A 57671-nucleotide genomic window follows, 5' to 3' on the forward strand; every position below is an offset into this window, starting at 1 on the left:
CTAATTTTAGCATAGCAGAATCCTTTCTTTCAACCAAGAAAAATGATTATAAACAAAATTCTCTTACTATTATGAATCATTTCGGGGTCATGAGTAAAAGGGGATGAAAACCATTGAGTGACTAAGAAGTAATGATTGTCCAGACTGTATCTTGCTCGTGAGTGAAATGAACATTTGCCGAAAAAAAAAGCCTGGTGAAATGTCCAGGCTTTCATCATCTTATGCAGAACAACCACAGCTTCCACCTGTTCCGCAACTTCCTGACGAGCAGCCGCCTGAAGATACGAAAAATGGATTTCCTGCAGGTGTTTTCACTTGTTCCGAAACAGCATGGCCGATTAAGCCACTAATTTCATCTAGGATACTCTGCAATTCCGTTTCTGCCATCTTGAACTCAGCAATGGTAGGGTGCATATCCATATCCCGTTTTGCCTCTCGGGTCTCCATATTGATGCGCTTATAGTCCGGATGATACTTACCGAACCTTTGTACATCTTCAAAAAGATCCTTTAGAGAAGTAAACTTGGAGATTTTTGTTTGCGCCTCTTTATCGCTTTGTAATTTATATAAACTAAGAAGATAATTTTCCCCTATATCAGAATGAAGGATCGTTTCTGCTAATCCGTCTGCATGTTGTAAAATATCAACAATTTCCATAGTAGCAAGCATAAATAAGCTCACCTCCACCATCATTTTACCATTTATTCTTTTCATATGCCATTGCTATGATTACATAGTGGACGTGATATGTACTTCGATCTCTTTATTCAGACCCGTTTTTTGACCCGAGTCATTCAATATCTCCAGCCTGATCTTATGCGCGCCATGTGGAATATCTTTTAGGATAAAGGCTGCCGTATGCTTATTGATTCTCTTTTTATCATCTAAAAGGACAGAAACAGTGGCCAACTGTTTTGAAGTATCTCCTGAAAAACTATAGTCGTTCAGGTAACATTCCACATATACAGAGTTTCCTTTGACAAAAGTCTTCACTTTAAAATCCTCATCCATCGTTTGGGCGCTTTGTACAGTGGTGGCAGCCTTAAGGTCAGAAACACTAGCAGCCGAGACATTTTTGGGTTCAGGGATTTTCTTTCCACAACCTGTTGCTGCCATCAGCACTGTTAGAACTATAATCATTCTCTTCATGACATCGTCCCCCTTTTGTCAATATTATTTGCCAAAAGGAGTAATTTACTCTTTTTTTCTTCATTCGCTTGGTACATTCATCGCTTGGAACATATGGAGCATCATCGAAGCAACCTGAACACTATCGGAGAATTTAGAGATTCGATGGGGAATTGATTTTTCAAAAAAGTACTTTGCTTCTGTTTCAAATTTATCCAACTCATGGGGATTACGCATTAACCTTTTATACCAAGCAGGCTGAATCCTTAAATACTTTTTCATATCCTCATTAGTCTGGATGAAGTCATACACATTTTGACGCATGGAATCCTTCCTCCCTCCCGCTACTTAATCCTTGTTAAATAAAAATGGATTACTTCTCTGCTCAGGTGCTTTTGGCGGAGGAGTGGAGTCCCCGCCCGATTTATTTCCCTGGAAAGCCGATAGCACACCTTGAATGGCTCCAATTGCTTGGTTGGCACTTGAAATATATTGTTGTATTTGTCCGATATCCATGTTTTTAACGGCACTCATGACCGTACCCAGTAACTCAGAGCTCTGCTCTCCCTTTTCTGTGGCGGTTACCACCGGTTCAGTCTTTCCTACAGAAGCTTGCACACTGTCCTCAGCCTGCCAGCGTGGATGATCTTCACCGAGTAGGTACCATTCTTCAAAAAGCTCCTGCCATGTTGCTTGCTTATTTCTCACTTCATTCACTAAATATGGATGCACCTTGACAAACTCCCTAAATCCATCAATGGAGGGGCGTTTTTTTTTTGCCATTACTCTTCACCTCACACTAAGACATCGCCTATTTTACGATATGCCTCTATGTATGAAAAAGTGCATGGATCTTATTCATTCATCCGGCTACATATAGTATAATATTGGAAAAAAGGATGTTTTTTATGAGTATAGAAGCACTTGTCGAGGATTTCAAGAACTTGGCAATCACGGCCGATGAAGCAGATCTACGCGTATTATCAGGAATCATCTCCAGCCTGAAGGAGAAAAGAAAAAATGATAAATACTCCTATATCTCCAATCTCCTTAAGCTTAACAAACAGGTTAGCCACGACGGCACATCTCTTTCGATGGTGATGCCTATCACCCCTTTATCCCATAATGAATTGAACATCACTCACGGAGGAATCATCGCCACACTAATTGACTCAGCAATGGGCACTCTTGCCGGCTCGACAGTCCCAGAGGGTTATGCTACTTTGACAACGGACATTCAGGTACGATATGTAAAACCTGCTATCGGTGAACAGTTGACTTGTACGTGTAACATTATGCATACAGGCAATAAAACCATCATTCTTGAAGGAAAGGTTTATCGAGATGACGGATTACTTTGTGCCGTTTCCACTGGTAGTTTTTTCATCGTGAATATGAAAGGACAATAAAACGGATCCCAGAAGGATCCGTTTATTTCTTCGCAATAAAGTTCTGTGTGTAATACTTTTTATAAACCCCTACACCTAAATCGGTAAACTCTTCACTCAACATCGTTTCCCGATGACCCTCGCTATTCAGCCAGCCTTCCATAACAGCCGCTGCATCCACATAATTTGCTGCAATATTTTCGCCTGCCGCACTATACTGGATATTCCCCGCTTTTAATCGGTCAGCTAAATCCCCTTTGGTTTCAGAGACTTGTGTTTCTTCCTGAGTGCCTTTCATCTCTTGGCTATTAAGGTAAGCAATCTTTGCAATTGAATCATTCCAATTTAATGGCTTCAAATCAAACCTACTACGCATGATATTCGCAATATCAAATATTTGCCGTTCATTCCCTACTCTCACATTAGTCCATTCCTCTTCGGAAAGATCCTTAACAGGCACTAGCGAACCATGATAGGTCAGCTCATATGGCTGCTGTTTTAAAAGAGTGGAATCATCCAAAAACCGGACACTCGAAACGGTTCCAGAAAACTTATCTAAATACAACTGAACATGAATATCCCCAAGTTCTATCAATGGTCTCATATTCATATCCTCTTCAGACAATTCGAAACGGTAGACGCTATCGCCAGCCTCTATATCAACCGTTGGTTCTATATATAAGCTAGAATAGATAGCATCAATGGATTGGCCGATTTTAAAAGGGGAAATATTCACATTGTCCCCAATTCCGTATGCAGAAACGACTTTCCCATTTTCCATGGCCAATTGAAAATAGTCATTATAATCTTTATTATATATCCACCAATCATATCCATATGCGGACATATCAATTCGATCCGGTTCACCGAATTCCTTTTTGACCTCTTTTATATTCTTCCCAATTGTAATCGCTAATCCTTCTTTAGCCATTACTTCATCTTTCTCCATATGCGGATTCTTTTCATTTATCGTATCGTTAGGATTAACATCTTTGTTTCCATCTATGAGAGGATTCAGCTTTTCCTCCAGACCGATATTCGTATAAATGCCGATTATGAAAAAAACAATACTTAACAGCATCACCTTTCCGAACCTGCGCAGAGGACACACCCTCTCTCTATGCTTATGTATCTAATACTAGCTTTCTTTCCTGATTATAACATTGTTCCATCATAATTTTCTATTTAACGATAGATTACATCATTTTTTAATTTTGCAAAAATGGAACTTTTGTGAATCATAAAAATACAATGTCGAGTTCATTGCAACTTCCATCATTTCATACTATTATAAAATATAGGATAAAATGGTATATTATAAATATGCTTGGGGAATTTTCGTTACTTTCACTACATAATATTTTCCTTGTATGTCATTTTAATTCCCAAATGCAAAAATAGGAGGTACTACTCGTGAAATTTGAAAGCTTTGGAATTGAGAACATCACAGCCGACTTAAACCGATTAGATGACCTAATGCCGGAATACGGTTTAATACGTGCCGAACAATGGGACTATGAGAGAGTAAGTTATGACCGTAAATTCGAATTGAGAGAAGGCACTTTTTATCTGCGTATACTAGGCTATGCCGTCGAAGGTGATGTGGGGGCTCATAGGGCCACAATGAAACTAATGGTTCCACTTTTAGGAAAACACTATTATCCACATGGCATTGAATATGGAGAAGGAGAGTTCTTCCCCCCTTCATTAGTGAAACAGTGTGAAAAAATCCTGGCTCAGGTTAAAGAGGAACTTACACAATTTAATGGACTGTAAAAGTGACTGGAAACTGAACAAACAGAAGAGAGGAATCTCTGAACATCCCTCTTTTCTTGTATCAAAAAGGCCTGATGTTTTTACACATCAGGCCTTTTTTAGTTTTATGATCCAAGAATCGCTTTAATCAGTGATGTTGTCTCTCCACCGTGATAAATGACATATAGTAAAAGATAAACGGCCAAACCAGTGATTCCAGTGAAAAACCAAATAATGCTAGTCGTAGGACCGATTTTTCTATGAATCGCATACTTACCTTTTAAACCTGTTGTCAGCATAATGATTCCAAGTACTGCCCCGGTAGTCGCAAGTGTGATATGGAAAATCAAAAAGATCGTGTAATAAATTTTAATATCATCCGGTCCTCCGAAAGATGTATTACCAACGAAAATCGTACGAGAAAGGTAGATAGTGAAGAAAATTATCGCAAAAATCGCGGCCACTATCATGGTCTTTTTATGTGTCTCTGTTCTGCGCTGTTTAATTTGGTACCAGCCTATTGCAACCGTGATTGAACTTAATACAATGAAAGCTGTGCTAATTGTTGGAAGAATCGGTAAAGACATAAGATGTAGTCCTCTCTATATTTATTAATCATCTATTATTCTATAAGAGGTATTCATAAAATTCAATAAAAGCAAGCAAACTTAACACAATGCTCACTTTTATCAAAAAACCAAGTCAAATAACTAGCCTTTCCTTGGGTTTCATGTTTAGCCTATATTTTGAAGTAAGACTACCGGAAACCCCTAACAAGGCAAATGAAAGACTTGTCCACTCAGTAGACAAGTCTTTCACGAAATGATCATTCTACAGTCTGGAAATCTGTAGGAATAGGGTCAATTTCGCTTTCACCGCCATTCTCCTTCTTGAACCAAGCAAAGAAAATGACACCTAGAACATATCCTAAAACGATTTCTTGAATGACCTTCATCAATACTCCACCTAGCTGTTGGTCTTCAAGCAAAGGCAGCCCATTAAACATTTCTGGACCACTGAGCGTCAGGCCTGACAATGCCGATGCAGGCACGCACAGTTCCATGGCACTAGCCCAAGATTCAGCATTAGTGAACGTATCATACATTGGATAATCGGCAAAAATGATCAATGCACACGCAGGGGTCATTAAAATGCCACTACCAAAAATATATGCTACTTTTTTAACCCCCGAAAGGCTTTCATATTCAGGAAGCTGATTAACCAAAGGAAACCACATCAAAACAGCTGCCACAAATAAAATCACCGTATAGCCTGCATGGACCAACATGCCAGTTTTGATGAAATCGAATACCAATGGGATATGATACAGCGAAAAAAGAACATTAAATAGCATAAGTGCAAAGAGAGGCTTCGTGAAGAAGCGAAACAGCGACTTCATTCCCCTTATATCTATTAAAGATCTCCACACCCATGTGGGTATCGCAATGATAAATAAGGGAGGTATCACCAAGTAAAGCAGTGCCATTTGAAACATATGTGCACTGAACATGATATGACTGAGCAAATCGATAGGCGACCCCTTGACCACATAAAGAAGAATCATGGCCATTAAGAAATAGACTACCTGTTTCAAGGGAACCGGTGAACTATCCTCAAATCTATTCCTGTACTTTGTCACCATCAAAAAATAGCCAATGGTAATAAGTACGAGGGCGGCAAAGTAAAATGGACTCCATAAAGCACGAAAGCCAAAAATATCAATAGACATAAAATCACCTCGTTCGTAAACTTTTTTCCATTACTATCCTTCTATTATACCTAAAATAAACCACAGTAACAAATATAGATAAACCTGGATTTTACTGGGCGATAATTATAAGAAAACCGGCTATTTTAAAAATAGCCGGTCCCTATCTATCATATCCAGACAATCGTGATAAAAGCTAGCACTGTAATCAATCCGACTGCAAGGCCGGAAAAGAGAAACAATGTAATAGTGCCATGACCTTTATGCTTCATATGCATAAAATAATAAAGCTGGAAAATGACTTGTATAACTGCCAGCAATAAAATGACTGGCTTAATGAACCAATGTGAAAAACCTTCTATTCCTACAGCGGCAAATGCCACTAAAGTTAAGAAAATCATAAGACTAAAAGTAATTACTTGATGCTTCATCTCTTCAGCATTTTTCTTACGACGATATTTTAAATCGACATTCGGGTTTGCTGAATTTGACTGTTCATTCGCCATCAGTTATCCCACCATTCCCATTAAATATACGACTGTAAAGATAAATACCCAAACAACGTCAATGAAATGCCAGTAAAGACTTGCCACATAAAATTTAGGGGCATTATATAAATTCAATCCCCTTTTCGCATTTCGGAGCATCAGGGATATGAACCACATTAAACCGAAGGCAACGTGTCCTCCATGAAATCCGACTAACGTATAGAACGCCGAACCGAATGCACTACTAGTAAAAGTATGCTTAAATTCATGAACATAGTGGTTAAATTCATAAATCTCAAGACCGAGGAAACCAAAACCTAATGCCACAGTGATAACGATCCAAGCTTGCATTTGTTTAAAATGATTATTTTTCATGTGATACATTGCGTACACGCTTGTTAATGAACTAGTCAGCAAAAGCATGGTCGCAACAAACGTAAGAGGTAATTCGAATAGATCTTTTGCCAGTGCTGCATTTTCATTAGGAACTTTATCCTTTAATGCAAGATACGTAGCAAAAAGTGAAGCGAATAATACCGTCTCTCCACCAAGAAACAACCAGAATCCTAAATATTTATTTTTACCTTCTAAAGTCGCTTTCTCAGGAGAAGCAGGCCAAGTAGCATCCGTGAATTTTTCATCTGCTTGCATTATGCCTTAACCTCCTTATCATCATCGTCCATAAGGTCTTCTTTATGAATATGATATCCATGGTCGTCTTTGACAGAACGTATGAACATGGAACCAAATGTAATCAAAAGCCCGATTATGATTACAGGCAAGGTCCAATTTTTATCATCCATATTATATAAAGCACCAAATGCGGCTACAAATAAACCGAATGAAATTACTACAGGAAGGATAGAATTATTAGGCATATGAATATCACCAAGTGGCTCTGCTGGCGTCATTTCCTTTTTACCTTCCATTTTCTCGACCCAATATGGATCTAACCCGCGGACAAGCGGAAGTTGCTTGAAATTGTAGAATGGCGGCGGTGATGGGATGGCCCATTCAAGAGTACGGCCATCTCCCCAAGGATCATTGCCGACCTTGACGTTTTTAACAGACGTAATGATAACATTTATGACTAAAACGATGACAGCAAATGCCATTAGGAAAGCCCCTACTGTACTAATCATATTTCCTGTATTAAGTCCTTGGTTATCCAAGAATGTGAATACACGACGTGGCATCCCCATTAGACCAAGGAAATGTTGAATAAAGAATGTTAAATGGAAACCAATCAAGAAAGTCCAAAAAGTGATTTTCCCTAAGCCTTCATTTAACATCGTTCCAAACATTTTCGGCCAATAGAACGTAATCCCCGCCAATAAACCCAATACAACCCCACCGACGATTACATAGTGGAAATGGGCAACGACGAAATAACTATCATGAAACTGGTAATCAGCTGGTGCAGCTGCATTCATGATACCTGTCACGCCACCCATTGTGAAGGAAGGGATAAAGGCGACGGCATAAAGCATTGGAACCGTGAATTTCACACTTCCGCCCCACATCGTGAAGATCCAGTTGAAAATCTTAATACCGGTAGGTACCGCAATTGCCATAGTGGCAACGGCAAAGATTGCATTTGCAATAGGTCCTAAACCAGTGGTGAACATATGATGTGCCCATACCATGAAACCTAAGAAACCAATTAAGACGGTTGCAAACACCATGGATGAATAACCGAATAATCTTTTTCTCGAAAAAGTTGCAAAGATTTCAGAGAATATACCGAAAGCAGGCAAGATCAAGATATACACTTCCGGGTGACCGAATATCCAGAATAAATGCTCCCAAATAATCGTATTACCCCCGGCTGCGACATCGAAGAAGTTGGCTCCGAACATCCTGTCAAACATCATTAATACTAGCCCGACAGTAAGTGGTGGGAAGGCAAATAATATTAATGCAGAAACAACAAATGTTGACCATGTAAATAGTGGCATACGCATATAGGTCATTCCTGGCGTACGCATATTGATTATGGTCACAAGGAAGTTAATCCCTGCAATTAAGGTTCCCAAACCGGAAATCTGTAGTCCCAGTACATAAAAATCAATACCATGCCCTTCAGAGTGAAGGGATAAAGATGCATAAGATGTCCAGCCTGCATCAGGGGCTCCACCTAAAAACCATGAAAGATTTAAAAAGATACCCCCGAAGAAAAACAACCAGAAACCTAATGAGTTTAAAAATGGGAACGCAACATCACGTGCCCCAATTTGTAGCGGCACAACTGCATTCATTACCGCAAATACCAACGGCATGGCCGCCAGGAAAATCATCGTCGTGCCGTGCATGGTCAATATTTCGTTATAAAACCCGGCACTTACAAAATCATTATTCGGGATTGCCAGCTGGATACGGATGAACATTGCTTCCAAACCGCCGATCACAAAGAATAATCCGCCTGCAATTAGATATAAAATGGCGATTTTCTTATGGTCTACCGTTGTTAGGTAATCCCAAATCGTAGCGCCAAAACCTTTTTTATTAGCGTGCGTACTCACGATTTAACCTCCTTAATCAATGTTCTATTTTTCTTCCACCTTGAGCTCTAAAAGGTAAGCTGTCAGTGCATTAATTTCTGAATCAGAAAGCTCGCCGTAAGTACCGGTCATTGTGTTACCCGGTTTATACTTTTCAGGATTTTTGATCCATTTTTTCACGTTTTCTTCCGTGTGATCCAATACTCCCGCCACTCGTTCACGTTCGCCGAATGTAGCCAGGTTTGGAGCTTGACGGGCTGCTTCAGGTCTACTGTCATTTGGGGTAACCGCATGACATCCGATACAGCTTTTATTGAAGACCTCTTCCCCTTGCTTAGCAACATCCCCTTTTGCCACAGTTGCTTTTGCAGTCTTCATATCTTTAGTCCAAGCTTCGAAGTCAGCTTTTGATTTCGTAACGACCTTAAAATCCATCAATGCATGGGATGGCCCGCAAAGCTCAGCACATTTCCCATAGAATAAATCGTTAGAATTTTCTGCCTTTTCGCTATCGAATTCTAAGAAAAATGAATTGACTCCATCAGTGTTCGTATCCATTTTCCCTCCGGCAGCCGGAATCCAAAATGAATGTTTAACATCTGAAGCTGTCAAATTGAAATAAACTTTCTGATCAGTCGGAACGACCAAATCCTGACTGGTAATTACACCTAGGTCTGGATATTCAAATTCCCACCAATAAAGGTTTGCCCTAACGTTGACCACCAAAGCATCCTTCGTTTTTCCATCTTTATCTTTCTTATCCATTGCACTAGTGTCAGCTAAGTCAAAAGTGGTAACGACAGTCGGAACAGCCAGAACAATCAAAAGAAGGATAGGAATAACAGTCCAAATAATTTCGAGTTTGTGACTTCCTTCAATTTGTTTCGGTATTGTCTCGTCGCCTTTCTTTCGGCGGAAGCGGAATAAAACTACAACGAATAAAATGATTACTACAATAATCACCAGTACCATGATTAATGTGCTCAATACCAGTAAATCAAACTGTGTTTGCGCAACATCGCCAGCTGGCTTCAGCGTGGATAGGAATGGTTCACCGCAGCCCGAAAGGACAAGTCCTACTATACCCAGCAAAGCAATTAGGCGCCATTTGTGCAGCCTTTTTTTCATAGCTTCAGAAACCCCTCTTTCATCAAAATTTTCTCACAAAATTCAAAATGGGCGCTATTGCGAATATTCTCTCTATGTCAATTTCTTTAAAAGAAAGAATCCCTAAACTAAGGATTACTCTAGTGAATCAAACCGCTCTAAGGATGGAATCTCATGATGTTTTTCTGAATAATATGTATAGCGGTCAGTGTCCAATTTATTATCAAGTAAGGTGCAGCCCATTAACAAACGGGCTACAACCCTATGATATATACTAAGTTTAAATAAGTGTAACGATAACCATCGCTACAAATAATATAGTCATATAATTAAGCGAATATACAAACATGGAAGTTGCCCACTTAATATCATCTTTCTTTTTATACCCCTTCAATCCCAAAATAAGCCAGCCGGTACTTAATAGTGCGGCCAAGACAACTAATGGAGTGCCTAAGGGAGTTAAAAAGAATGGAATGAACATTAAAGCAATGATCCATACTATAATTGATTTTTTTGCCCTTTTAAAGCCTTTTACAACAGGAAGCATTGGAACCCCAGCTGCCCGATATTCCTCAACCCGCCTCATTGCAAGGGCGTAAAAATGTGGGGGCTGCCAAAGGAACATGATAGCGAATAAAACCCACGCAATCGCATCAAGGTTTGGATCGATCGCTGCCCATCCAATCAGGGGTGGGACCGCTCCCGAGATACTGCCTATTATGGTATTCGAAACAAATCTTCTTTTGAAAATCATCGTATAAAGAACCACATAGGCGAATACGCCAAACGCCCCAATCAATAGCGTCGTCATATTAGTCAAGGCAAGTAAAATAAGTCCTGTAATAATCAAGCCAAAACTTAGGAACAACACCCTGGAAGGTTGTGCTTTTCCAGTTACAGTAGGACGGTTTTTTGTTCGTTCCATCAAATGATCGATATCCCGATCATAGTAATTATTAAAACTGCAAGATCCAGCCATGATAAGAGCCGAGCCTGCAAGAGTATAGAACACCACATCAAGATTACTAAAAAAGCTAAGTCCTGCAAAGTGAATCGCTAACCACACCCCAGTAAAAGCCGTGATTATATTTGAATTGACAATCCCCACTTTAATAAGTGCCAGAAAGTCTTTCCAGGCTGTAGTTTTTGGTATATCCGATTGAAGGGTGGCTTTACTGTCCTTCAAGACAGCTTCTGACATACCCCTTGTTTCTGACATTTGTTTTCCTCCTTTGAATCACTCAAAAACATGCAAAAGTAAAAGGTAGCACACTTAGTACATAACTATAAATCATTATTTCATACTTTTCTATATTTGTAACCAAGGAAGCGCAAACAAAAAGTAAATAATTTACTTTTTGCCTATATCATTGACAATTTAAGAAACCATTCAAAGCAACTATACTATATAGTGTTCATCCATAACAGTAAAAATTAGTAAAATCATTTCTTCAATATATTAAAACACATTTTTGGAAGCTTTTGTGAAATTTTTTCGAATAATTTTTGACCAAATTGTGTCGAGTTATTTTTCGATGAAAATACTGTAAACATCATGAATTTCACTTAAATCGCCATGTGGCGATCATTTTGGAAATATCCTACATATTCCCCCATTTCACTCTTTTTTACCATCCCCACTTCTTCAATTTTTATCAAATTCCCTTCTGAGTTTCAATCCATATTGATGGTAGCATTTAGGGATGCACTTTTTTTCGAACTTGTAAAATCATACTATTTTGTGTAATATCGAGGAGGTTCTACAAATATTTATCAATTACATTATGATATGATAATATGGTATGGATTTAATAAAACTAACTAATATGACTCCAAGAAAAAGGTGGGACTACTGGTGAAATCGTCACTTAAATGGTTTGCTGTTTTAACTACGATTGTAATGCTCTTTATCTTAATAGGGGGAGCCTTAGTCACAAAGACCGATTCCGGCATGGGCTGTGGTAGATCATGGCCATTATGTAATGGTCAATTAATCCCCGAAAAAATTACGTTCGCATTGGTTATTGAACTCTCCCATCGGGTTGTCTCAGGTGTAGGCGGATTCATGGTGCTGCTTTTATCAGTTATGTCTTGGCGAAAAATAGGTCATATTCGCGAAGCCCGCTTTCTATCGATTCTTTCATTCGGCTTCCTAGTTCTTCAAGGATTAATAGGAGCTGCTGCAGTTCTTTGGTCTCAATCTGATTTTGTTTTGGCTCTCCACTTTGGTATTTCCCTTATATCCTTTGCTTCCGTATTTTTATTAACCCTATTGATTTTCGAAGTGGACAAGAAGTTTGAGGCTGATAAACTGATTGTTGACAAAAGAATGGGATTTCACATTACCGGCATTTTGATTTTTTGTTTACTGGTCGTATATACCGGTGCTCTCGTAAGACATACTGAATCTAGTCTTATATGTAAAGATTGGCCTCTATGTGGGAATGGAACCTTCCTACCTACTAACACCTATGAATGGATACAAATGGGTCATAGGGCGATAGCAGGGATGATTTTCTTATGGGTTTCCTACGCTACCTTTTTGGCACATAAACACTATAAACATCAACGGGTCATATATGGTGGTTGGAATGCAGCATTCATTTTAGTCTTTTTACAAGTAACCGCCGGAGCTTTCATTATCTTTTCTAAACAAAATCTATATATTGCATTGGCACATGCTTTATTTATAGCCTGTTTTTTCGGGGTGATGAGCTATTTGCTTCTTCTCACTACAAGAAGCAAGAAAAACGCATTACTTATTGAAAAGGAGAATCAAGTTTCTTCTATTAATGAACGAGATGAGGGAATTGTATCACCGACCATTCCTGCCAGATGACGTCTGACTTTTCAAACAATAGCAGGTATACAAAAAGCCATCATTCAAAATGATGGCTTTTTGTATACCTGTTAAAAGGATAGCCTGAAAGAGGGCACTCCAGATGTTATCCCATCCGTGCGCCCTCTTTCAAAGCTAGTCTCTGACTCTCTTAGAGTTACTTAGTTATTTCAATCAATAGATCACCTGTACTGATGGCTTCTCCGTCTTTAACATAAATGTCTTTAATTGTACCAGAGAAAGGTGCTTGTACAGTTGTTTCCATTTTCATGGCTTCTGTAATGATCAGGTGATCACCCTGCTTGACTTGATCGCCTTTTTCGACGACAACGCGGATGACCGTACCAGGCATCGTAGCCCCAATATGTTCTTTATTTTTGGTGTCAGCCTTGATTTTGGTTTGCACGGACGATTTAATATTCTCATCCTTGATGATGACTTCACGAGATTGACCATTCAATTCAAAATACACAACCCGTGTGCCATCAGGCAATGGCTGTCCAATTGACACTAATTTAACGATAAGGGTTTTCCCCTTTTCTATTTCGACTTCGATTTCTTCTCCTAATCTCATGCCATATAAGAAAGTGGCTGTGTCTAGGTTGGATACATCGCCGAATAACTCTTTCGTTTTATTATAATCCAAGAATACTTTAGGATATAGGGCATATGCAAGCACATCGAAGTCTGTGACAGGACGTCCCACTTCTCGGAACAACTCTTCTCTTAATGCATCAAAATCTACAGCTTCCAGTAGTTCACCTGGTCTAACTGTAATCGGTTTTTTCCCTTTCAGGATAACTTCCTGAAGTTCCTTTGGAAAACCTCCTGTTGGTTGTCCCAAGTACCCCTCGAATAATTCAATAACGGAATCAGGAAAATCAATGGCTTGACCCTTTGTAAGAACATCCTCTTCCGAAAGGCTATTTTGTACCATGAATAAGGCCATGTCGCCTACAACTTTTGAAGATGGTGTCACTTTAACGATATCTCCGAACATGACATTGACGCGTCGATACATTTCCTTCACTTCATGCCAACGATCTCCAAGACCTACTGCTTTAGCCTGCTGTTGTAGATTACTATACTGTCCACCTGGCATTTCATGCTTATAAACTTCCGTGTGGGGTGCATTCATGCCACTTTCGAAGTCTTTATAGAACTTCCGTACCTCTCCCCAATACTCTCCTAGACGTTCAAGTGAATCCACTTCAAGTTTAGGCTGTCTACCCGATCCCTCCAGTGCATAATGAAGGGTTTGAATACTTGGCTGCGAAGTTAAGCCTGCAAGCGAGCCAATCGCCGTATCCACAATATCCACTCCTGCTTCAATGGCTTTTGAGTACGTAAAGATACCATTTCCGCTCGTATCATGCGAATGCAAATGAATAGGTAGAGAAGTCGTTTCCTTCAATTCCGATACAAGACGGTAAGCCGCATCCGGTTTCAAAAGACCTGCCATATCTTTGATAGCTAGAATATGAGCACCTGCATGCTCCAATTCCTTCGCCATGTTTTTATAGTATTCTATATTATATTTGCTGCGCGATGAATCATTCAAATCACCTGTGTAACAAATGGCCGCTTCGGCAATTTTACCAGATTGGCGGACAGCATCAATAGCCACTTCCATCCCTTTTACCCAGTTTAAGCTGTCGAAGATCCGGAAGACATCAATACCCGCCGCCGCTGATTTCTCAACGAATTCCTGTATGACATTGTCGGGATAGTTTTTATAACCCACTGCATTGGAAGCTCTTAAAAGCATTTGTAACAGGACATTAGGCGCTTTTTTCCTGAAACTTAACAAACGCTCCCATGGATCTTCTTTCAAGAAGCGATAGGCTACATCAAACGTTGCCCCGCCCCACATTTCCATGGAAAATAGGTTTGGAAGTAATTTTGCTGTAGGCTCTGCAATGTCCAGTATATCCTTTGATCTAATTCTTGTAGCCAATAATGATTGATGTGCATCACGGAAAGTCGTATCCGTAATTAATACTTCTTTCTGTTCCTTAATCCAGTTAACCAGGCCTTCTGCTCCTCGTTCGTCTAGAATATTCTTCGTACCTGGAGTAAGCGGCAGATTCTTGACATCCGGAATCGGTGCTGGGTCAAAGACCGGTTTTTTCTTCGTTTCCACACCTGGAAAACCATTCACCGTTACATTGCCGATATATGAAAGCATTTTTGTTCCACGGTCTTTTCTGACTGGGAAGTTAAACAATTCAGGCGTTGAATCGATAAATGAAGTATCGTACTCGCCCGTAATGAAATTCTTATGTTTGACAACATTCTCAAGGAATGGGATGTTTGTTTTAATTCCTCGAATCCTAAATTCCTTCAGGTTACGCACCATTTTGGAAGCAGCCTGCTCAAATGATAGTGCATGTGTTGAAAGCTTGACTAGCAAGGAATCATAATATGGGGTAATCACTGCACCTTGGAATCCATTACCTGCATCCAGACGTACGCCAAATCCTCCACCCGAACGGTAAACCATCATTTTTCCAGTGTCAGGCATAAAATTATTCAACGGATCTTCGGTTGTTACCCTTGATTGGATTGCATACCCATTTGTTTTAATGCCCGCTTGTTCTGGAATGGCGATCTTTTTACCATGTAGTTCATGGCCTTCGGCAATCATGATTTGCGATTGGACAATATCGATTCCTGTAATCATTTCGGTAATGGTATGCTCTACCTGAACCCTTGGATTGACTTCAATGAAATAAAATTCACCATTTGCCACAAGGAACTCCACTGTCCCAGCATTGACATAGTCGATATTTTTGGCCAATTTGACGGCAGCCTCGCAAATCTCTTCTCTAAGGCTCTCCGGAAGCGAAACTGAAGGAGCAACTTCAACGACTTTTTGATGACGTCTTTGCACCGAGCAGTCACGTTCATATAAATGAACGGTATTACCATGAGAATCTGCCAAGATTTGAACTTCGATATGCTTTGGATTTTTAATGTATCTCTCTACGTATACTTCATCATTCCCAAAGGCTGCTTTCGCTTCAGATTTACAGCGATTGTATGCTTCTTCGGTTTCTTCAAGTTTTTCGACAATACGCATGCCGCGTCCGCCTCCACCAAGTGAGGCTTTTATAATAATGGGGAAGCCATACTTCTTACCGAATTCTTTTACTTCTTCCACGCTTGTTACTGGTCCATCACTGCCTGGAATGACCGGAATACCAGCCAGTTCAGCTTGTGTTCTAGCTTTTACCTTGTCCCCAAACATATCTAAATGCCTTGATTCAGGTCCGATGAAGATAATTCCCTCTTCTTCGCAACGTTTAGCAAAATCTATATTTTCTGAAAGGAAGCCATAACCAGGATGAATAGCGTCAACTCCACTCATTTTGGCAATTGAAATAATCCCTTCAATATCCAAATATGCATCGATTGGCTTTTTACCTTCACCAACCAGATATGCTTCATCAGCCTTATAGCGGTGATAGGATCCGTAATCTTCCTTGGAATAGATTGCAACTGTACAAATGTCTAATTCCGTACATGCCCGAAAAATTCGAATCGCAATTTCCCCGCGATTTGCCGCAAGTACCTTTTCTATACGTTTAACCATTGCTACCACCCTAATCAATATGTATTTTTATAAATATATAGAAAAAAAGTGTGAGAGATATCACAACTTTTCATTCTCCATTAATAGAGATAACTTAAACGTCCATTTCATTAAGTGAATAATGAAAAAGAATAAAGCAAAATTTTTAAATAATTACTATTATTATGATATACCAACTTTTCGTACTTTTCACTTTAATAAGTAATTAATATAACCATAATACTAAAATAAACTGAATACAATAAAAAAATAAAAAATTCTTTCGTTTATATTTAAAAGTATTTTTCAATCCACTTTTTGTCTTAGTGCCATTGGATCAGCAACCGTATTCAAGTTTTGTATAATATTAAATGTTGTGAATGAATTTGATACATCATTACTAATATAAAAACATAAAAAGGACTAAACAAAGAATGTTCCGTCCTATTAGTATAACACTTTTAAAATAAGTATAACCTATTCATTTGATTATGTATACAAATAAAAAACTCAAACAATCATCGAGATTTGTTTGAGTTAGTATGTGCTATATATTATTTTTTTAATGATGCTTCATGTAATACTGACAATTCCCTTTCGAGTGTCTCTAAAAGAGATTTGCCTTCCAATTCCTCTATTAGGTCTAATCGTACAGCAAAATCAATTTCCCGTGATAGACCAAACATTTGAGTATCCAGTACCTCTTCATATAAAGGACATTGAGGCATAGTGAGATTCTCCATTTGAACTTTTATCAATTTTAGAATCTTGTCAGCATCTGCCTTTAATAAAGCAAAAGCTTTTTCTCGATGATTGACAAGCATTTCAGATGCCATGTTAAATCCCCCCGCTCAGAGCGATTAAATCTTATCTTTAAATTCTACCTTTAGTTGTCTTAAAAAGCAAGGATATTGACAAACTAAATGAATAACGAAACCTGGAAGAATTGTGCCGATGCATGCTCGATAATGTGACAATTCTCCTGTAATTGATTATAATTGTACATGTATGTGAGCAAAGGAAGGAATGAGATATTTGGAATCCATCGTGTTTATTAACGGAAATGTGAAATATCCTCTTACAATAGACCCTGGAGTATGGATCTTCGATGACCGTAAAATTGAGATTGATACATATTTCAGTGAAGAAAGAGTACAGATCAATGAACTAGAAGATTATACTAAGAAAGCTTCTAGACATTGGCAAAAAGAAATTCAAGAGGGAGCGGTTCTACCCCCTACAATAAAAACAGAACGGAAATTTGAGAAACAACGATTGCTTGAAGGTTCTTTTGGCATTCTGTTTGAACCTTTTTTAAAAAATGCCGAACCCGCTGATGATGCAACCGAAGTTATCGTTACTTCAGAAGGCAAAGAATTGGCGTTTCCGCTAGAAGATGCCATGAAATTTTTCATCGGGTTTTCAAAGGATGGACAACCACTTAAAGTGTCTGAAGGTGGTCCCATGGAAATTTATTTTGGTGATGGAAGTAATATCAATAATCCAATCAAGTATGTCACGTCTTTTACAGTCAAATAAGCTCGCCAATAGCAATACTCTAGAAAATGGCAGGGGATTTTCCCCGTGCCATTTTTTTATTTATAAAAGCGTTGCAGCAAGCTGTGCCAATGTAGATCTTTCCCCTTTTATCAGCTTGACATGCCCAGCAATCCGTTCCGTCTTGAATTTTTCGACTACATACGTCAAGCCATTATTATATTCATCTAAATATGGATGATCAATTTGTTCTGGATCTCCCATCAACACGATTTTGCTTCGTTCCCCTACCCTTGTTAAGATAGTCTTTACCTCATGTTTCGTCAGATTCTGTGCTTCATCAATGATGATGAATTGATCCGGTATGCTCCTTCCCCTGATATACGTCAGGGCTTCTACTTCAATCGAACTCATCCCTGCTAGAATGGCATCCAATTCTCCTGGTTTCTTGGTATTGAACAAGTATTGCAGATTATCGAATATAGGCTGCATCCACGGCTTCAATTTTTCTTCCTTTTCTCCAGGCAGATAACCAATATCTTTACCGACCGGTACAATTGGCCTTGCGACAAGAAGCTTCTTATAATGGGCTAAATCCTCTGTTTGCAACAAGCCTGTTGCCAAAGCAAGTAACGTTTTCCCAGTGCCCGCCTTACCAATTAGTGTCACAAGCTGTACATCTGAACGAAGCAACAAATCCAAAGCCATCGTTTGTTGAACATTCCTAGGCTTAATTCCCCATATATGTTCCCCTTCATACATCAACTTCTTAACAGTCTTACAGTTTTCATTGATGATCCCAATCGCCGAGGCTGAGCTTCCTAATGTATCCTTCATGAGGAGAAATTGATTGGGATAGTATTGATCTTCTGACAACTCTTCAAGTTCTAAATAACTTTTTTCATAAAATTTATTTAGGTTGTCAATTGAAACAAATATCTCTTTATATCCACCATAGACATGGTCCAATTCAACGACACGGTCATTTAAAAAGTCTTCTGCCTCAAGTCCGATAGCATCTGCCTTTACACGCACTAGTGTATCTTTGCTAACGAGGATGACCGTCTTCCCCTCTTCCTTCGTCTCTTCTTCCAATGACAAATTTTTAGCAACCGCCAATATTCGATTATCATTTGTTTTCTCGACAAAAATTTCCTGTAGTTCATGAAAAGAACGATGATTAAGTTCTATTCGTAAACTTCCTCCATTATGAAGCGGGATACTCTGGTGTAGTTTCCCTTTTTCCCGAAAATGATCAATTAATTTCGAAACCTGCCTTGCATTCCTTCCGATTTCATCCATATACCTTTTCTTAGAATCCAATTCTTCTAATACAACTGCTGGAATGACGATTTCATTAACCCCGAATGAATAAATAGAATACGGATCCTGCAACAGGACATTCGTATCTAAAACATAGATTTTGTCCAATATGACGCCTCCTGCCTGCTCTTTATCGGATATACCTAACAATGACTGCTCTTAGCAGTTATGTAGCGGACGAGACTGTTGATAAAATATATGTTCCTTTGTATAAAGATAGAAGAACAATTACAGACTATAAAGAAATCTTCCTTGATATAAAGATGCCAAATACACAATATGATCAATGAATTCTACGAGTAAAAAGGAGACGGAACTCTTGCGCAAACAAATTTTTTCATTGGCTGCACTCTTACTGATGTCAGGTTGTTCGACGGATCATGCAAGTGACGATTCAAAAGACCAGGCTAAAAACGGCTTAACCCAAGTTCATAACTCGACCATTCAGGAAAGCGATCGCAGGACCGGACAAGAAACATCCAAAAGGCTAACGAATCTGGCTCAATCAGTACCTGAAGTGAATGATGCCACCGCAGTTGTAATTGGGAAATACGCCCTGGTGGGGATTGATATCGACGCGGACATCGAACGCTCACAAGTCGGAACCGTTAAATACTCGGTTGGAGAGACATTAAAGAATGATCCTCATGGTGCCTATGCGATTGTCGTAGCCGATCCAGATTTAAATGCACGAATCAAAGAAGTTGCAGCAGACATTAAAAATGGCGAACCAGTAAGGGGGATATTAAATGAGTTGGCAGATATCACAAGCAGAGTCATACCTGAGGTACCTGGTGACACCTTGACACCTACCCCTGCAAAGGTTACGGATGATCAAGGGAACTCGCCCCATAATCAAGATGACAGAAAACAATTAGAAAAAGAACAAAACGAACAGTCCAATCATCATAAAGATTAACCTTTTCACCCCGTGGAATCTTCTTCGGGTTTTTTCTTATGTACAATTGCAAATCCCACACGGGAGACTTGTACTTTATCCTCGTTTTGGCATGAAATTATTGGTATACTTAAACACATACTGAAATCGAAGTGAGGTTCAATAATTATGAAGGTAAAATGCGTAATATGCGATCAAATCGAAGACATACCAGATGATAGTCCAGAAGCTAAGAAGCTACGTAACCGTCCTATACATACCTACATGTGCGATATATGTAAACAACGCATTGAAGAACGTACGAATGAACGGATTGCCACAGGCAATTTTCATCTCTACCGCACGATAAAAAAAGAAGATGAATGGTAAATCGTTCAATCGGATACTCCTGATTGGTCTGTTCAATGGATTATTACTTGGCTTTATAACGAAATGGATTGAAGTGTCCTCAGGAATAAAAGTGTATCAGCTTTTATTGAACGTGGATTTCATTCCTATTTTTGGGGAAATCCCTTGGAATGAAGCATGGCTATTTTCTTTTCATTTATTTATATCAATCTTCCTTACTTATGGCTATGCCTATATTATTCAAAAAAGAAAGATTGTGAAGCGATTTGCCTTTGCTAATTTATTCATCATTCCTGCCATCCTGCTTTATTTTCCATTGGCTTTCCTTTCTAAAACCATGGTTATTCCTTCTTTTGACTTGTTCACATTCTTATTGTGGGCACTTGCACATTTTATTTATTCTCTGTTCCTTCCATTGTCCATACAAAAATGACCGTGCGGAAAACCGCACGGTCATTTTTGTATTACTCGATATTTTTATACTTATCTGGCTCAAGTTGTATCTGATCCAACATGATATCAATTAATTCAATCGGGAAACGTTGCTTTTTCATTTCGTCTCCTACTTTATATTCAACAAAATAAAAAGGTTCTGTTTTTGTAACGGAATCAATCCTCACCTGGTGGTCGTTCTGAAGCATCTGCATAAAAAACATTTCTGTTTCTCGTGCGGCTGTATCATCGGGCATTTCATCACAAACAACTCTTATCGTCAGCCAATTGTATAAAGCATCTTGTAATGATTTCATAGCTCACTCAAGCCTGTTCTTCTTTTTTCGAATTATGAAGACGAATCTTATAAATTCCAAGGACAAGAGATGCTATGACTAACGCTTCCCCCATTGGGAGAAACACAGCGAAGAAAGAAAGAAGGGTACATCCAAGTGCCATTACCGCATAGATAATCACATTTTTGAGCAAAGGTAGCTTTTTGGCGAAACCTAGCTGATAGACAAGGATGCATAATCCAAAGATTGTTAAATACAAATACCACATTCCCGCTTCAGGGTTCTCATCCACTCTGTACAACGCTGCAAAAAATGATAATCGCTCTTGGATATCCAATCTTTACTCCTCCTCTAGCTAATTATTTTTCTTCAACAGCCACTTTTTTTCTTTTAGCTGCTCTTTCACGTTCGTTTTTATCAAGAATTTTCTTACGAAGACGGATTGATTCAGGAGTTACTTCACAATACTCATCATCGTTCAAATACTCAAGTGCTTCTTCAAGAGACATGATTCTTGGTTTCTTCATTGAAGAAGTTTGATCCTTATTTGCTGAACGCATGTTTGTCATTTGTTTTGCTTTAACGATATTAACTGTTAAATCTGCATCACGATTATGTTCGCCGACAATCATACCTTCATAAATGTCAGTACCTGGTTCAACAAAAATGACACCACGGTCTTCTACTTGCATAGTACCGTATTGTGTTGTTTTTCCTGATTCCATAGATACTAATACACCTTGACGTCTTCCGCCAACTTGGCCTTGTGCCATTGGTTGGTAGCTGTCAAATGAATGGTTCATGATACCGTAACCACGAGTGATTGTTAAGAACTCAGTAGAATAACCGATAAGTCCACGGGCTGGAATCGTGAATAGTAAACGAACTTGACCGCTTCCGCTATTGACCATGTCTAACAATTCGCCTTTACGTGCACCCATGGATTCCATGATAGCACCAGTATGCTCTTCTGGAACATCGATTTGAACACGTTCAACTGGCTCGCAACGTACGCCATCAATAAGACGAACGATAACTTCCGGTTTCGAAACTTGAAGCTCATAGCCTTCACGTCTCATGTTTTCAATCAGGATAGAAAGGTGAAGCTCTCCACGACCAGAAACAATCCATACGTCCGGAGAATCAGTATTTTCTACTCTTAAGCTTACATCTGTTTGCAATTGGCTTTTCAAACGCTCTTCGATTTTACGAGCCGTTACGAATTTACCTTCACGTCCTGCGAATGGGCTGTTGTTTACAAGGAAAGTCATTTGTAATGTTGGCTCATCGATACGTAGGATTGGAAGCGCATCAGGATGCTCTACTGGGCAAACCGTTTCACCGACGTTGATATCTTCCATACCGGAAACGGCGATTAGGTCACCAGCAACAGCTTCCTGGATTTCAACTTTTTTCAAGCCGATATAACCAAAGATTTTCGTTACACGGAATTGCTTAACTGATCCATCAAGCTTCATCAATGAAACTTGTTGTCCCACGTGCATTTTTCCGCGGAATACACGACCAACACCGATACGTCCTACATAGTCGTTGTAATCAAGTAAAGCCACTTGGAATTGCAGTGGTTCTTCTGAGTTATCGACTGGAGCAGGAATCGTTTCGATAATTGTTTCGAATAATGGAGTCATGTCTTTTTCTTGTTTAGTAGGATCTGAATCCAAGCTTGCTGTTCCAGCAATACCTGAAGTGAAGACTACTGGGAAGTCTAATTGTTCTTCTTCAGCGCCAAGTTCGATGAACAAGTCGATAACTTCGTCGACAACTTCATCTGGACGAGCAGAGTCTTTATCAATTTTATTCACGACAACGATAGGCGTGATTTTTTGTTCCAAAGCTTTTTTCAACACGAAACGTGTTTGAGGCATACAACCTTCATAAGCATCGACAACAAGTAAAACGCCATCGACCATTTTCATGATCCGTTCTACTTCACCACCAAAGTCAGCATGACCAGGTGTATCCAAGATATTAATTCTTGTGTCTTGATATTGAACTGCTGTATTTTTCGCAAGAATCGTAATTCCGCGTTCTTTTTCAATAGCATTAGAATCCATCGCACGTTCTTCAACGTGTTCGTTTTCACGGAAAGTACCAGATTGCTTAAGCAACTGATCCACTAAAGTTGTTTTACCATGATCGACGTGGGCAATGATGGCTATATTACGAATATTTTCTCTTAATTTCAAAAAATTCACTCCTAAAAAAATTTGGTGTTTAACGTATCACTAGTATTAACTTACATATTATATCACAAACATGGTAGAAACAAATAACGAAATTATGTACAATAGAATTATTAGGGGTGATTTTAATGAATATTAAATGGAATTTCTTAATTTTAGCGATACTGGCTACAGCAAGTATTGGCTCCATTGGCATCTTTATCGCGATAAAGAGCATACTCGGAATAGTAGCTGCAATCGTTGTGCTATGCGGAATAATGGGGTATGGCTTCTCTCAAAAGAAAAAACTGCGTGAAGCAGGAAAGTTATAAATAAAAAAACTCGCTGCTGATAGCGAGTTTTTTTATTTATAACTTTATACTCCGAAAATTTATTTTCCATTAAAGGTTTTTCCTGCATATCGTTCACTACTTTCTTGAATTATCCGACAAGTATCGTTCGAATACTTCCTTATGTAGACCAGGTTTAGAAACAAAAAGAGAATCTCCTGATAGGAAGTTCAATTCCTCCCCTTTAATGTTGGTCACTTCCCCACCAACCTCTTCAATAAGTAACGCCCCTCCAGCAAAGTCCCATGGCATAAGGCGCATCGTTATATAAGCATCCAGGCGTCCAGCAGCTACGAAAGCAAGTTCCAGTGCAGCTGATCCGTATGATCGTGTTCCCCTGACATCACGGACAAGCGGGGCAAGGAGGTTTGGATCGATTCGGCGGTTTTCCGTTACCCAACTCGCATTCATCGATAGAATGGATGTACTGACAGAACCTTCCTCTAACGGGGCAAGCCTTTGTTCATTCATAAAAGCTCCCTGCCCTTTAACAGCATGGTATAATTCATCATGCACAACATCATAGACCATGCCGATTTTCCCGATGCCATCCTGGTATACACCGAGAGAAATGGCAAAATTCCGCTGTTGGTGGATAAAGTTCAATGTACCATCGATGGGATCAATAATCCACACCGTCCCCTTTAAATCCTTTATCTGATTCCCCATACCCTCTTCTCCAAAAATACGATGGTCAGGAAATGTTTCATTTATATGTTCAACAAAGAATTTTTCTATTGCCTTATCCATATTCGTTACCAAATCATTAGGATTCGTTTTTTCCTCGATATTCAGCTTGGTTTCAAAGGACGCCCGAAGCTTGACCCCCGCTTCCCTCATCCATACCTTCGCATATGTATCCATTTCTTTAACCGATGCCATCATAATATCCCGTCCTTTGTCATCAAAACTACATTAAATAGATATTCTAAAGAGTAATGCAAATATACCATGACTTCAAGTTTTTAACATCTTCATATTTTAAGCTTTTTAAAAATTTAAAATTCAATCCACTTAAATGAACAGTCCACCACATCAAGACTTCTTTCCTTTATTCCTCAATAGAAATATTCAAATCCGCTATTGGGAACACTTCAGGTATATAATGAAAAACGGACACATTATTTTCTAAAAAAATAAGTGTCCGTTCAACTATTATAGATTTCATTATCCATTTAATTCATATGCTCCTTATTGATCTTTACAACTATTCATTTACAAAGCCTTAAGCTTTAGCAACTCCAAACGGATACGCTCTAATCTTTGCTTGCATAGTGACCTCATCTGATCGTTTTCTTCACTGATCGCTTCAAAAAGGGTTGCTAATTCATAGTCCATTTCCATTCTTAACACTGCAGCTCTATGTCTTTCTACTTCTTTAGCTTTTAATGCTTGGTTCATGACTTGTTTCATAATTAACATTCTCCCTTCATCAATAAACTTAATTTTCAGAATTTAATTTTATTTTATCATATGTCTTCCACCAACAAATAGCAACTAATTTGTGTTCTTACCCATCAATTTATTTGAAATCAAGTTACAAAACGCTATTTTCGAAATTACCTTATACTTATGCTACAATATGTGCAGATATTTACGGTAGGAGAGATAAATGATGAAATTATTAAGTTTCACTTCTGATGATTTTAACGTATTTAAAATTGATGGATTAGAACCGCGAATGGAAGCTTTAAAAGAAAAGATACAACCTAAGCTTCATGCATTGGGCGAACATTTTTCACATCAGCTATCTATCATGACTGGTGAAGAAATGTTTCCTCATGTAGCAAGGCATGCCAGACGGAAAGTGAACCCTCCTAACGATACATGGGTTGCTTTTGCCGCAAATAGCCGGGGCTATAAAATGATGCCCCATTTTCAGATAGGTTTATGGGAGACACATTTGTTCATATGGTACGCCGTCATTTATGAGGCCCCCAATAAGGTAGAAATAGGACAGCATCTTGAGAAAAACATTAACCGGTTAAAAGAAAATATCCCTTCTGACTACGTTTGGTCAATGGACCACACAAAGCCTGAAGTCATTCCACATGAAGGGCTTTCTAGTGAAGATTTACACTCCATGTTTTCCCGTTTGCAAACGGTCAAGAAGGCCGAGATCCTTTGCGGAATACAAATCCCCCGCGAAGAGGCCATTCAATTAAAAGAAGATGAATTCATCCAAATCATTCAAGATGCGTTTGAACATCTTTTACCCCTATATCAATTAAAATAAACGCTTATGTCGTAATATGACGTATATCTACAAAATATAGACCAAACGATGGAAGCACGGAGGTGCCTTTATAGGTACCTCCGTGCTTTTATTTTTGAACCAATATTTTACTTGCGCTGATGAGCTCGGTGATGTGCTCCTCTTTTCCCGTTTCAAAGCATTCTATGACCTTGCTTCCGACGATGACCCCATCACAGGATTGAATCGCATTCCTTACATGCTCGGGCGTTGAGATGCCAAACCCGGCAAGAACCGGGACAGGGCTCAGTTCTTTTACCTGTTTAAGATATTCACCGACATCGCCCCCGAAGGTATCACGGGTACCCGTGATACCCTTTACCGTAACTGCGTAGATAAAGCCTTCAGCTCCTGCTGTAATCTCCGTGATTCGATCCCTTGAAGACGTGAGGGTCACAAGTCGAATCAGTGTGATCCCCGCTGTTTTGATGGATGAAAACACCGTTTCTTCTTCAATCGGCAAATCAGGAATGATACATCCTGCAATTCCAGCATGAAGGCAATCCTCTATAAACTCCTTTAGACCATATGCCATGATGGAATTGGTGTACCCCATTAGTATAATCGGGATATTCACATCGTTTTTGATTTCCGTTACCTTTTTCAAAATATCCTTCAAAGTCGTGCCCTTCTCCAAAGAACGAATCCCGGCCTGTTGAATAACCGGCCCATCAGCAACTGGATCAGAAAATGGTATGCCCAATTCAACAGCGGTTGCCCCGTTTTTTTCTAGGAACATCAGCTGGCCTTTTAATCGATCCAAACCTCCATCGCCTGCCATGATATAGGGGATGAACGCCTTTTCTCCCTTGTTCACACAATCTTGCATCACTTTCGTTAACTTATTCATGATCGCTGCCCCCTAAAATGGATTGGACTTGTTCAACATCCTTATCACCACGACCAGAGAGGCAAATGACCAACCCTGTCCCTTTTTCCATTTCTTTTGCCAGTTTTAACCCATAAGAAAGGGCATGAGAGCTTTCTAAAGCTGGAATAATCCCTTCTTCCCTTGAAAGCAATACAAGGGCATCCAAGGCTTCCTGATCAGTAACGGAAGTATATGTGACCCGATTCGTATCCTTTAGGTAACTGTGTTCCGGTCCTACTCCGGGATAATCCAACCCCGCTGAGACCGAATGGGCCTCCTGGATTTGGCCGTCTTCGTTTTGCAAGACATACATGAATGCCCCGTGAAGCACGCCGGGCCTTCCCTTAGTCAAACTTGAAGCATGTAATGGTGTATGGAGACCATGACCTGCAGCTTCCACTCCATATAACTTCACCGTTTCATCCTCTATGAAAGGGTAAAACATGCCCATTGCATTACTGCCACCCCCAATACAAGCGACCACTGCATCAGGAAGCCCATTTACCAAGTCTGAATACTGGCGCTTTGTTTCATTGCCAATGACGCTTTGATAATCGCGAACAATGACGGGAAACGGATGTGGACCGAGGACAGAACCCATAATGTAGTGAGTGTCCTCTACATTTGCAACCCAGTATCGTAATGCTTCATTTACTGCATCCTTCAAAGTGGAGCTCCCTTGTGTAACGGAAACAACCTTTGCCCCTAACAATTCCATTCTGAATACGTTCAATTTCTGCCTTCTGATATCTTCTGCACCCATGAAGATGATGCATTCGAGCTTCAATAAAGCACAGACTGTCGCCGTCGCTACGCCATGCTGTCCTGCACCTGTTTCGGCTATGACCTTTTTCTTGCCCATTTTTTGAGTCAATAAAGCCTGGCCTATCGTATTATTTATTTTGTGGGCACCTGTATGGTTCAAATCCTCACGTTTCAGGTAGATATCGGCACCACCTGCAAGTTTCGTCAGGTTCTCAGCAAAATAAAGAGGTGTTTCCCGACCAACGTATTGAGTCAGGTAATAGGATAGCTGCTTTTGGAAATCCGGATCATTTTTTGATTGTTCATAGACCTCTTCAAGTTCAGTGATTGCAGCCATCAAGGTTTCAGGGACAAAACGGCCACCATATGCCCCGAAGTGTCCAGTTTGGTCAGGTTGTGTATACGTACTCATCTATTCATTCCTCTTCTCCTGTATATTTTTTGCCTTCCTTATAAATGCCTTTATTTTTGTTGCGTCCTTCACCCCATCAATCTCCACACCACTAGCGACATCAACCCCGAATGGGGATACGGCCAAAATCGCTTTATCCACATTATCCGGATTTAAGCCACCTGCAAGAATAACCTTGTCCAGTGGAAGCTTGGCTTTTTGGAGCATATCCCAATCTAATGTCATTCCTTTTCCCGAGGAACCTTTCGGCAAATCGACCAGAAGATACTCAGCGGGATAATCGTTAAGGTTTTCAAGGTCCTCTTCTGAATGTATGGCGAATGCCTTAATGACAGGTAGCGGCATCCTTTCGGCAAAACTAGTAGACTCGTTTCCGTGCAGCTGAATATAATCCAATCCAGCGATGCCAGCCGTCCTAATCACATCCCGTTCGGCCTGATTAGAAAACACCCCTACTTTTTTCACATGTCCAGGAAGGTTTCGTCCAATTTCACGCACCACCTCAGGTTGGACTTTCCGGCTGCTTTCTGCAAAAATGAACCCGATGAAATCAGCACCTGCCCCTACAGCCGATTGGACATCCTCCAATGTTTTCAATCCACAAATTTTGACGAACATATTTTTCTCCTTACCTCTTAAAAGTTCACTTGAAGTTCATTCATCGTATCCGAAAGGTTGGTGGAAGTCATCAAGGTTTCACCCACTAAAATCCCCCTGGCACCCGCTTTTTTCACACGCAGGACATCTGCTTTCGTTTTGATTCCACTTTCACTGATAATCATATGAATGTTCGGATCAAGCAGTTTCGCAAGCCGTTCCGTTACAGCCAGGTCCACTTCGAATGTTTTTAAATTTCTATTGTTGATCCCAATCAATTCTGCTCCGAGGTCCACCGCCTGTTTTAGCTCTGATTCATCATGGACTTCAGTTAATACTTCGAGCCCTTTACTTTTTGCATATTGATACAACTCATGTAGGCGCTCTTTCGAAAGAGCTGCCACAATTAAAAGAATAATGGTCGCACCTGCATGGTAGGCCCGGTCAATCTGGATTTCATCAATGATGAAGTCCTTACAGAGTCTAGGGATTTTGACAAGTTGGCTCACGTTTCGTAAATCATCGATCGTTCCTTTAAAGAAAGACTCGTCAGTCAAAACGGATATGGCAGCAGCTCCCCCTTTTTCATAAGATAGGGCTTGATTGTTGGGGTCAACATCCATGTTTATCTTACCCTTTGACGGAGAAGCACGTTTTATTTCTGCTATAACCGAAATGGAGGCGGCTGTTTTCAAAGATTCCACTAGCGATGGCCTTGTTGAACGGACCGCCTCCGACTGTGGAAAGCCGCTTCCTTCTTTATAATGGGCAACCTCCACTTTTTTCCTTTCGATGATTTTCGTTAAAATATTTTCCATTTACATTACCACCTTATTACGGTTGCCATAGGCAATTAAATTTTCTAATTTCGCAAGAGCTGAACCGCTGTCTAGGCTATCTTTGGCCAGAGAAATGCCCTTTTTAATTGTGGGCGCCGTTCCATGGGCGAATAATCCCAGCCCTGCGTTCAACAAAACGGTATCCCGGTAAGCCCCTTTCTCTCCTTTTAAGACACGTAGCATAATATCAGCATTTTCCTTAGCGTCTCCTCCACGAATTTCCTCATTTCCGTAGATGGGCAAATCCACTTCTTCCGGATTCAGGGTAAAGGGGATGATGTCCCCTTCTTCCAAAAGGACGAGAGAATTTTCTCCCTGTAGACTTGCTTCATCCATAGAACCTGCTCCATGGATGACAACCGCACGTTTTCTGCCTAATTTGTGGAGCACCTCGGCAAATAGCTCAAGCATATCCCGACGGTTAATTCCCAATAGTTGCGTTTCGAGTTGCACTGGATTTGTTAATGGACCTAAATAATTAAAGACAGTTGGGATCTTCAATTCTTTTCTCACTTTCATAATCCGGGCGCTGTTTGGATGGAGTGACGGCGCAAACAAGAAAGTGATGCCGTTTTCCTCCAGCAGTTCTTTCACCATTCCAGGTTCAAGGTATAAATTGACCCCTAGCTCTTCCAAAACATCCGCACTTCCCGTCTTACTCGAAATGCTACGATTTCCATGTTTGGCAACCTTTACTCCGGCACCGGCCAGAACAAATGCAGAAGTGGTACTGATGTTGAAGCTTTGTGAGCCATCTCCACCTGTCCCGCAATTATCCATCACGTTTAAACTAGTCGAATGTACACTTCTTGCTTTTTTTCGCATGACCCTGACCAGACTGGCGATTTCTCCCGCCGTTTCTCCTTTTGCTTTTAATGCTATAAGAAAAGCCGCCATCTCGCTTTCTGTAATATCTGTAGAAAATAACGCTTGGGCTGCTCTACTCATCTCATCTTCCGTCAATGTTTGACGCTCTGCTAACTTCACTAAATACTCCTTCACAACTGACTCCCCCACTCGTTTTAAAATTATAAAATGGATTGTTCCTTCTCTAATTGATATGCATCCGCAATCTTATAAAATTCATGTAACAGTTCTTTGCCAATCTTTGTTCCAATTGATTCAGGGTGAAATTGGAGACCATACAGCGGATAATCCCGGTGTTTCAATGCCATGATCTCTCCATCGTCCAACGCATTCGCCGTAACTAGTAACTCAGGAGGCACGCTTTCCCTCTCAACTACCAAGGAATGGTAACGCATCACTGGGAATTGATGTTCCTGATTAACAAAAACCCCCGTCCCATCATGCTCAATAACCGATGTCTTTCCATGCATGATTACTTGTGCTCCAACCACTTTCGCACCAAAAGTTGCGCCAATCGCCTGATGACCAAGACAGATTCCCAAGATAGGAAGCTTCTTATAAAAGGAACGAATGATTTCCATACTCATTCCCGCATCTTCAGGTCGTCCTGGACCTGGGGAGATGATGATTGCCGTTGGGTTCATGTCCTCAATTTCAGCAATGGTGATTTCATCGTTCCTTTTCACAATCAAATCTTTCTCGACTTCTCCTAAATATTGATACAAGTTGTAAGTAAATGAATCATAGTTATCAAGCAACAAAATCATTTTTTATTTACCTCCATCAACGCCCGAGCTTTATTCTGTGTTTCCTCATATTCGGTTTTCGGATCCGAGTCATATACAATTCCCGCTCCGGCCTGTACGTAGGCATGCCCCTCCTTGATAATCATCGTCCGTATGGCAAGGGCCATATCCAGGTCACCTCCGAAACCAATAAATCCAATTGATCCTGAATAGACGCCTCGCTTACAGTTTTCAAGTCCGTTGATCAATTCCATGGCCCTGATTTTTGGGGCACCAGATACAGTCCCAGCAGGCTGACAGACCGTTAAAGCATCTAAACTCGTAAATTCCTCCCTAAGCTTGCCGCTAATCTTGGAGGCAATATGCATCACATGCTGAAATCTCTGAATTTCCATTTCTTCCGTAAGATGAATCGAACCAATTTCACAAACCCGCCCGAGATCGTTTCTTCCCAAGTCTACAAGCATCCTATGTTCAGCCAATTCCTTCTCGTCCATCAGTAAGCTTTTTTCTAACCCCTTATCTTCCTCAACCGTTTTTCCCCTAGGTCGTGTACCCGCGATGGGATTCACATGCACCATACCGGCTGAAACACTGATTAAGCTTTCCGGCGAAGAACCCAGAACGGTGTATTCTCCAAACTCAATATAGAACATGTATGGTGATGGATTGGCTAAGCGAAGTCGTCGATATGCATCGAACGGCTCTCCATCAAAGTCAGACTGGAATCTTTGTGATAACACGATTTGGAACACTTCACCCGCTACAATCGCTTCCTTCGCTTCAAGCACCATTTTCTCGAACTCCACCTGACTGAAGTTCGAATCGAATTCCAAAAATTCCGACGATAATTCTTGTGACGGTTTACTCGGTTGATTGATTTTCTCCTTCATATCCGCTAAACTTTTTTTTCCATCGTCTTCGGCAGTCAAAAGATGAATCTTTTGCAGGACATGGTCGAATATGTACAATTCCTTAAAGAATAGAAAATGGGCATCTGGCATCTGAAGTGGATCAGGGGGTACATCACCAATCTTTTCAAATAAACGAATAACATCATACCCCAGGTACCCGACTGCACCCCCATTAAATGGGGGAATATTCACCGGGATACCCTCAAGTTCAACCAACAGTTGATCCTTCAGGAACTCGATGATGTTCGCTTCCTTCACTTCCTCTTCCCCGGATACAGAATCCTTGACGTGAACTTGATTGGCTAATGAAGTGACCTCCAAATAAGGATTGGACCCTAGATAGGAATAGCGACCATTATCATGATGTGAATTTGAGCTTTCGAGCAGGAATTTTTTCTTATCATTTAATTTGCGAAATATGGAGATTGGTGTGTGAATATCCCCTTCTATTGTTTCCATTTTAAAATGAAGTTTCTTTTTCTCATTCAAAGAATTCATGAACAATCCCTCCCTTTATGTCAATTACGTTATACGTTTATTTTTTCTCCCGCCGTCAGAATAGGAGGTGGAGCTTATCTTTTTAATCCTTCGTCATAACATCGTCAGAAATGGAACATATAAAAAAATCCCCTACAAACACAAATATTGTGCTTGCAGAGGACGGAATACCGCGGTGCCACCTCAAGTTGGAAAAATCACTCTTTTTCCCTCTTACAGCAGGATATAATCCTGCACACCCTTTAACGGAGGCAACCGAGTTTCCCTACTTCATTTCAAGAAACCACTCATAAGTCCATTCATCTTCCTACTTCGTACCGGTTTTCAGCTGATCCGGCTCTCTGTGACGATGCTAAAGAAAGATTACTACTCTTAATCAAAGATTTAATTATCCTTTTTAAAAAAACGCAAAAAAGCCCCTCATCCAAAGGACGAGGAACCCGTGGTACCACCTTAATTAGCTATAATAGCTCACTTTACGGCACAAAAAACATTACATGCCTGTCTCCATTAACGATGAGATAATCGCCAAAGCCTACTCCGTCATCCGTTTCGGTTTGGGGCTCGGAAGTCCATTCGCTTAAACTTGTTCACCAGTTTTCAGCAACCACTGGCTCTCTACAGAACAATATTAAGGTACTATTCTTCGTCACTGCCTTTATCTTTTCTTGTTTATTATGTTAAAACATAATTTTCAGGAAGTCAATAAAGTTTTCTAATAATTGAAAATTTTATTTCATTTTAATCCAATCACCATCTGCAAGAGCTTTCGCTTTCTTAATAACATGATAGGCAGAATACGTGCTGGCCGATTCGAATTCGTCCGTATACCTCTTTTCATCCGCCTTACCGGGGACAATCACCTTAAAACGGCGATAGGCATTCATGAATGCTTCTTTTTCAATTTTACTTTCATAAGCTTTCTCTACTGCTTCAAAAAATTTAATGACGTCGACGATTTCTTCCGTTGACCAATCAAGATCCATAGGATATTGATAATCCATACTTATTCACTCCTTCTAGTTAAATCCTGTTGAATGGGTAACTTTCTCACTCAGCCCACTTTGAGCGAATGGCCTCCGCCTCACTGATGATACGTTTGAATAGCTGGGCCGTCGTTGGTACATCATGGATCATCCCCATGACCTGTCCTGCCCAAGCGTAGCCTTCGTCCTCGATTCCATCATGAATATACTTTTGGTTTGCTTCTCCGCTTATGTAATCCTTCAATTGCTCGTATCCACCGTTTTCTTTTTCAATTTCAAGAATCTTATCCGTCCAGCTATTAGAAATGACGCGGGCAGGAGCACCAATTGAACGCTTAATGACAACGGTATCATTTTCTGTTCCGGAAACCAAGGCATTTTTATATAATTCATGGGCATGGACGCATTCCTCGACAGCAATGAATCTTGTACCCATCTCGATACCTTCGGCTCCAAGGGCCAATGCAGCCATTAACCCACGTCCATCCCCGAATCCACCTGAAGCGATTACGGGAATGCGCACGGAGTCAACCACTTGCGGTATCAATACGGATGTACCGATATCATCCCTTCCTAAATGACCTCCGCCTTCCTGCCCGACCACCATCACAGCATCCGCACCCAATTGTTCGGCTTTAACGGCCTGCCTCTTTGCGGCAACTAGCACAAGCTTCTTTACAGGCGTATCTTTAAGAAATTCTAGAAATGGAGCAGGGTTGCCACCAGTTACCGAGACAATGGCAATTCCTTCTTTCATCGCTGCCTCAAGCATATGTTCATAGGGCCTGCCATGCTGACCAATGGCGAAATTGACGCCAAAAGGCTTATCCGTCATAGCTTTTGTCTTTCGGATTTCCTGAACCAATTGATCCGGGTCATTCAACGACATGGCCGTTACCTGTCCCAAACCCCCAGCATTCGAAACCGCTGCAGCCAATTCCGCATAGGCAAGGTGTGCCAATCCCCCTTGCACAATTGGATACTGTATCCCCAATAAATCAGTCACGCGAGTTTTCCATTTCAAGAACATCTTCCCCCTTGTCCATTCTTTAATACTCTACACGAATCATTATGGCAAATACTGTTTATTTATTCAAATCATAAACTCACCTATATCAGGAAGTTCATTCAACAATCGCTAATACATTTCATTTGCCTAGTTTCATAGATTCTTTCGCCTTAGCTTGCTATTTTAGGGTTTAAAAGTATAACTAGGCATTTATTGTTAGACATGCTATAATTCTTTTGTTTTATGTCTACCCATAATTCGCAGCCCGATTTAATAGAGGCTGACACGCAGAATAATATACTGCAGTAAATGGAGTATTTTTATATATTATATTGAAAAGGGGCTACAAGAATTTGTCACAGAATGAAACACCCTTATATACTGCTTTGTTACAGCACTCAAAAAAGAATCCTGTTCAATTCCATATTCCAGGTCATAAAAAGGGGAAAGGGATGGATCCCGATTTTCGTGATTTCATCGGGGAAAATGCCTTATCGATAGATTTGATCAATATTGCCCCACTTGATGACCTCCATCAGCCAAAAGGAATAATCAAAAAAGCTCAAGACCTAGCAGCTGAGGCTTTCGGGGCTGACCATACATTCTTTTCGGTACAAGGAACAAGCGGTGCAATCATGACGATGGTCATGTCGGTCTGCGGACCCGGAGATAAAATCATCGTTCCGAGGAACGTACATAAATCCGTTATGTCAGCCATCGTATTTTCCGGTGCCGTTCCCATTTTCATTAATCCTGAAATCGATAAAGACCTGGGAATCTCCCATGGAATAACTATAGAAGCCGTTGAAAAAACACTAAAGGAACACAGCGATGCCAAAGGACTTTTGGTAATCAACCCGACTTACTTCGGCATTTCGGCAGACTTGCAGAGTATAGTGGAGTTGGCACATACTTACCATATGCCGGTGCTCGTTGACGAAGCACATGGGGTCCATATTCATTTTCATGAAGAACTGCCACTATCCGCCATGCAAGCTGGAGCCGATATGGCAGCTACGAGTGTTCATAAACTTGGAGGTTCGATGACGGGCAGTTCCGTTTTAAATGTAAAGGACGGACTGGTTTCCGCAAATCGGGTCCAGGCAATTTTAAGCATGCTCACAACGACCTCGACATCCTATATCCTTCTTGCATCACTTGATACAGCCAGAAGGCAACTAGCAACGAACGGAAGGGAAATGATCGATGGTGCAATAAGGCTTGCGGAATATGCAAGGAACGCAATCAATGAAATTCCTTATTTATATTGTGTAGGGAAAGAAATATTGGCGAGTAAGGCTGCCTTTAGTTATGATCCGACAAAATTAATCATTTCTATTAAAGAATTGGACATTACCGGATATGACGTGGAGAAGTGGTTGCGTGAGAAACATAATATCGAGGTGGAGCTCTCTGATTTATATAATATCCTTTGTTTGATCACCCCAGGGGATTCCATAACGGAAGTGGATATATTAATCAATGCCCTTAAAGACTTATCGGAAGAATTTAAGGAGTGGGCTGCCGATCATGGAAGAATCGAAGTCCTGCTTCCCGATACTCCGCCACTTGCCCTATCGCCAAGAGAGGCCTTCTATGCGGAAACCGAGGTGGTGCCTATCGAGGAATCCGTAGGAAAGATCAGTGCAGAATTTATTATGGTCTATCCCCCTGGGATCCCGATTTTCATACCGGGCGAACTGATCACCGAGGACAACATTGCCTATATCCAGAAAAATATCGAGGTGGGCCTTCCCGTCCAAGGTCCTGAGGATCCAGAAATTAAATACTTACGGATCATTAAACATTAAAGAAACGGTAAAAACCAGAGCAATCAGACATACGCTCTGGTTTTTACTCGTCGTTTACAATCATAATCGTTCCTTAATTGGGTCTTCCCTCATGGAAAAAGGGCGTCCAGGTTATATTTTCTGGAACACCCTCAAAATCTATTATCAGTCAATGTTGTATGTCCTATTCCTTAGAGGCAGCTGTATCACAGCTGTGGCAGTTGTGATTATGTGTATAAAGTACACTTACTTTTTCATCTTCAAAATGATCAATCGTGCTGTTGCAAGTTTGACAAACGATAGTTCCCATTTTTACAACCCCTTCCTCTATATTGTATGCATGAAACGATTAATGTAACCGCTTTATTTCATTATAATATAGCACATTTAATATTTCAAGCTATAAAGTATGTCATATATAGATTTTTCCAATTCGTTATTTCATAAATTCCAATATTAGAAATTCCCCATTGTTTTCATTGGCTTCAGGAAAACAAGTCCTGATTAGCGTTGCTATTCCCCCCTGATTTGTAGACCGCATATCATCGTCAGAAAAACAGAAGTACCCATCTGTACCGTTGCCTGGTTCAGCGTATCCCTGAGCGGGTCCAAACATACGATATCAAAAGCCCTCACCTTGTCATGGCTTCCGGCAAGAAATACAGCTTCCAGCAATTCCTCCGGATGCATCCCACCAGTAGTCGCTGCTGGAACACCAGGAGCAAACGCCATGTCGAGAACATCCATATCAATCGTCACGTAAATCATATCCACTTGATCATTTAAATGAGCTAATGCCTCTTTTATCACCTGTTCAAGACCTTGCTTCCTGGCTAATCGTAAAGGGACATACCTGACTCCTTTCTTCTTTGCATAGTCAATTAAATCCCTGGTGTTATAAAACCCATGCAAGCCAATATTGTGGATATGCTTTCCCTCGACAATGCCCGCTTCAATCAACTGACGCATGGGTGTACCATTAGTAGGACCGTTTTCTGAAGGATCCCGCAAATCAAGATGCGTATCGAATTGCAGGATACCTATTTTACTATCAGGATAGATTTGCTTCATTCCTTTCACCAGCATGGCTGTTGTAGAATGATCACCGCCAATTCCACCAATCAAGGAATTCCGGTACATATCGTGAACAGCAGCGGATGTCTCCCTAATCGACTGATGACAAAGGCTGATATCCGTTCCATGCATGGGTGCATCACCTAAATCCCATACCTGCATCCCAGAGAAATCCACATCATAATCCATGTTATAGGTAGAAAAGCCTTTCCATGAACGACGAAAATAATCAGGGAACTCCGATGCTCCCGATGGGCTGATGGATGACCTGGATAGTGGGGCCCCAAAAAAGACACAATCCGGTTCATCCATATCTCCTGCCATTCTCTGCTCATCAATTGTCCGAATCCACTGGTGGACCTTTGCTGGGTGGGCTGCCGGGAATGCTTCCTTCCTCCAAGTAAAAGTTGCCGGTTGAAGATGAACGTCACTCAACAAGCGCTCCCCCTTTCACAACGACTCTTCCTTTTTTTATGACGGTATCTGTGTGATTGACTCCATAAAAATACTGAAGTTTCGCAAAGTGATCTACGTCAAAAATCGTGATGTCCGCCTTTTTGCCGACTTCGATGCTCCCGATTTCCTCAGCACGATCAATGGCATGGGCTGCATTGATTGTGACGGCCGTTATCGCTTCAGCAGGACTCATCCCCATCTTCATACAAGCAAGATTCATCATGAAAGGTAGAGATACCGTCGGCGAAGAACCCGGATTACAATCCGTGGAAAGGGCGACCGGTACACCCAGATCAATCATCTTTCTGGCATCGGCGAATTTTTTCATTAAGAAATAGGCTGTTCCCGGTAGTAAAACACCAACCACCCCCGCTTTTGCCATCTTCTTCATCCCCGTAATCGATGCTTCTAGCAAATGATCTGCTGAAATGGCCCCTAATTCAGCCGCAAGCTCCGCTCCTTCATACGGCTCGATTTCATCCGCATGAATTTTAGCCTTCAGTCCGAATTTCTTTCCGGCCTCCAAGATTTTCTTTGCCTGTTCGGGGGTGAATACGCCTTCTTCGCAAAATACATCGTTAAACTCCGCCAATTTAGCTTGTGCAACTGCAGGGATCATTTCATTAATGATTAAATCAACAAAAACTTCAGGGTTTTCTTTAAAATGTAGGGGGACGGCATGGGCACCCATAAAGGTTGAAACAACATCAATTGGATGTTGTTCATGAAGTAACTTTGCCACTTCAAGCTGTTTTCTCTCCGTGTTCCAATCCAAGCCATAGCCACTTTTCGCCTCGACTGTCGTCACCCCTTGTAGAAGAAATCCGTTCATGCGTTCCAAGCTCTCTTCAAGCAACTGGGTGTGACTCGCTTTTTTCACAGCCTCGGTCGTCGCATATATGCCCCCGCCATGATTCATGATATCCATGTAAGTGGCACCTTCCAGGCGTTGATTAAACTCCTTTTCCCTGCTTCCGGCAAATACTAAATGGGTATGTGGATCTACCAAACCAGGCGTAACCAACTTGCCCGTTGCATCTAGGGTCTCGGCTTGAGCTAGACGATGCGTGTACTTTTCCAGTAAATCACTCGTTCTGCCTACCGCTTGAACGATTCCGGCTTCGAGCCAGACGCTTCCATTTTCGATGATTTGCAAGTCTGACATTTCTGCCTTAATCCTGGGGGCTTTCATCTTTCCGTCGAGTGTGATCAATTGGGCCGCGTTTTTTATGAAAATGGGTCTACTCATCTACTTCTCTCCCAACATCGGCATATGAATTCCCTTTTCCTTGGCTGTCATAATCGCCAGTTCGTAACCGGCATCAGCATGGCGCACCACACCCATTCCAGGATCTGATGTAAGTACCCGCTCAAGCCTTGCTTCCGCTTCCTTCGTACCGTCCGCCACTATCACCATGCCAGCATGAATCGAATAGCCCATACCGACACCGCCTCCATGATGAACCGAGACCCAACTTGCCCCGCCAACAGCATTGATTAATGCATTTAAGATTGGCCAGTCGGAAACGGCATCACTGCCATCCATCATCGCTTCTGTTTCACGATTAGGCGAAGCAACAGAACCTGCATCCAAATGATCCCTTCCTATCACAATCGGCGCTTTCAATTCCCCAGCTTTGACCAGGTCATTAATCATTTTCCCGAGCCTGGCCCTGTCTCCATATCCAAGCCAACAAATTCGGGCTGGAAGGCCTTGAAAGGGAATTTTCTCCTGCGCCAGTTTTATCCAATTGCATAGATTCTGGTTTTCTTTGAATTCTTCGAGCAAGACTGCATCAATTTTATAAATATCCTCGGGATCTCCCGATAAGGCAGCCCACCTGAATGGGCCCTTCCCTTCGCAAAAAAGCGGACGAATATAAGCCGGAACAAAGCCTGGAAAACTAAATGCCTGATCCACGCCTTCATCTTTTGCCATCTGACGAATGTTGTTTCCATAATCAAAGGTGATGGCCCCCTTTTCCTGCATACTCAACATGGATCTAACATGGCTGGCTATCGTTTGTTTAGAGGCAACAACATATGCCTTCGGATTATCTTGTCGAAAACGTCTGGCTTGTGCTACCGTCATTCCTGAAGGGATATAGCCATGTAACGGGTCATGGGCGGATGTTTGGTCCGTCAATACGTCAGGGATGAATCCACGTTCAATCAGAAGTGGCAAAATATCTGCTGCATTTCCAAGCAGACCGATGGATAAAGGTTCACCCGCCTGCCTTGCTTTTTTCACAATGGCAATCGCCTCATCCATATCGGATGTTTTACGATCGAGGTAACCATTTTTTATTCTCCGGTCGATTTTGGTTTCATCCACTTCAATGGCGAGACAGACCCCCTGATTCATGGTAACCGCTAACGGCTGCGCTCCTCCCATTCCACCAAGGCCGGAAGTCAAGGTGATGGTATGTTTTAATGACCCTTGGAAATGTTGCCTGGCAAGCTCCGAGAATGTTTCATACGTCCCCTGAATGATTCCTTGGCTACCAATATAAATCCAGCTGCCAGCAGTCATTTGTCCATACATCATCAATCCTTTTTTATCGAGTTCATGAAAGTGATCCCAATTGGCCCAGGCCGGCACGAGGTTGGAATTAGCTAACAAAACTCGAGGCGCATCCGGGTGTGTTCTGAAAACGGCCACAGGTTTCCCTGATTGAACCAATAAGGTTTCATCCGTCTCCAATTCATGTAGCGTTTTCATGATTTTGTCATAGCTTTCCCAATTTCGAGCTGCTTTGCCTATCCCTCCGTATACAACCAGTTCTTCTGGATTTTCAGCTACTTGAGGGTCAAGATTGTTCATCAGCATCCTTATCGCCGCTTCTTGAATCCATCCCTTCGCATGAAGAGTAGAGCCTTTGTAGTTCACAATTTCCCTTTGTTCCTTAGCTCCCATGTTTTTCACCCCTTATCTAAAAGTCATGCATCCATTCCGTAAAGTCATACGTTTTCAACCACGTGGTACAGGCTTCAATATCAGTGGAAAACATTCGGTCAGACTTAATGGTCGGTACAATTTCCCTGGCCTTTTCATAAAATTGAAAAGTCTTCGGACTCATATATTCTGTACCCCTATATTCAACGCCTTGCATCGCCGTAATGCATTCAATCGCCAAGACCCTCCATGTATTCTGGATTATTGCATAAGCATGTCTAGCAGCGATGGTCCCCATGCTCACATGGTCCTCTTGATTAGCTGATGAGGGAATGGAATCGACACTCGCAGGATGAGCTAGCGTCTTGTTTTCAGAGACGAGTGATGCTGCACAATATTGCATGATCATCGCACCTGACTCCAGTCCAGGTCTGGCACTTAAAAAGGGAGGGAGATCATTCAATTGGGGATTAACGAGCCGCTCAATCCTTCTTTCCGATATGCTTGCAACTTCCGCAACCCCTAACTTTAAGAAATCCATGGCAAAGGCAATCGGCTGTCCATGAAAGTTCCCCCCGGATATTACATGGTCACCTTCATCAAAAATCAGCGGATTATCGGTGGCTGCATTCATTTCAATTTGCAATTTTTCTTTTACATATCCGAATACCTGCCAGGAGGCCCCTAGGACCTGGGGGATGCACCGGAGCGAGTATGCATCTTGCACCCGAACTTCCCCTTGCCTGGAAGTAAGCCTGCTTCCTTCGAGCCACTTCCTCATTCTCTTGGCAACAGCGATCTGTTCCGGGTATCCTCTTGCTAGGTGAATCCTTTCATCAAACGTGTCTATAATCCCATTTAATGCTTCGACAGTCATCGCGGCAATCGCTTCAGACAACCATCCGATTTTTTCCGCTTCCAGAAAGGCCACCACCCCCATCGCCGTCATGGCCTGCGTACCATTGATTAGTGCGAGCCCTTCTTTGGCTTCCAACTCGATTGGTGAAATGCTTTCCAGTTTCATGGCCACGGAAGCATTCACAATCTCTCCTTTATAAAAGACCTCTCCCTCCCCCACTAATGCAAGCGCTAAATGTGAAAGTGGAGCTAAATCCCCACTTGCACCAAGAGATCCCTGCTGTGGGATAACCGGATGTATCTCTGCATGTAAAAGGGCCAATAAAGTAGAGATGACTTCAAGTCTCACGCCTGAAAAGCCTTTAGCCAGAGCATTTGCCCGAAGTAGTAGCATAGCTCTGGAAACACTTTCGGGAAATGGGCTTCCTACTCCACAGGCATGAGATTGGATGAGGTTATATTGTAGTTGTTTTACATCTTCGGTATCGATAAATACATCACTGAATTTCCCAAACCCAGTCGTAATCCCGTATATTATGCGTTTATCCAAGACAATTTTTTCGACTGCTTTCCTGCTATTCAAAACATTTTCCAGAGCATTTTGGGAGAGGGTGACCTTTTCCTTCTCAAATATGACCTTTTTTGATAGATTTACCGTTAAATCCTCACCAGTAAGAATCATGCCCTACACCCCTTTAACATAGTAAAGGGGCTGCATCACTTTAAATAAAGCGATACAGCCCCTTTTTTTGTAGCAACTACAATTGAATCGATACCATGTATAGTCATATTCATCTCACTCCTGGAAGAGTATTAATTGTTTAAATTTTACAAATAAAAAAAGCTGTTTGTCAACCTATTATTACATTTTTTACCATAAACATGTATCTGGTTTGAGAATGTGAGGAAGGAATTATCCCAATTACAGTTACATATAGATAGGTATATAAAATATCCATTTAATGTTAATCTATTATAAAGAAAACAGGGAAAAGGAGGCTGAATAATGATTGAAAATGCCTATATCAAACTAGTCCCGGAGTCTGTGAAAACCAATGTCACGATTGAGGACGTGAAGGAATTACTCACCTATTACCAAATGGTCACCTCAAAAACAGGAAAGCAACTGGATTGGGACTATGATAAAAAAGCCTTTCCTTATGATATGAAAGAGCCGGATGAAATGAAGGGGAACATGATTTATTTACAGTCCAATGTCGACCGTTATCATATGATATTAATTGGGGTCGACCAAGAAATCATTCAAGATGAGGACGGCATGGAACGGATTCAATCATATATCCAATTCACTCTTCCTGAAACAGCTACATTCGGGGATAAAGGCAAAGCTAATGAATTATGTAAATTCCTCGCAAAAAAATTGCAAGGCCAACTCCACCTCTTTAATAAACGAATCATGTATTATTATCCCAGAAAGTAATGAACACCACTTAAGGCATTCGTATAAGGATATAGACATCTATATTAAGGATAAGTCTAAAATAGTCACAATTTCCAATCATTTTTTCTTTGGTAAGGTACGTGAAAGAATCATTATTTAATGGATGGTTATACTTCTGAAATAATAATTTATGAGCATTATTTCGAATCTCAACTTATCAAAACGGGTAGATTATTCGAAAAAGGAACCAAAAGCATTCTCCTTGAATGCTTTTTTCTTTTGGTTACAATAATAATGAGTCATGATTATTGACCTATCAAGTGAATTAACTTAATGTTGATGGATGTATTATTTGTATTATTAGGAGGAAATGGTTTGAAGAAACTAATCACACTCATAATATCTTTTTGGGTTCCTGGTGCTGGGCATCTATTCTTAAGCTTACATCCTAGTTGGGAATGGGCATCAAGAGACAGAAAGCTATTTAAAAGAGGTATATTTTTTGCTTTGGCATATTTAGTGTCTTGCTTACTTGCGTTCGTTTCCATAGGGTTCATTCTTGCCCCTATTGTGATAATATGTGCAATGATTGACAGCTATAGACAAGCGAATAAGATTCTATAAAAGCAAAGTCCGGTGAACTGGTTGTTCATCATAAAAGGCATTCGGAATATTTCCCGAGTGCCTTTTTAATCGCCAAGTAATAATCAATGAGACCGATTTCGAATGATTAATAGATACTTTATGCAGGGGTTTCTATTAATCTGGGATCAAGGAATGTGTAGCCTTTCTTTTGAAAACCATTTACGATATCTTCAATCGCGTCATGCGTCCATTTCCGATCATGCATCAATAAGTTCGCTCCATTCGATAAATATGGACTATTTAACATGATATTCGTTAAAGCCTTATCATTTTGATACTCTTTTTCCCAATCATAGCCATAGGTCCAGTTCATAACCAACATTTTTTCTTTTTTCGCAATTCCTTTGGAATATTCGGTATTCGTCCCGAACGGAGCCCGGATGAATTTGGGCCGCTCCCCAACGATTTCTTCTACCAAATCATTTAATTTAACGATTTCTTTTTTTTGAACCACATCAGTCTGTTCCTTCAAGTTAACGTGAGAATATGTATGGTTCCCAATTAGGAAGCCCATATCATGGATTTCCTTCAATATTTTTTTCTTTTCATCATCTTCAATAAAATGGCCATTCACAAAAAATATAGCTGGCACTTGAAGCTCATGGAGCGTTTTTGCAATGTCTAGTGAATATTTATCAGGTGCATCATCAAATGTCAAAAGGACAACTTTCGGATCAGCATCTTTAATTGGTTCAAATGACCAATTTGCCTCATTCAAACGATATTGGACTTGAACCTTCTCCTCTTCTGCCTTCCCTTTTTCAATTGGTTTCTCCTGTTTCTCACTCAGCTCTACTTCTTTTTGTTCATTTTTGATATTGCTCGATGTTTCGACGTTTTTTTGATTTTTTACAGGGGTAACATCCATTCCATTACACCCCATCAATACAAGTGATATCATCGCAAACATGCACAAGGGTCTGTTAAGCATAATTCCTCCATTGGTATAAGTCGCATCACGGCGTAAACCTCATTCAATAAACAGGTACTAATGTTTCTAAAAGGATTTGCAATACACCATAACAGAGTAAACTGATAACGGTGACCAGCAACGTCCTTCTATTGGATTTCAGTATCATTTTTCCGATATAAATGGCTAAATAAGAAAAGACCAAAAACATGAATACTTTAAAAACAAAACGATCATTGACCGACAGCCATTCAACCACCGTATATCCACTCCAAACAATTAGTTGAAAAAGGATGACAAGATAATCTTTCAAGTGATCCACCCCATTTATATGAACAATTGGCCGTTGCTTTATTTCGGCAAACTTGTTCTCAAGTCACACCGCTCCTGCTATTTTTTTATCCTATTCTACAAATTTCAAACCTTTTTCCCTTTTAAAACGGATCATGTTCTTTTAAATATATGCCCGTCTTCACATTTCATTAAGTATTTCGGATCGGTAACATTAACTTATAACGAAAAAAAAGCACACTGCCCAGGAAGGGCAGTATGCTTTTTGGGAAAACAATTATTTGATGATATGGATAGGAGTTCCAAGGGCTACTTCAGCAGCTTCCATTGTGATTTCCCCTAAAGTTGGATGCGCATGAATTGTCATCGCGATATCTTCAGCAGTCATTCCTGCCTCGATAGCTAAACCAAGTTCTGCAATCATATCAGAAGCGTTTGGTCCTGCGATTTGTGCTCCAATTACCAATCCGTCTTCTTTACGGGTAATAAGCTTCACAAAACCGTCCGTGCTGTTCAATGAAAGAGCACGTCCATTTGCAGCGAATGGGAATTTAGAAGCTAATGCTTCGATTCCTGCTTCTTTCGCGTCTTTTTCATTATAACCTACAGAAGCAAGTTCCGGTTCAGTGAATGCCACAGCCGGAATCGCTAGGTAGTCAATTTCAGAAGACTCGCCAGCGATAGCTTCCGCTGCGATTTTTCCTTCATAAGAAGCTTTATGTGCTAATTGAGGTCCAGAAACGATATCACCAATCGCGTAAATGTTTTTCACATTTGTACGACATTGTTTATCAATTTCAATCAAGCCTCTGTCCGTCATTTTGATGCCGACTTGTTCAAGACCGATTTCAGATGTATTCGGACGGCGACCTACTGTCACTAACACATAATCCGCTTCAACTTTTTTCTCTTCGCCTTTTACTTCATAAGTAACCGTAACGCCAGTTTCAGTTTCTTCCACGCCTTTAGCAAGAGCTTTTGTAACAATTTCAGCACCTTTGTTTTTAAGGTTCTTTTTAACTAGGGCTGCCATTTGTTTTTCAAAACCTGCAGAAAGAATTTCTTCTGTACCTTCAAGGATCGTTACTTTCGTTCCAAAGCTTGCTAATGCGCCGCTAAGCTCTGTACCAATGTACCCTCCGCCGATAACGACGATTGAACCTGGTAATTCTTCCAAAGCAAGAGCACCAGTAGAATTAAGTACACGTTTAGTATATTTAAATGACGGGATTTCGATTGGTGTAGAACCAGTTGCGATAATCGCGTTTTTAAATGTATATGTTTGAGCTGAGTCTTCATTCATGACACGGATGCTATTTTCATCTACGAAGTAAGCTTCTCCTGACACGACCTCAACTTTATTTCCTTTTAATAGGCTACTTACGCCACCTGTCAATTTATTTACAACAGATTGTTTCCATGCTTGCACTTTAGAAAAGTCAACAGAAACCTTTTCCGCAAAGATCCCCATATCTTCTGAATGCTGAGCATTATGGAAACGGTGACCTGCTGAGATCATCGCTTTTGAAGGGATACAACCTACGTTCAAACAAACTCCGCCAATTGATCCTTTTTCAACAACTGTTACTTTTTGTCCAAGCTGTGCTGCGCGAATTGCGGCAACATACCCCCCAGGTCCTGAACCTATTACTAATGTATCTGTTTCGATCGGAAAATCTCCTACTACCATTGTTTACGCCTCCATTAACAATAATTCTGGGTCGTTCAATAACTTTTTGATGTGATTTAATGCATGCTGAGCAGTGGCCCCGTCAATAATACGGTGATCAAAGCTAAGTGATAATGCCAGAACTGGAGCGGCGATAATTTCCCCGTCGCGAACAATTGCTTTTTCGGCAATGCGTCCAATCCCTAGAATGGCAACTTCTGGATGATTGATTACAGGTGTGAACCATTGACCGCCTGCGGAACCGATATTCGTGATGGAGCAAGAAGCGCCTTTCATTTCATTGGAAGCCAACTTACCATCACGAGCTTTCGCAGCTAATTCATTAATTTCTTGTGAAATAGCAAAAGTTGATTTTCGATCTGCATCTTTTACAACTGGAACTAACAGACCTTTTTCTGTATCTGCCGCAATTCCGATATTGTAATAGTGTTTATGGATAATCTCACTTGTTTCATCATCAAATGATGTATTAAGCATAGGAAATTCACGTAATGCACTAGTTAAGGCTTTAACAACATAAGGTAGGAATGTAAGCTTGATTCCTTTTTCTGCAGCAATATCCTTGAATTTCTTACGATGGGCAACTAGCATCGTCACATCAATTTCATCCATTAATGTAACATGAGGAGCCGTCTGTTTCGACTTAACCATTGCCTTGGCAATCGCTTTTCTCATGCCGCTCATTTTTTCGCGTGTTTCAGGGTATTGCCCTTCTGGAATTGCCACTTTCGCATTATCTTCTTTCGTATCCGAATCTATTTGTTGTGAAGCATCATCACTTTGACGAGCTGGTTCTTTTGAAGCGGATGTGCCATTTTTGAAAGCATCTATATCTTCTTTCATGACGCGGCCATTATCTCCTGAGCCAGTAATCTCGCGAATATTTACCCCTTGTTCCCGTGCATACTTTCTAACAGAAGGCATGGCAATGATACGTCGTGTAGGATCTGCTTCAACCTGTGGCTGAGATCCCGCCTTTGGTTGAGCTCCTGCGCCCGTTTCTTCACTATTTCCCTGAACCGGTGCAGCTTCTTTATTGACTTTCTGTCCGCCTTCAGCAGTAGCTTGAACCTGAGCTTCAGTATCTTTATCACCTTCTGCTTTCGCTTCTTCCCCATGATCCCCTTTAAACTGAAGATCTTCATACCCAGGAGCATCAAAAGTGACAAGTACATCTCCGACTACAGCCACCGTTCCTTCTTGAACAAGAATTTCTTCAACGGTACCTTTCACCGGTGATGGAATTTCGACTACAGCTTTATCGTTCTGAACTTCACAAAGTACGTCATCTTCTTGAATCGTATCTCCTGGTTTAACAAACCATTTTACTATTTCACCTTCGTGTATACCTTCTCCGATATCAGGGAGTCTAAATTGGAATGCCACTGAATTCAACCTCCTATATTAAATCATACTTAGGGCTTTGAATAAAGCCCTTTGTCATGTATTTCTACTAATGAGAAAGACTCTCCAAAGCCTTTACTTTCATTCTTCTCATTAAAAGTAATTAGAATTTCAACACTTTTGTCGCTGTTTCGATAATATCTTTATAATTTGGAAGCCATACCGTTTCAGCCTGAGAAAATGGGAAAACTGTATCGGCAGCCGTCACTCGTAAAACGGGAGCATCCAGACTTAAAATAGCACGTTCGTTTATTTCTGCTACAACATGTGCTGCTACACCAGCTTGTTTTTGTGCTTCTTGAACGACGATGGCCCGTCCCGTTTTTTCAACAGAGGCAATAATCGTATCAATATCCAATGGAGAAACAGTACGAAGGTCGACCACTTCTACCGAATGTCCTTCTTTAGCCAATTCTTCCGCAGCCTTGATGGATTCCTGTACCATCGCACCATACGTAATAATGGATAAGTCCGTTCCTTCTCGTTTTACATCTGCTTTTCCTAATGGAATCGTATATTCTTCCTCAGGAACTTCCTGGCGGAAAGAGCGATATAATTTCATATGTTCAAGGAAAATGACAGGATCGTTGTCGCGAATGGCTGAAATCAACAAACCTTTTGCATCGTATGGAGTGGAAGGAATAACTACCTTTAATCCAGGTTGCTGGGCCATTAATCCTTCTAGACTATCCGCATGCATTTCAGGAGTATGAACACCACCGCCAAATGGAGAGCGAATGGTAACCGGTGCATTGTAGCGACCGCCTGAACGGTAACGCATACGAGCAAGCTGTCCACTGACTGAATCCATTACTTCATAAATGAATCCAAAGAATTGTAATTCAGGAACAGGACGGAAACCTTGTAATGAAAGACCGACTGTCAATCCACCGATGCCTGATTCTGCAAGGGGTGTATCGAAAACACGTTCTTCACCGAACTCTTTTTGAAGATTTTCAGTCGCCCGGAACACTCCTCCATTAACGCCGACATCTTCTCCAAAAACGAGTACGTTCTCATCATTTTTAAGTTCTGTACGTAATGCATCTGTAATTGCTTGAATCATCGTCATTTGAGCCATGGCTTACTTCGACTCCTTTTCTTTATAAATTTCATATTGTTCTTTTAGATTGTAAGGCATTTCTTCAAACATGATTGAAATAAGGTCTGTCACTTTTTGTTTTGGTTCTGCGTCAGCCTTTTTGATTGCTTCTTTTATATCTTCTTTTGCTTTCTCTATCGTTTCATTCTCTAAGTCTTCATTCCAAAGCTCTTTATTTTCCAAGAACTTACGAAGTCTAACAAGTGGATCCTTTTGTTCCCACTCATTATCTAAATCCGTTGTCCGGTAACGAGTTGGATCATCCCCAGCCATAGTGTGAGGTCCATAACGGTAAGTCAAGGTTTCAATCAGTGTTGGGCCTTCACCATTTATGGCGCGCTCACGTGCTTCTTTCACTGCAGTATAAACCGCTAATGCGTCCATGCCGTCTACCTGAATGCCTGGAATACCAGCAGCCACCCCTTTTTGGGCCAATGTTTTAGCTGCAGACTGCTTATCGACAGGTGTTGAGATTGCAAACCTATTATTTTGTACAATGAATATAGCTGGCGCTTTAAATGCTCCGGCAAAGTTGATTCCTTCATAGAAATCCCCTTGTGAAGTTCCTCCATCGCCCGTATATGTTATCGCGACAGCTTTTTTACCACGTTTCTTAAGACCAAGTGCTACGCCGGCAGCTTGAATATATTGGGCGCCGATAATGATCTGTGGTGAAAGGACATTCACATCTTCCGGTATTTGATTCCCTTTAAAATGTCCTCTTGAGAATAAGAAAGCTTGCCAAAGTGGCAGGCCATGCCAAACGATTTGTGGAACATCACGATACCCTGGAAGAATGAAATCCTCTTTCTCCAAAGCAAATTGAGAAGCTATCTGAGAGGCTTCCTGCCCTGCGGTAGGTGCATAAAAACCTAATCTTCCTTGTCTGTTAAGGGAAATAGAACGTTGATCCAGTATCCGTGTATATACCATACGGCGCATCAATTCCTGTAATTGTTCATTACTTAAGTCAGGCATTGCCGCTTCGTTCACGACTTCTCCCTCTTCATTTAAGATTTGAAACATTTCAAATTGTTCTTCAACTTTTTTCAGCTGATCTTGAACATTAATTTTAGCCTGTTTAGTTTTCTGAGCCATTTGGCACCTCATCCTTTCATTAAAAAGGTTAGTAATTATTATTCTATAAAGCAAAATGATTTGTCTTATAGTTTCTTCAAGTACTTATTGTTTTATTTTCCCCTTAAGCATAATCTCTCAAACAAGGGAATCATATTTATGTCTTAATCTTAAGCTGTACCAATAAAATAATCAAGAAATATGATACAAGAACTTTGGTAAATTTAGTGTACAAGATGAATTAACATCAAGTCAATCACTTATACTTCCCCATATTCAAAATTTTATTTGTTTTATTTTCCACTAGTTGACCCTCTGTTATAGTTTTCATTATATATCTGTACTATAAACTTTGCCACTTTTAGCTTCCGTAAGGTGCCAAAGGATAGTATTTCGCTTCAACTCCTATTCCTAAAGAATCAATCATGACCTTTATCTAAAGGCATTCTCAACTTTTGAATAGTATTGTAAAAAAACTTTATATACTTTCAATCGTCTCAACTGTTAGAATTTCTTTATTTATTTTTCCTTAGTACAGGTCAGTAAATATTTCCGTTGAGTTTTTTCACTTTTCAACGGAAATCCGGGCATTTTATTTTCTTACCCAAACGCACATAAGGCTATGAGCAATGCCCATAGCCTTATCCCTCTTCTTTAATTTTTGTCAGAGTCCGTTTTTTTTATGCCTGCCGTTTCATAAAAGCTATCTTTTTCTTGATTATATTTTGTTGTTACGGCATTGAATTTCTCATTGGCTTTCACAACTTTTTCATATGTTGTATTAATTTTATCAATTTGACTTTGGAGTTCATCCATTTTTAGATCCTCTTTTTTGAATAGTTCATATAGTTGCTTATCGTTCGCTAAGCTTTGTTGATAGGTTTTGTATACGTCCTCATATTTTTCATATCGTTCATTCATTGTCTTTTCCATTTTGACAGCTTCTTTTTTTACCTTTTGATCTTCAATTTTATCAGTTTGCCCTTCCATTTTGTCGAATTGCTTTTTCGAGGCATCCATACTCTCTTTTTCTTTTTCGATTAACTCTTCTCGTTTTTCGATATTTTTTAATGCTTCGTCGGAAAGTTCCACGATTTGGTCATACTCTTTCATCCCGAGTTTGATGATTTTTTCATATATTTCTTTTTCTTCTTTTTCCAAATCATTTAAAGGCTCTTGTTTCTCTGTAAAATTACTTTCTTTCTCAACTGTCTTGTCTAGAATTTTAACGACTCTTTCCTCAGGTGAACCGCTATTCATACATCCGGTCATCATTATGACAGAAACAAACAAAACGACGTATAGACGATAAAGCTTCAAAACTAACACTCCCTCTGATCCTTCTATTAGGATGTTTTTAAGAAATTCCCACATCTGAATTTAATAGCAGTCACTACACGCGTTCCACTACCGAAAACAGGATATTTTTCAAGTCTGGGTTAGAGCCTACACGATTCAACCCCTACCGCATAGGCTGTATTAAACCATTTCAAATCAAGATGGTTGAATCCCAAAATATAAAACGGAGGTATAATTATGTATTATGGAGGTTACACCCAAGATTGTTGTTATCCAGTATCCGCTGCACCAAGTTATGGTTATGGAGGTTATGGCGGTGGCGGCGGTTGTGGTTTCGGCGGCGGCTTCGCTTTAATCGTAGTCTTATTCATACTACTGATCATTGTCGGCGCATGCTTATGCTAAACAGATAATCACCCTCTCCCTTTACCCAAAATATCATGTAACTACCCTTATTAAAGAAAATTATAAATGAAAATGAAAATTAAACAGCCTATAATGCCGTAAATACTATAATGATAGGGATGGTCCTTCTTCCCTATCATTGTCTCTTATATTAACTTCCGAGCATATTTTTGTTAAAATAATCCCATACATATATTTATGAAACTTAGTGGGGTGAAAGAACTTGTTTACAATGGATGATTTTGTTGAAGAAGACAATCCAATATTAAGGAAAGTGGCTGAAGAAGTTCCATTACCTGCTTCTGAAGAGGACAAAAAGGTCTTGGCCGACTTAATGGAGTATGTACAAAATAGCCAGGATACTGAAATCGCTTTGAAATATGGTTTGAGGGCAGGAATTGGTTTGGCCGCACCACAGGTGAATATATCCAAACGCATGATCGCCGTACATCTTAAAAATGAAAAAGGCGAATTAATTAGCTATGCTCTATTCAACCCAAAACTCGTAAGCCATTCCGTTGAAAGGTCCTATCTTACCGCCGGCGAAGGCTGCCTCTCCGTTAATCGGCCCATTTCTGGTTATGTACCTCGTTATGCCCGTATAAAGGTATCCGGTACAAACATAGAAGGAGAAGATGTTCAGCTCCGGTTAAAAGGTTTGGCCTCCATCTGCTTCCAACATGAAATCGATCATTTAAATGGCATTATGTTTTATGATCACATCAATCATGACGATCCTTTCAACGTCCCAGAAAGTTACATTCCAATTGAAAGATGAGTTTCATCCCAGTAAAGGCAGCAAAGACCCCCACCGTTTATATAAGTGGGGGTCTTTGCTGCCTGCCTTACATTAAATCAATTCAAGTTCTTTTAGCCCATGGAGGATGCCGTCTTTATCGACGTCCGTTGTCACGTAATCAGCTTCCTGTTTGACGAGCTGTCCTGCGTTGCCCATAGCCACTCCATACCCCACAGCTTTAAGCATTTCTATATCATTTAAGCCATCTCCAAATGCATATACATCCTCAAGGTCAAATCCGACCTTTTTCATCAAAGTCTTTATCCCTTCAGCCTTTGAACCCCCAAAAGGCAAAACATCCGTTGAATAGGTATGCCATCTAATAAAGTTAAATTTATCGTACATACCCACGTACTCCGATTCTTCATCCTCAGAGCAAAATAATAAGGCTTGATAAATGTCATTATTTTCATAAAAATCCGCCTGATGCCCCGGATGTGGGAATTTTAGAGTGCTCAAGGCTTCTTCAATCCGATTATGATACGGAACGCTTGATTGCATCGTTTCCTCATTCATGAATACGATAGGCACTTCATTTTCCTCCGCAGCCTTATGCAGCCTTCTGATTTCAGATAGATTCAACGGGTTCTTATAGATGACTTCCCCTTCAAAAACGACATATTGTCCATTAAAACTAACGAATGTATCGATACCAAGTTCTTCTCTTAAGTCTTCAAACATGAATGGTGCACGTCCCGTCGCAATGGCTACGAAGACTCCGCTATCCTGCAGTTGCTTCACTGCTTTCTTTGTTGAAGCCGGTAATTTTTTTTCATGATCCAGTAATGTTCCATCAATATCAAAGAATACGATTTTCACTGACTATTCACTTCCAATTCATTCAGTTTACCTTTTTTTAATATGTACCCATTTAATAATTGTCATTAAAATAAGTCAAGTAACTCCTTTTCAAAACACCACATTTATCCAGGTTTTTCATTCGTGGTTCAGCATATATTATATATGAGACATCTAAATCCCCCTTCGCCCTCTCCCAAGATAACCAAGCATATGGTAGAAATGACGGCCTTTTTTTCATAAATAAGCCTTTTACCTGTAAAGACGTATTTACTTTATTGAATAATCCTATACAATAATAACTAAGGGAGCGTGATCGCCATGTTAAAGAAGCTTCGTAAAAAGCTTGTAAAACAATGGAATGATCTTCTAAGAAAAAAATCAATCGCATGATGCCATTTTCATTCTGCCAATGGCCGTCATCCATTTGCGAGATTTTTTTGTACAGCCCTTCAAAAACTTGCGGAGGGCTTCTTCCTTGTTGTACAGTTCTTATTAAGCCTACTTTGAAAGATTACATGTACATACTATAATATCCATATCTTTGCACAGGTTCACACATCGGTGATCCCCTTTCTTTTAGCAAGAAACCGATTTCACCAAGCATTGATTGAAGGATTATTTTTTAAATACATAGATGTTCCTTTTAAAGAGGCCCATTCCGGAACATTTCTTTATCCAATTAAGTTTTACATGTAGTAAAAACGGAAAGGATAAAGGATAGAGGTCGGTTAAACTACGAATTCAGCTATTTATTTTTATATACTATTCCGTATTGGTATAATAAGTTAAATAAAAACCCCTCTTCCAAAAGGTAAGTTGGGTTTGTTTTTCCATGATGTTGAAAAACATGTAAAAATTGTTGTTTTTATATATAATGAAAAAAGCAATGTAAACAAGTGAGGAGAGATTAAAATGGTTTTTAAGGTATACTATCAAGTAACCATATCTGAGGTTCCCATCAGGGAGAATACGCAAACGATGTATGTGGAAGGTGAATCCGTCCGCGACGTCCGTTTAAAGCTAAAGGAAAAACCTTATAACGTAGAGTTAGTAGCACCAGTAGCTGGCGCATATTTGGAATACGAAAAACAAAGTGAAGATTTTAAAGTATTGGAGCTAGGATAATTTATGAAATTTGTGAAAAACGATCAAACTGCTGTATTCGCCTTGGGCGGTTTAGGCGAAATCGGTAAGAACACATATGCTGTTCAATTCCAAGATGAGATCATCGTCATCGATGCGGGAATTAAATTCCCGGAAGACGAACTCCTCGGAATAGACTATGTGATACCAGATTACAGCTATTTAGAAAAAAATGTAGATAAAATTAAAGGTGTCTTCATCACACATGGTCATGAAGATCACATTGGCGGAATTCCATATTTACTAAGAAAAGTGAATGTCCCTGTATACGGCGGCAAGCTGGCACTTGGACTACTTCGCAATAAATTGGAAGAACATGGTCTATTACGCCAGACAACGATGATTGAAATCAGTGAAGATGAAGTCATCAAATTCCGGAAGACTTCTGTCTCTTTCTTCCGTACGACTCACAGTATCCCGGATTCTTACGGAATCGTGGTTAAAACTCCTCCTGGACAAATTGTCCATACTGGTGATTTCAAATTCGACTTTACACCTGTAGGAGAACCGGCCAATTTGACAAAAATGGCCGAAATCGGAAAAGAAGGCGTATTGTGCTTACTATCCGACAGCACGAATAGTGAAGTGCAGAACTTTACGATGTCAGAGAGCCGCGTAGGCGATACGATTCAAGATATCTTCCGTAAAGTAGATGGTCGAATCATCTTTGCAACCTTTGCATCCAATATCCATCGCCTTCAACAAGTCGTTGAAGCAGCTGTTGAAAATGGCCGTAAAATTGCCGTCTTTGGACGTAGTATGGATTCAGCTATCGCTATCGGTCAAGAACTTGGTTATATCGTTGCACCTAAAGATACATTTATCGATGTACAGCAATTGAACCGGATGCCTGCAAACAAGGTGACCATCCTTTGTACAGGTAGCCAAGGTGAACCAATGGCAGCTCTTTCAAGAATTGCAAACGGAACTCACCGTCAAATTCAAATTATACCTGGAGATACTGTCGTTTTCTCTTCTTCACCAATTCCAGGTAACACGATCAGCGTATCAAGAACCATTAACCAATTATATCGTGCGGGCGCAGATGTCATTTCCGGTCCATTGAATAATATTCATACTTCCGGTCATGGCGGTCAACAGGAACAAAAGTTAATGCTTCGTTTAATCAAGCCAAAATTCTTCATGCCGATTCATGGTGAATACCGTATGCAAAAACTTCATGCAGGTCATGCAATGGATTGCGGTGTACCTGAGGAAAATTGCTTTATCATGGATAATGGTGAGGTACTTTCATTAAGTGAAAATACGGCTCAAATCGCCGGGAAAATCCCTTCTGGATCGGTTTATATCGATGGAAGCGGCATCGGCGATATCGGGAACATCGTTTTACGTGACCGTAGAATCCTTTCCGAAGAAGGACTTGTTGTTGTCGTTGTCAGCATCAATATGAAGGAATTCAAAATCGCTTCCGGTCCGGATATCATTTCACGTGGTTTCGTTTACATGAGAGAATCTGGAGACCTGATCAATGATGCTCAGTCCCTCATCACCAAGCACCTGAATAAAGTGATGGAGCGCAAGACCACTCAATGGTCTGAAATCAAAAATGAGATTACAGATACTCTATCACCATTCTTATATGAAAAAACAAAACGCCGCCCGATGATCCTTCCGATCATCATGGAGGTACAATAATTAAGAAACCCCAGCCGAATGGCTGGGGTTTTTTTTAGTTTAAAGGAAAGGAGGACCTGCAGAAATCGGCAGGTCCTCCTTTTTTTAATCGACGATTTTCTTTTCAAACCGATTGATGTCAGAATCGGCTCCAATGACTATCAAGATATCCCCTTTATGGATCAAATCATTGGCCTGGGGCGAAACATTAATTTCATTTTCTCTTTTAATCCCGACAATATTCAACCCGTAGTGGGCCCGGATGTCTAGATCGAATATCGATTTTCCGTTCATCTTTTGGCTTGCCACGATTTCCACAATGGAATGTTCATCGGAAAGCTCAAGATAATCCAGGATGTTATTAGAACCGATGTTATGGGCAATACGCCTTCCCATATCCCGTTCTGGATGAACCACGAAATCCGCTCCAATCTTTCGGAGCACCTTCTCATGATAGTCATTCTGGGCCTTGACCGTAACATTGCTGACACCCAGTTCTTTAAGCATGAGGGTCGTTAAAATGCTTGCCTGAATATTTTCCCCAATAGCGACAATGACGTGTTCAAAATTCCGGATACCGATATTTCTAAGTACGTTTTCATCAGTCGTATCTCCAACGACGGCATGCGAAGCTATTCTGGCATATTCATTAACGCGGTCTTCATCCACATCGATGGCCAGCACACCCATTCCCTCTTCTGCCAAGGTCCTAACAATACTGCCGCCAAAACGGCCAAGCCCTATCACTGCAAATTCCTTTTTCACAGTAAGCCCTCCAAACTCTTCCATTCGTCTTACAGGATATATCATCATTTACCATGGTCATACCCTCTACTGTTATGCTCTTTTACCTTTATACGTTATATACTTTGCTAAATGATCAATGGCAAGTTGAATGGCTTTCTCATCGGGCATTAACTTGGCATGATGCAACCCATAATCGGATGCTACACCAAGCCAGAACATGAAGCCCGGAATCTCCTTCAACATATAACCGAAGTCTTCCCCCGTCATCGCTTCTGTACAGCGATGCAATTGAACCTCTGATGATTGTTCGGTGAAATCCATGAATTCACTGGTCAACTTCTCATCATTATATACTTGATGATACATGCAGCCATAGTCTATTGTCGCTTTACACTCATATCCCACTTCAATGCCCCCTACAAGGGCTTCGATTCGTGACTTAACCTTAACCATCGTTTCAGGGTCCAGGGTCCTTATAGTGCCTTCTAAACGAGCCTTCTCCGCAATGATATTTTGAACGGTTCCTCCCGTAATCTTTCCAATGGTGATGACCGCTGAATCCAATGGGTTCACATTACGGGAAACAATGGTTTGCAATTGTCCCACAAGTGAACAGGCAGTGATGACCATATCATTAGTATTGTGCGGATAGGCTGCATGTCCACCCTTGCCTT

At 40.5% G+C, this 57671-nt stretch carries 60 protein-coding genes and 2 other annotated features (1 of these 62 running past the window's edge); of the genes, 15 read left to right on the forward strand and 45 right to left on the reverse strand.

Features of this window, described 5'->3' with window-relative positions; genetic code table 11:
* Window positions 1–219: 219 nt before the first annotated feature.
* The 4 genes from ACIQXR_RS12265 to ACIQXR_RS12280 are packed head-to-tail and all read right to left on the reverse strand — an operon-like array spanning window position 220 to window position 1911.
* Window positions 220–669, reverse strand: coding sequence for a YlbF/YmcA family competence regulator (locus ACIQXR_RS12265; RefSeq protein WP_402868134.1), 450 nt, complete (start codon window positions 667–669; stop codon window positions 220–222).
* 60 nt (window positions 670–729) lie between these two features.
* Entirely contained in the window at window positions 730–1149 is a 420-nt protein-coding gene (locus ACIQXR_RS12270; RefSeq protein WP_402868132.1) for a hypothetical protein, read from the reverse strand.
* Between the two features lie 60 nt (window positions 1150–1209).
* Complete coding sequence (locus tag ACIQXR_RS12275; protein ID WP_402868130.1) at window positions 1210–1452, reverse strand: YlbE-like family protein; 243 nt, start codon at window positions 1450–1452, stop codon at window positions 1210–1212.
* A 24-nt stretch (window positions 1453–1476) separates the two neighbouring features.
* Window positions 1477–1911, reverse strand: a complete 435-nt coding sequence (locus tag ACIQXR_RS12280) for a YlbD family protein (RefSeq protein WP_402868128.1) — start codon at window positions 1909–1911, stop codon at window positions 1477–1479.
* 125 nt (window positions 1912–2036) lie between these two features.
* On the opposite strand from ACIQXR_RS12280, the gene ACIQXR_RS12285 reads away from it, so the two are divergent.
* A complete protein-coding gene (locus ACIQXR_RS12285) occupies window positions 2037–2537 on the forward strand; it encodes a PaaI family thioesterase (protein WP_402868126.1) in 501 nt (166 codons plus the stop codon).
* 22 nt (window positions 2538–2559) lie between these two features.
* On the opposite strand, the gene ACIQXR_RS12290 is transcribed toward ACIQXR_RS12285, so the two are convergent.
* Window positions 2560–3597, reverse strand: a complete 1038-nt coding sequence (locus ACIQXR_RS12290) for a CAP domain-containing protein (protein WP_402868125.1) — start codon at window positions 3595–3597, stop codon at window positions 2560–2562.
* A 332-nt stretch (window positions 3598–3929) separates the two neighbouring features.
* Between ACIQXR_RS12290 and ACIQXR_RS12295 the strand changes: the two genes are divergently transcribed.
* Window positions 3930–4292: a YugN family protein gene (locus ACIQXR_RS12295; RefSeq protein ID WP_402868123.1), complete on the forward strand. Its 363-nt coding sequence runs from the start codon at window positions 3930–3932 to the stop codon at window positions 4290–4292.
* A gap of 104 nt (window positions 4293–4396) precedes the next feature.
* Here the strand turns inward: ACIQXR_RS12295 and ACIQXR_RS12300 are convergent, their stop codons facing one another.
* From ACIQXR_RS12300 to cyoE, 7 genes are all read right to left on the reverse strand, one after another.
* Window positions 4397–4858: a DUF420 domain-containing protein gene (locus ACIQXR_RS12300; protein ID WP_402868122.1), complete on the reverse strand. Its 462-nt coding sequence runs from the start codon at window positions 4856–4858 to the stop codon at window positions 4397–4399.
* Between the two features lie 239 nt (window positions 4859–5097).
* Window positions 5098–6000 carry a cytochrome c oxidase assembly factor CtaG gene (ctaG, locus tag ACIQXR_RS12305; protein WP_402868121.1) on the reverse strand — a complete coding sequence of 301 codons (903 nt, stop codon included), beginning with the start codon at window positions 5998–6000 and terminating at the stop codon, window positions 5098–5100.
* 149 nt (window positions 6001–6149) lie between these two features.
* Window positions 6150–6485 carry a cytochrome c oxidase subunit IVB gene (ctaF, locus tag ACIQXR_RS12310; protein WP_402868119.1) on the reverse strand — a complete coding sequence of 112 codons (336 nt, stop codon included), beginning with the start codon at window positions 6483–6485 and terminating at the stop codon, window positions 6150–6152.
* 3 nt (window positions 6486–6488) lie between these two features.
* Entirely contained in the window at window positions 6489–7118 is a 630-nt protein-coding gene (locus ACIQXR_RS12315; protein ID WP_402868118.1) for a cytochrome (ubi)quinol oxidase subunit III, read from the reverse strand.
* Complete coding sequence (gene ctaD, locus ACIQXR_RS12320) at window positions 7118–8989, reverse strand: cytochrome c oxidase subunit I (protein ID WP_402868116.1); 1872 nt, start codon at window positions 8987–8989, stop codon at window positions 7118–7120. The genes ACIQXR_RS12315 and ctaD overlap by 1 nt, the downstream gene beginning before the upstream one ends.
* Window positions 8990–9013: 24 nt before the next feature.
* On the reverse strand, window positions 9014–10096 hold the full coding sequence (gene coxB, locus ACIQXR_RS12325; protein ID WP_403080048.1) for a cytochrome c oxidase subunit II: 1083 nt from the start codon (window positions 10094–10096) through the stop codon (window positions 9014–9016).
* Window positions 10097–10355: 259 nt separating this feature from the next.
* Window positions 10356–11294 (reverse strand): heme o synthase, encoded by a 939-nt coding sequence (gene cyoE / locus ACIQXR_RS12330; protein WP_403080050.1) that lies wholly within the window; start codon window positions 11292–11294, stop codon window positions 10356–10358.
* A 636-nt stretch (window positions 11295–11930) separates the two neighbouring features.
* On the opposite strand from cyoE, the gene ACIQXR_RS12335 reads away from it, so the two are divergent.
* Window positions 11931–12914, forward strand: a complete 984-nt coding sequence (locus ACIQXR_RS12335) for a COX15/CtaA family protein (RefSeq protein ID WP_402868112.1) — start codon at window positions 11931–11933, stop codon at window positions 12912–12914.
* A gap of 157 nt (window positions 12915–13071) precedes the next feature.
* On the opposite strand, the gene pyc is transcribed toward ACIQXR_RS12335, so the two are convergent.
* Both pyc and ACIQXR_RS12345 read right to left on the reverse strand, forming a co-directional pair.
* Window positions 13072–16509, reverse strand: coding sequence for a pyruvate carboxylase (pyc, locus tag ACIQXR_RS12340; RefSeq protein WP_402868110.1), 3438 nt, complete (start codon window positions 16507–16509; stop codon window positions 13072–13074).
* Window positions 16510–17042: 533 nt separating this feature from the next.
* The gene (locus tag ACIQXR_RS12345; RefSeq protein WP_402868108.1) at window positions 17043–17324 is read right to left on the reverse strand and encodes an Fpa/YlaN family protein; all 282 of its coding nucleotides are present in this window, start codon (window positions 17322–17324) and stop codon (window positions 17043–17045) included.
* Between the two features lie 199 nt (window positions 17325–17523).
* Between ACIQXR_RS12345 and ACIQXR_RS12350 the strand changes: the two genes are divergently transcribed.
* On the forward strand, window positions 17524–18027 hold the full coding sequence (locus ACIQXR_RS12350; protein WP_402868563.1) for a molybdopterin-binding protein: 504 nt from the start codon (window positions 17524–17526) through the stop codon (window positions 18025–18027).
* Between the two features lie 60 nt (window positions 18028–18087).
* Here ACIQXR_RS12350 and ACIQXR_RS12355 read toward each other — a convergent pair whose 3' ends face one another.
* Window positions 18088–19416 (reverse strand): PhoH family protein, encoded by a 1329-nt coding sequence (locus ACIQXR_RS12355; protein WP_402868106.1) that lies wholly within the window; start codon window positions 19414–19416, stop codon window positions 18088–18090.
* A gap of 211 nt (window positions 19417–19627) precedes the next feature.
* Here ACIQXR_RS12355 and ACIQXR_RS12360 point away from each other — a divergent pair, with 211 nt between their 5' ends.
* The 3 genes from ACIQXR_RS12360 to ACIQXR_RS12370 all read left to right on the forward strand — a co-directional run bounded on the left by ACIQXR_RS12360 (window position 19628) and on the right by ACIQXR_RS12370 (window position 20987).
* Window positions 19628–20227 (forward strand): YhcN/YlaJ family sporulation lipoprotein, encoded by a 600-nt coding sequence (locus tag ACIQXR_RS12360; RefSeq protein ID WP_402868105.1) that lies wholly within the window; start codon window positions 19628–19630, stop codon window positions 20225–20227.
* A 147-nt stretch (window positions 20228–20374) separates the two neighbouring features.
* A complete protein-coding gene (locus ACIQXR_RS12365) occupies window positions 20375–20575 on the forward strand; it encodes a YlaI family protein (protein ID WP_402868104.1) in 201 nt (66 codons plus the stop codon).
* Window positions 20565–20987: a hypothetical protein gene (locus ACIQXR_RS12370; RefSeq protein ID WP_402868103.1), complete on the forward strand. Its 423-nt coding sequence runs from the start codon at window positions 20565–20567 to the stop codon at window positions 20985–20987. The genes ACIQXR_RS12365 and ACIQXR_RS12370 overlap by 11 nt, the downstream gene beginning before the upstream one ends.
* A gap of 31 nt (window positions 20988–21018) precedes the next feature.
* Here ACIQXR_RS12370 and ACIQXR_RS12375 read toward each other — a convergent pair whose 3' ends face one another.
* Genes ACIQXR_RS12375 through typA form a run of 3 tightly spaced genes read right to left on the reverse strand, consistent with a single transcriptional unit; the run spans window position 21019 to window position 23489 of the window.
* Window positions 21019–21303, reverse strand: coding sequence for a hypothetical protein (locus ACIQXR_RS12375; RefSeq protein ID WP_403080051.1), 285 nt, complete (start codon window positions 21301–21303; stop codon window positions 21019–21021).
* A 7-nt stretch (window positions 21304–21310) separates the two neighbouring features.
* Complete coding sequence (locus ACIQXR_RS12380) at window positions 21311–21619, reverse strand: YlaH-like family protein (RefSeq protein ID WP_402868100.1); 309 nt, start codon at window positions 21617–21619, stop codon at window positions 21311–21313.
* A 22-nt stretch (window positions 21620–21641) separates the two neighbouring features.
* Window positions 21642–23489, reverse strand: a complete 1848-nt coding sequence (gene typA, locus ACIQXR_RS12385; RefSeq protein ID WP_402868099.1) for a translational GTPase TypA — start codon at window positions 23487–23489, stop codon at window positions 21642–21644.
* Between the two features lie 125 nt (window positions 23490–23614).
* Here typA and ACIQXR_RS12390 point away from each other — a divergent pair, with 125 nt between their 5' ends.
* Complete coding sequence (locus ACIQXR_RS12390; RefSeq protein ID WP_402868097.1) at window positions 23615–23797, forward strand: YlaF family protein; 183 nt, start codon at window positions 23615–23617, stop codon at window positions 23795–23797.
* A gap of 96 nt (window positions 23798–23893) precedes the next feature.
* On the opposite strand, the gene ACIQXR_RS12395 is transcribed toward ACIQXR_RS12390, so the two are convergent.
* Both ACIQXR_RS12395 and ACIQXR_RS12400 read right to left on the reverse strand, forming a co-directional pair.
* Window positions 23894–24697 (reverse strand): inositol monophosphatase family protein, encoded by an 804-nt coding sequence (locus ACIQXR_RS12395; RefSeq protein ID WP_402868095.1) that lies wholly within the window; start codon window positions 24695–24697, stop codon window positions 23894–23896.
* Between the two features lie 333 nt (window positions 24698–25030).
* A complete protein-coding gene (locus tag ACIQXR_RS12400) occupies window positions 25031–25228 on the reverse strand; it encodes a hypothetical protein (protein WP_402868093.1) in 198 nt (65 codons plus the stop codon).
* 202 nt (window positions 25229–25430) lie between these two features.
* Here ACIQXR_RS12400 and ACIQXR_RS12405 point away from each other — a divergent pair, with 202 nt between their 5' ends.
* Window positions 25431–26051, forward strand: coding sequence for a YktB family protein (locus tag ACIQXR_RS12405; RefSeq protein ID WP_402956495.1), 621 nt, complete (start codon window positions 25431–25433; stop codon window positions 26049–26051).
* Between the two features lie 88 nt (window positions 26052–26139).
* Here ACIQXR_RS12405 and trpA read toward each other — a convergent pair whose 3' ends face one another.
* The 9 genes from trpA to ACIQXR_RS12450 all read right to left on the reverse strand — a co-directional run bounded on the left by trpA (window position 26140) and on the right by ACIQXR_RS12450 (window position 34588).
* Complete coding sequence (trpA, locus tag ACIQXR_RS12410) at window positions 26140–26919, reverse strand: tryptophan synthase subunit alpha (RefSeq protein WP_403080053.1); 780 nt, start codon at window positions 26917–26919, stop codon at window positions 26140–26142.
* Entirely contained in the window at window positions 26912–28117 is a 1206-nt protein-coding gene (gene trpB / locus ACIQXR_RS12415; protein ID WP_403080055.1) for a tryptophan synthase subunit beta, read from the reverse strand. The genes trpA and trpB overlap by 8 nt, the downstream gene beginning before the upstream one ends.
* Complete coding sequence (locus tag ACIQXR_RS12420) at window positions 28118–28735, reverse strand: phosphoribosylanthranilate isomerase (protein WP_402868087.1); 618 nt, start codon at window positions 28733–28735, stop codon at window positions 28118–28120.
* 17 nt (window positions 28736–28752) lie between these two features.
* Window positions 28753–29532: an indole-3-glycerol phosphate synthase TrpC gene (gene trpC / locus ACIQXR_RS12425; RefSeq protein WP_402956161.1), complete on the reverse strand. Its 780-nt coding sequence runs from the start codon at window positions 29530–29532 to the stop codon at window positions 28753–28755.
* Window positions 29533–30555: an anthranilate phosphoribosyltransferase gene (gene trpD, locus ACIQXR_RS12430; protein WP_402868083.1), complete on the reverse strand. Its 1023-nt coding sequence runs from the start codon at window positions 30553–30555 to the stop codon at window positions 29533–29535.
* A gap of 26 nt (window positions 30556–30581) precedes the next feature.
* Window positions 30582–31187, reverse strand: coding sequence for an anthranilate synthase component II (locus tag ACIQXR_RS12435; protein ID WP_402868082.1), 606 nt, complete (start codon window positions 31185–31187; stop codon window positions 30582–30584).
* A complete protein-coding gene (gene trpE / locus ACIQXR_RS12440; protein WP_403080056.1) occupies window positions 31184–32578 on the reverse strand; it encodes an anthranilate synthase component I in 1395 nt (464 codons plus the stop codon). The genes ACIQXR_RS12435 and trpE overlap by 4 nt, the downstream gene beginning before the upstream one ends.
* 155 nt (window positions 32579–32733) lie before the next feature.
* Window positions 32734–32967, reverse strand: a binding site (T-box leader).
* A 35-nt stretch (window positions 32968–33002) separates the two neighbouring features.
* Window positions 33003–33240, reverse strand: a binding site (T-box leader).
* A 69-nt stretch (window positions 33241–33309) separates the two neighbouring features.
* Window positions 33310–33582 carry a UPF0223 family protein gene (locus tag ACIQXR_RS12445; protein WP_402868078.1) on the reverse strand — a complete coding sequence of 91 codons (273 nt, stop codon included), beginning with the start codon at window positions 33580–33582 and terminating at the stop codon, window positions 33310–33312.
* Window positions 33583–33628: 46 nt separating this feature from the next.
* Window positions 33629–34588, reverse strand: a complete 960-nt coding sequence (locus ACIQXR_RS12450) for an NAD(P)H-dependent flavin oxidoreductase (RefSeq protein WP_403080057.1) — start codon at window positions 34586–34588, stop codon at window positions 33629–33631.
* Window positions 34589–34926: 338 nt separating this feature from the next.
* On the opposite strand from ACIQXR_RS12450, the gene ACIQXR_RS12455 reads away from it, so the two are divergent.
* Window positions 34927–36384 (forward strand): aminotransferase class I/II-fold pyridoxal phosphate-dependent enzyme, encoded by a 1458-nt coding sequence (locus ACIQXR_RS12455; protein WP_402956153.1) that lies wholly within the window; start codon window positions 34927–34929, stop codon window positions 36382–36384.
* Window positions 36385–36547: 163 nt separating this feature from the next.
* On the opposite strand, the gene ACIQXR_RS12460 is transcribed toward ACIQXR_RS12455, so the two are convergent.
* The 5 genes from ACIQXR_RS12460 to hutH form a co-directional block, all read right to left on the reverse strand.
* Window positions 36548–36673 (reverse strand): GapA-binding peptide SR1P, encoded by a 126-nt coding sequence (locus ACIQXR_RS12460; RefSeq protein WP_402868072.1) that lies wholly within the window; start codon window positions 36671–36673, stop codon window positions 36548–36550.
* Between the two features lie 203 nt (window positions 36674–36876).
* Window positions 36877–37872 carry an agmatinase family protein gene (locus ACIQXR_RS12465; RefSeq protein WP_403080059.1) on the reverse strand — a complete coding sequence of 332 codons (996 nt, stop codon included), beginning with the start codon at window positions 37870–37872 and terminating at the stop codon, window positions 36877–36879.
* Window positions 37865–39142: an imidazolonepropionase gene (gene hutI / locus ACIQXR_RS12470; protein WP_402956149.1), complete on the reverse strand. Its 1278-nt coding sequence runs from the start codon at window positions 39140–39142 to the stop codon at window positions 37865–37867. Before hutI ends, ACIQXR_RS12465 begins: the two co-directional genes overlap by 8 nt.
* Complete coding sequence (gene hutU / locus ACIQXR_RS12475) at window positions 39143–40810, reverse strand: urocanate hydratase (protein WP_402868065.1); 1668 nt, start codon at window positions 40808–40810, stop codon at window positions 39143–39145.
* A gap of 16 nt (window positions 40811–40826) precedes the next feature.
* Window positions 40827–42329 (reverse strand): histidine ammonia-lyase, encoded by a 1503-nt coding sequence (gene hutH / locus ACIQXR_RS12480; RefSeq protein WP_402956147.1) that lies wholly within the window; start codon window positions 42327–42329, stop codon window positions 40827–40829.
* A gap of 324 nt (window positions 42330–42653) precedes the next feature.
* Here hutH and ACIQXR_RS12485 point away from each other — a divergent pair, with 324 nt between their 5' ends.
* Entirely contained in the window at window positions 42654–43088 is a 435-nt protein-coding gene (locus ACIQXR_RS12485) for a DUF1885 family protein (RefSeq protein WP_402956145.1), read from the forward strand.
* A 266-nt stretch (window positions 43089–43354) separates the two neighbouring features.
* On the opposite strand, the gene ACIQXR_RS12490 is transcribed toward ACIQXR_RS12485, so the two are convergent.
* The 8 genes from ACIQXR_RS12490 to ACIQXR_RS12525 form a co-directional block, all read right to left on the reverse strand.
* The gene (locus ACIQXR_RS12490; protein ID WP_402868059.1) at window positions 43355–43597 is read right to left on the reverse strand and encodes a hypothetical protein; all 243 of its coding nucleotides are present in this window, start codon (window positions 43595–43597) and stop codon (window positions 43355–43357) included.
* 194 nt (window positions 43598–43791) lie between these two features.
* Window positions 43792–44625 (reverse strand): polysaccharide deacetylase family protein, encoded by an 834-nt coding sequence (locus tag ACIQXR_RS12495; protein ID WP_403080061.1) that lies wholly within the window; start codon window positions 44623–44625, stop codon window positions 43792–43794.
* 43 nt (window positions 44626–44668) lie between these two features.
* Window positions 44669–44926 (reverse strand): hypothetical protein, encoded by a 258-nt coding sequence (locus ACIQXR_RS12500; RefSeq protein WP_402868055.1) that lies wholly within the window; start codon window positions 44924–44926, stop codon window positions 44669–44671.
* Between the two features lie 246 nt (window positions 44927–45172).
* Window positions 45173–46585 carry a dihydrolipoyl dehydrogenase gene (gene lpdA / locus ACIQXR_RS12505; protein WP_402987728.1) on the reverse strand — a complete coding sequence of 471 codons (1413 nt, stop codon included), beginning with the start codon at window positions 46583–46585 and terminating at the stop codon, window positions 45173–45175.
* Between the two features lie 3 nt (window positions 46586–46588).
* Window positions 46589–47971 (reverse strand): dihydrolipoamide acetyltransferase family protein, encoded by a 1383-nt coding sequence (locus ACIQXR_RS12510; protein WP_402868051.1) that lies wholly within the window; start codon window positions 47969–47971, stop codon window positions 46589–46591.
* Window positions 47972–48092: 121 nt separating this feature from the next.
* Window positions 48093–49070 (reverse strand): alpha-ketoacid dehydrogenase subunit beta, encoded by a 978-nt coding sequence (locus tag ACIQXR_RS12515; protein ID WP_402868049.1) that lies wholly within the window; start codon window positions 49068–49070, stop codon window positions 48093–48095.
* Between the two features lie 3 nt (window positions 49071–49073).
* Window positions 49074–50189 (reverse strand): pyruvate dehydrogenase (acetyl-transferring) E1 component subunit alpha, encoded by a 1116-nt coding sequence (gene pdhA, locus ACIQXR_RS12520; protein WP_402868047.1) that lies wholly within the window; start codon window positions 50187–50189, stop codon window positions 49074–49076.
* A gap of 633 nt (window positions 50190–50822) precedes the next feature.
* The gene (locus ACIQXR_RS12525) at window positions 50823–51488 is read right to left on the reverse strand and encodes a YkyA family protein (protein WP_403080063.1); all 666 of its coding nucleotides are present in this window, start codon (window positions 51486–51488) and stop codon (window positions 50823–50825) included.
* Between the two features lie 216 nt (window positions 51489–51704).
* Between ACIQXR_RS12525 and ACIQXR_RS12530 the strand changes: the two genes are divergently transcribed.
* Both ACIQXR_RS12530 and def read left to right on the forward strand, forming a co-directional pair.
* Window positions 51705–51872, forward strand: coding sequence for a YjcZ family sporulation protein (locus ACIQXR_RS12530; RefSeq protein ID WP_402987726.1), 168 nt, complete (start codon window positions 51705–51707; stop codon window positions 51870–51872).
* A gap of 223 nt (window positions 51873–52095) precedes the next feature.
* Window positions 52096–52650, forward strand: a complete 555-nt coding sequence (def, locus tag ACIQXR_RS12535; protein WP_402868043.1) for a peptide deformylase — start codon at window positions 52096–52098, stop codon at window positions 52648–52650.
* Window positions 52651–52722: 72 nt separating this feature from the next.
* Here def and ACIQXR_RS12540 read toward each other — a convergent pair whose 3' ends face one another.
* Window positions 52723–53490 carry a Cof-type HAD-IIB family hydrolase gene (locus tag ACIQXR_RS12540; RefSeq protein ID WP_402868042.1) on the reverse strand — a complete coding sequence of 256 codons (768 nt, stop codon included), beginning with the start codon at window positions 53488–53490 and terminating at the stop codon, window positions 52723–52725.
* Between the two features lie 894 nt (window positions 53491–54384).
* Here ACIQXR_RS12540 and ACIQXR_RS12545 point away from each other — a divergent pair.
* Window positions 54385–54597 carry a DNA-dependent RNA polymerase subunit epsilon gene (locus ACIQXR_RS12545; protein WP_402868040.1) on the forward strand — a complete coding sequence of 71 codons (213 nt, stop codon included), beginning with the start codon at window positions 54385–54387 and terminating at the stop codon, window positions 54595–54597.
* A gap of 3 nt (window positions 54598–54600) precedes the next feature.
* Window positions 54601–56271 carry a ribonuclease J1 gene (gene rnjA / locus ACIQXR_RS12550; protein ID WP_402868038.1) on the forward strand — a complete coding sequence of 557 codons (1671 nt, stop codon included), beginning with the start codon at window positions 54601–54603 and terminating at the stop codon, window positions 56269–56271.
* A gap of 84 nt (window positions 56272–56355) precedes the next feature.
* Here the strand turns inward: rnjA and ACIQXR_RS12555 are convergent, their stop codons facing one another.
* A complete protein-coding gene (locus ACIQXR_RS12555; protein ID WP_402868561.1) occupies window positions 56356–57015 on the reverse strand; it encodes a potassium channel family protein in 660 nt (219 codons plus the stop codon).
* Between the two features lie 72 nt (window positions 57016–57087).
* Window positions 57088–57671, reverse strand: the 3' portion of a protein-coding gene (locus ACIQXR_RS12560) for an N-acetyldiaminopimelate deacetylase (RefSeq protein ID WP_403080064.1). The gene runs 547 nt beyond the window's last position; the window shows 584 of its 1131 coding nt (coding positions 548–1131); its start codon lies off the right edge, out of view — the gene reads right to left on this strand; its stop codon occupies window positions 57088–57090.

This window comes from Peribacillus sp. NPDC097224 (assembly GCF_044761985.1).
Taxonomy (GTDB): Bacteria; Bacillota; Bacilli; order Bacillales; family DSM-1321; genus Peribacillus.

What these genes read in the sequence shown, in the direction of transcription:
- ACIQXR_RS12265 (WP_402868134.1), bottom strand. Translation starts at nt 669, where the DNA reads ATGCTTGCTACTATGGAAATTGTTGATATTTTACAACATGCAGACGGA.
- ACIQXR_RS12270 (WP_402868132.1), bottom strand. Translation starts at nt 1,149, where the DNA reads ATGAAGAGAATGATTATAGTTCTAACAGTGCTGATGGCAGCAACAGGT.
- ACIQXR_RS12275 (WP_402868130.1), bottom strand. Translation starts at nt 1,452, where the DNA reads ATGCGTCAAAATGTGTATGACTTCATCCAGACTAATGAGGATATGAAA.
- ACIQXR_RS12280 (WP_402868128.1), bottom strand. Translation starts at nt 1,911, where the DNA reads ATGGCAAAAAAAAAACGCCCCTCCATTGATGGATTTAGGGAGTTTGTC.
- ACIQXR_RS12285 (WP_402868126.1), top strand. Translation starts at nt 2,037, where the DNA reads ATGAGTATAGAAGCACTTGTCGAGGATTTCAAGAACTTGGCAATCACG.
- ACIQXR_RS12290 (WP_402868125.1), bottom strand. Translation starts at nt 3,597, where the DNA reads ATGCTGTTAAGTATTGTTTTTTTCATAATCGGCATTTATACGAATATC.
- ACIQXR_RS12300 (WP_402868122.1), bottom strand. Translation starts at nt 4,858, where the DNA reads ATGTCTTTACCGATTCTTCCAACAATTAGCACAGCTTTCATTGTATTA.
- ctaG (WP_402868121.1), bottom strand. Translation starts at nt 6,000, where the DNA reads ATGTCTATTGATATTTTTGGCTTTCGTGCTTTATGGAGTCCATTTTAC.
- ctaF (WP_402868119.1), bottom strand. Translation starts at nt 6,485, where the DNA reads ATGGCGAATGAACAGTCAAATTCAGCAAACCCGAATGTCGATTTAAAA.
- ACIQXR_RS12315 (WP_402868118.1), bottom strand. Translation starts at nt 7,118, where the DNA reads ATGCAAGCAGATGAAAAATTCACGGATGCTACTTGGCCTGCTTCTCCT.
- coxB (WP_403080048.1), bottom strand. Translation starts at nt 10,096, where the DNA reads ATGAAAAAAAGGCTGCACAAATGGCGCCTAATTGCTTTGCTGGGTATA.
- cyoE (WP_403080050.1), bottom strand. Translation starts at nt 11,294, where the DNA reads ATGTCAGAAACAAGGGGTATGTCAGAAGCTGTCTTGAAGGACAGTAAA.
- pyc (WP_402868110.1), bottom strand. Translation starts at nt 16,509, where the DNA reads ATGGTTAAACGTATAGAAAAGGTACTTGCGGCAAATCGCGGGGAAATT.
- ACIQXR_RS12345 (WP_402868108.1), bottom strand. Translation starts at nt 17,324, where the DNA reads ATGGCATCTGAAATGCTTGTCAATCATCGAGAAAAAGCTTTTGCTTTA.
- ACIQXR_RS12365 (WP_402868104.1), top strand. Translation starts at nt 20,375, where the DNA reads ATGAAGGTAAAATGCGTAATATGCGATCAAATCGAAGACATACCAGAT.
- ACIQXR_RS12370 (WP_402868103.1), top strand. Translation starts at nt 20,565, where the DNA reads ATGAATGGTAAATCGTTCAATCGGATACTCCTGATTGGTCTGTTCAAT.
- ACIQXR_RS12375 (WP_403080051.1), bottom strand. Translation starts at nt 21,303, where the DNA reads ATGAAATCATTACAAGATGCTTTATACAATTGGCTGACGATAAGAGTT.
- ACIQXR_RS12390 (WP_402868097.1), top strand. Translation starts at nt 23,615, where the DNA reads ATGAATATTAAATGGAATTTCTTAATTTTAGCGATACTGGCTACAGCA.
- ACIQXR_RS12395 (WP_402868095.1), bottom strand. Translation starts at nt 24,697, where the DNA reads ATGGCATCGGTTAAAGAAATGGATACATATGCGAAGGTATGGATGAGG.
- ACIQXR_RS12400 (WP_402868093.1), bottom strand. Translation starts at nt 25,228, where the DNA reads ATGAAACAAGTCATGAACCAAGCATTAAAAGCTAAAGAAGTAGAAAGA.
- ACIQXR_RS12405 (WP_402956495.1), top strand. Translation starts at nt 25,431, where the DNA reads ATGAAATTATTAAGTTTCACTTCTGATGATTTTAACGTATTTAAAATT.
- trpA (WP_403080053.1), bottom strand. Translation starts at nt 26,919, where the DNA reads ATGAATAAGTTAACGAAAGTGATGCAAGATTGTGTGAACAAGGGAGAA.
- trpB (WP_403080055.1), bottom strand. Translation starts at nt 28,117, where the DNA reads ATGAGTACGTATACACAACCTGACCAAACTGGACACTTCGGGGCATAT.
- ACIQXR_RS12420 (WP_402868087.1), bottom strand. Translation starts at nt 28,735, where the DNA reads ATGTTCGTCAAAATTTGTGGATTGAAAACATTGGAGGATGTCCAATCG.
- trpC (WP_402956161.1), bottom strand. Translation starts at nt 29,532, where the DNA reads ATGGAAAATATTTTAACGAAAATCATCGAAAGGAAAAAAGTGGAGGTT.
- ACIQXR_RS12435 (WP_402868082.1), bottom strand. Translation starts at nt 31,187, where the DNA reads ATGATTTTGTTGCTTGATAACTATGATTCATTTACTTACAACTTGTAT.
- trpE (WP_403080056.1), bottom strand. Translation starts at nt 32,578, where the DNA reads ATGAATTCTTTGAATGAGAAAAAGAAACTTCATTTTAAAATGGAAACA.
- ACIQXR_RS12445 (WP_402868078.1), bottom strand. Translation starts at nt 33,582, where the DNA reads ATGGATTATCAATATCCTATGGATCTTGATTGGTCAACGGAAGAAATC.
- ACIQXR_RS12460 (WP_402868072.1), bottom strand. Translation starts at nt 36,673, where the DNA reads ATGGGAACTATCGTTTGTCAAACTTGCAACAGCACGATTGATCATTTT.
- hutI (WP_402956149.1), bottom strand. Translation starts at nt 39,142, where the DNA reads ATGAGTAGACCCATTTTCATAAAAAACGCGGCCCAATTGATCACACTC.
- hutU (WP_402868065.1), bottom strand. Translation starts at nt 40,810, where the DNA reads ATGGGAGCTAAGGAACAAAGGGAAATTGTGAACTACAAAGGCTCTACT.
- hutH (WP_402956147.1), bottom strand. Translation starts at nt 42,329, where the DNA reads ATGATTCTTACTGGTGAGGATTTAACGGTAAATCTATCAAAAAAGGTC.
- ACIQXR_RS12485 (WP_402956145.1), top strand. Translation starts at nt 42,654, where the DNA reads ATGATTGAAAATGCCTATATCAAACTAGTCCCGGAGTCTGTGAAAACC.
- ACIQXR_RS12490 (WP_402868059.1), bottom strand. Translation starts at nt 43,597, where the DNA reads ATGGAAACGAACGCAAGTAAGCAAGACACTAAATATGCCAAAGCAAAA.
- ACIQXR_RS12495 (WP_403080061.1), bottom strand. Translation starts at nt 44,625, where the DNA reads ATGCTTAACAGACCCTTGTGCATGTTTGCGATGATATCACTTGTATTG.
- lpdA (WP_402987728.1), bottom strand. Translation starts at nt 46,585, where the DNA reads ATGGTAGTAGGAGATTTTCCGATCGAAACAGATACATTAGTAATAGGT.
- ACIQXR_RS12515 (WP_402868049.1), bottom strand. Translation starts at nt 49,070, where the DNA reads ATGGCTCAAATGACGATGATTCAAGCAATTACAGATGCATTACGTACA.
- pdhA (WP_402868047.1), bottom strand. Translation starts at nt 50,189, where the DNA reads ATGGCTCAGAAAACTAAACAGGCTAAAATTAATGTTCAAGATCAGCTG.
- ACIQXR_RS12530 (WP_402987726.1), top strand. Translation starts at nt 51,705, where the DNA reads ATGTATTATGGAGGTTACACCCAAGATTGTTGTTATCCAGTATCCGCT.
- ACIQXR_RS12545 (WP_402868040.1), top strand. Translation starts at nt 54,385, where the DNA reads ATGGTTTTTAAGGTATACTATCAAGTAACCATATCTGAGGTTCCCATC.
- rnjA (WP_402868038.1), top strand. Translation starts at nt 54,601, where the DNA reads ATGAAATTTGTGAAAAACGATCAAACTGCTGTATTCGCCTTGGGCGGT.